Origin of the sequence: Ralstonia sp. OTU4908 (assembly GCF_038440115.1) — a bacterium.
In the GTDB taxonomy this organism is placed as follows: Bacteria; Pseudomonadota; Gammaproteobacteria; order Burkholderiales; family Burkholderiaceae; genus Ralstonia; species Ralstonia pickettii.
On record NZ_JASATD010000022.1, the window covers coordinates 1 to 56071 of the forward strand.

Below are 56071 nucleotides of genomic sequence, written 5' to 3' on the forward strand. Positions count from 1 at the left end.
ACCGGACCACGCGCCGCATCGGCCTGACACCCGCCGGCGAGGCCACGCTCGCACGCTGCCGCCAGATGCTGGAAATCGCTTCACAGATGGCCGTGGCAGATGGCCCCGAAGCCGATACGCCGCGCGGGCTCCTGCGCATTGCCTGCGCGCAGTCCCTGGCGCAGCAGACGTTGAGCGCGGCGGTGACGGCCTACCTGCGGCGCTATCCGCAAACGGCGGTCGATCTGGTGGTCGACAACCGCACCATCAACCTCGTGGAGGAGCGCATCGACCTGGCCGTGCGCATCACCAACGATCTGGACCCGAACCTGATTGCGCGGCCGCTGGGCATGTGCGAATCCGTCGTGGTGGCGGCGCCGTCTTACCTGGCCGCGCACGGTACGCCGCGCCGCGTACAAGACCTGGCCGTTCACAACTGCCTGACGTATTCGTACTTCGGCAAAAGCCTGTGGAAGTTCACCGAGGCGAAGACGGGCGCGCCATCGGACGTGCCGGTGGGCGGCAATCTCAGTGCGAATGAATCGATGGTGTTGCTGGCAGCGGCGCGAGAGGGCGCGGGGATTGCGTTGCAGCCGGTGTTTGCTGCCGCGCCGCTGATCGCCAGCGGGCAACTCGTGCGTTTGTTGCCGGACCACGTGCCGCAGGCGCTGGGCATTCACGGCGTGTACAGCTCGCGCAGGCAGATGCCGGCGGCGCTGCGGGCGATGCTGGATTTTCTGGTGGACTGGTTCAGGGCGCAGCCGAACGTCACGTGATCCCGGCAGACTTCCTTCGCATGGCCAACAGGCCCAACGCCAGCAAGCAGAACACCGCCCCCGCGTGGAATGTCGCGGCTGCGCCCAGCCTGTCCCACAACAAGCCCGCCAGAACGCTCGCAGCCAACATCGCCAGCCCGCTCACCAGGTTGAACATGCCGTAAGCGGTACCGCGCAAGTCGGCCGGTGCGGTGTCGGCGACCATGGTTGCCAGCAAGCCCTGCGTGATGCCCATGTGCACGCCCCACAGCGCCACGCCTGCGATGACCACGCTCCAGTGAGCGGACAGGCCGAGCACCACATCGGCGGCAACCAGCACCACCAGCCCAAGCGCGAGCAGCTTCGTGTGGCTCATGCGGTCAGAGAGCTTGCCGAACGGATACGCCGCCAGCGCATAGACGATGTTCATCGCCACCATGACCAGCGGCACCAGCGCCACCGGAATGCCGCCTTGCTGTGCCCGCAGCACCAGGAACGCTTCGGAGAACCGCGCGAGCGTGAAGACCGCGCCGATCATCACCACCCACCAGTACGCGCGGGGCAGCCGCTGGAGGTTGTCCCGGCGGAGCGGGTTGGTGCGGCGGGCACCGTTGTGGGTTTCGGGCTCCCGCAGGCCGAACATCAGCAGCGCAACAGAGAGCAGCCCCGGCACGACGGCCACCCAGAACACGGCGCGAAAATCATCCGCCCACAGCAGCATCAGGCCGACCGCCAGCAGGGGCCCCAGAAACGCACCCACGGTGTCGAGCGACTGCCGCAGCCCGAAGGCCGCGCCGCGCAACGCAGACGGGGCAATGTCGGCGACCAGCGCATCACGCGGCGCCCCGCGGATGCCCTTGCCGACGCGGTCGAGCAGGCGCGCTGTCAGCACAATGCCGGCCGTGGGCGCAATGGCGAACAACGGTTTGGACAGCGCGCCCAGCGCATAGCCGAACACCGCCAGGCCCTTGCGCTTGCCAAGGTAGTCGCTCAGCGTGCCGGAGAAGATCTTGACGATGAGTGCGGTCGATTCGCCCAGGCCCTCGATCACCCCGACCGACAGGGCGCTTGCGCCCAACGCCGACACCATGAACAGCGGCAGCAGGCTGTGGATCATCTCGGAAGCGATGTCCATCAGCAGGCTGACGCAACCGAGCACCCAGATGCCGGCGGGCATCTGGCGCAGGCCGCCGGGCGGCTGGGTGTCGGTTGGAGGGGATGCCAAGATTGGCTGCGATCGCCCGGCGGCAAGCCTCAGGCGAACGGTGCAAAGAGGCCGTTGAGCTTGGCTCCACTGGCGGCATCGCGCGCAAAGTTGAACGTCCCCGCGGTGCGCAGTTCTTCCGCCGCCCGCATGAATGCACCCATGGCTACGCGTGCCAGCGTCGCGCCTACGCTGATGCGCTTGACGCCCAATTCGGTCAACTCGGCCACGCTCAAGTTGCCGTCGGCAAAACCCATCAGCACGTTGAGCGGGCGGTCGATCTCGCGCAGCACGGTGGCGATCTCGTCGCGTGTTTTCAGGCCGGGGGCGTACAGCACGTCGGCGCCGGCGTCCTGGAAGGCCTGCAGGCGGCGGATCGTGTCGGCCAGGTCGTTGCGACCGTGCAGGTGGTTTTCGGCGCGCGCGGTGAGCGTGAACGGAAACGGCAACGCGCGCGCAGCCTCCACCGCAGCGCGTACGCGGTCGACCGAAGCCTCCAGCGAGTAGATGGGCGCATCTGCGCGACCCGTCGCGTCCTCAATCGAGCCGCCGACGATGCCGGTGGCGCCTGCCAGGCGGATCGTCTCGGCCACCGTTTCCGGCCCATCGCCAAAGCCGTTTTCCAGGTCGGCAGCCATGGGCACATCCGTGGCGGCCGCCAAGTCAGCCACATGCGCGAGGATGGTGTCGCGGCCGACGCCATAGTCAGGCAGCCCGCGCGAGAACGCGAAGCCGGCGCTGGTGCTGGTCAATGCTTCGAAGCCGAGTGATGCCAATAGCCGAGCCGATCCCGGGTCCCACGGGTTGGGGATCACGAAGGTGCCGCTGCGTTCGTGCAGTACGCGGAAGGCACGAGCTTTTTCGATCTGGGTCGGCATGGGTTATCCGCTGTGATATGAGCCAGGATTGGACTGCAATGCTACGGCGCAGGCGAGCGCATCGTCCAGGCGGTCGTTGCCCCAGAACATCGCGTCGCCGACAAAGAACGTGGGAGCGCCAAAGATGCCACGAATCTGCGCGGCGTGCGTTTGCTCGCGCAGGCCTAGCCTGCTTGCGTCGGACTGTGCCTGAGCGAGGATGGCGTCGACCGGCAAGCCGAGCGCCGTCAGTTCTTCTGCCACGGCGTCAGGCGTGTGGATGTCGCGGTCCTGCGCGAAATTGCGCAGCATGATCCGCTGACAGAAGGCACCGACCCACGGCGTGTCTGCGCCGAGGAGCGCAACGCGCAGCGGCAACACGGAGGCGCGCGGAAACGTGCTCGGCTGCGTCCACGGCAAACCGTGCTTGGTGCATTCGTGCGCCATGTCTTGCCAGACGTAGTGCCCTTTGGCCCGTTGCAGCACAAACGGCGAACTGGCCCAGCCGAGCGACTGGAAGATCGGCCCGAGCAGGAACGGCTTCCACACCACGCGCACACCGTGTTGCACCGCGGCGGCCTCGATGCGCATCACACTCAGGTAGCTGTAATTGCTCGCGAAGTCGAACCAGAACTCGACGGTGGGCGCGGGGACGAGCGCTTCCCAGGTGGCGTTGTAAGCGGCGGGCTGGGGTGCGGTCTGCGGTCGGGCGAGGGTGTCCATGCGGCCTCCAACGGGGTGTCGTTGGCGGCATTACACGTGGACTGCCCGGTGGGCTCAAACGCCTTTCATGCAAGTTCGGATGCACCGGACGCATGCGTAGCCTGCGTTGCGGCTTCCGAACAGATCCAGGCAGCCACATCGCGCACGTCGCGGCGCGGGTTCGGCTCGGATTGGATCAACCAGTACGCATGCGTCTTGCGCACGCCGGGGGCGATGGTCGGTACGGTGACCAGGCGGCCGTCGGCCAGCAGCGGCGCGATCAACTCCAGACGGCCCAGCGCGATGCCCTGGCCGGCCACCGCTGCATGGATGATCTGGTCGTGTTGGTTGAAGCGCAGCACGGTGCGCGGCTTGGCGTGGCTCCAGCCGGCGGCGGCCAGCCAATCAGTCCATTGGAGCCAGGGGCGGCGCAGGTCGCGGTCGTCAAAGTCGAGCAGCGTCAGGCCTGCGAGCGCCTCGGCGGAATCCAGCGAGCGCAGCCCGAGCGACGGATGCGCAACCGGCGCCACGGTTTCCCCAAACAGCCGGATCGCGCCGGGTGGCGCATCGCCGGGTGGGCAATACCGGATGGCAAGCTCAATCCCTTCGTTCTTCAGGTCGACGAGGCGGTTGTTGGTCGCCACGCGCACGTCGATGTCGGGGTACTGCAGCTGGAAGCGCGCCAGGCGCGGCAGCAGCCACAGGCCGGTGACGCCGATGCTGGCCGTGATCGTGACTGGCCGGCGTTCGGCCGCCACGCGAATGGCGCCGATGGCGTCCTGCAACTGCTGCACGGCGCTGTCGGCGCTGCGGAACAGGCGTTCGCCCTCGGGCGTGAACGCAATCGAGCGGTGCCCGCGCACCAGCAGTTTCACGCCCAGCGCCTCTTCGAGTGCCGACACTTGGCGGCTTACGGCGGACTGCGTCAGACACAGGTCATCTGCCGCGAGGGTGATGCTCATGCGCCGGCCTACCGCCACGAAGCCGCGCAACAAGTCCAGGGAGGCCAATCGAACCAGGGGAGTCGACATGCGTTTTCCTCATGCAAGGCGTTCTCAAAGATCAATTGAGAAGCTGGATAGGGCGAAGTTTAATAAGCCATCGGACGACATTCCAGCCCAATGCATGTTCCACACGCTTGCGGAGCCGGAATGTCAGCCACATCGGAGAAAAACGCTCATGGCATCGAAATCTCTCACGCAATCGCCGTGGTTGCCGGTCCTGGCTGGCGGCGCGGTGATCGGCTTGGCGTTGGGCATCCGCCACGTGCAAGGCCTCTTCCTCGTGCCCGTCACGATGGGTCACGGCTGGACGCGCGAAACCTTTGGCCTGGCGATCGCGTTGCAAAACCTCATCTGGGGCGCGGCACAGCCATTCGCGGGCATGCTGGCCGATCGTTACGGCGCGGCCAAGGTGGTCGTTGCCGGCATCGTGGTCTATGCGCTTGGGCTGATGCTGATGGCACATGCAGGCTCGCCCCTGGGCTTTACGCTCTCGGCTGGCGGGCTGATCGGGCTCGGGCTGTCAGGCACGTCGTTCGGCGTGGTGTATGGCGCGATCAGCCGATTGACGCCGCCCGAGCGGCGCAGCTGGGCGCTGGGCGTAGCGGGCGCGGTGGGCGGTGTCGGCCAGTTCGTGATGGTGCCGACGGCGCAGGGCTTGCTGAGTACGGTCGGCTGGGTGACGGCGCTGGTGATCATGGCGGGGTTCATGGCGATCTTCTTGCCGCTGGCCGCGCCGTTACGCGAGAGAACATCGGCTGCCGCCGCGCAGCAGGCGCAGCAAAGCATGGGTTCGGCCATCCGCGAGGCCTTTGCCCACCGGGGTTTCTGGCTGCTGAATCTCGGGTTCCTGACGTGCGGATTCCAGCTCGCCTTCATCGGTGCGCACATGCCGGCGTATCTGCTCGACAAGGGGCTCACCGGCCGCCACGGCATGGTGGCGCTGGCGCTCATTGCCGCCGCCAACATCGTCGGCACGTATTACTGCGGCGCGCTGGGCGGGCTGTTCCGGCGCAAGTATCTGCTCTCGTTGCTGTACCTGATTCGCACGGCGGCGATTGCGCTATTCATCCTGCTCCCGCTGTCGCCCGCAACGCTGTATGCGTTTGCCATCGTGATGGGCCTGCTGTGGCTGGGGACGGTGCCGCTGACGAACGGGCTGCTGTCGCAGGTGTTTGGGGTGCGCTACATCGGCACGCTGTTCGGCTTCGTATTTCTTGGTCACCAGATCGGCGCGTTCCTGGGCGTGTGGCTGGGCGGCGTGGTGTACGACCACCTGCATTCCTACGACGCGATCTGGTTTGGCGCCATGGCGCTCGGTGTGGTGGCCGCGCTGCTGCACTGGCCGATCGACGATCGCCAACTCTTGCGCATGCCGGTGGCGCAACCAGCGTGAACGCACAGCTCAAACCATGGACGGCATGGGCGCTGGCGGTAGCTGGCGCCGCTCTGGTCTTCGCAGCGTGGCTGACGCCGGAGGGCGCGTTTTCCTTTGTGACGCTGGCGTCCTTCTGCGGATAGGGCGACGCGTGAGCCCGATTTGTGAAACAATATCGGGTTAATCACTAGTGGGCACTGGTACGGTTTGCGCGGGAAATACGTCGCTTCTGCGTCGTTCTCCTGTGAATGCCACCGTTCAGACATGACTTACGCCGTCAAGGAAATTTTCTACACGCTGCAAGGCGAGGGTGCCAACACCGGCCGCGCAGCCGTCTTCTGCCGCTTTGCCGGCTGCAATCTCTGGAGTGGGCGCGAAGCCGATCGCGCCACCGCCGTCTGCCAGTTCTGTGACACCGACTTCGTCGGCACGGACGGCACGCAAGGCGGCAAATACACCACCGCCGACGCACTCGCCGACACCGTTGCCGCCGAATGGCCGGCCAGCGCCACGGGCGGCAAGCCGCTCGTCATCTGCACCGGCGGCGAGCCGCTGCTTCAGCTCGACAAGCCCCTGATCGACGCGCTGCACGCACGCGGTTTCGAAATCGCCATCGAGACCAACGGCACCATCACCGTGCCGGAAGGTATCGACTGGGTGTGCGTGAGCCCCAAGATGGGCTCCGAACTCGTCGTCACACGCGGCGACGAGCTGAAGGTGGTGATTCCGCAAGACGGACAGGACCTCGACGCATACGAACGGCTCGATTTCCAGCATTTCTTCCTGCAGGCCATGGACGGCCCGCTTGCCCGGCAGAATACGGCGGCAGCCGTCGAGCTGTGCCAGCGCCGGCCGCGCTGGCGCCTGTCGCTGCAAACCCATAAGATGCTGGGCATCCGCTAGGGCGGGCCGCAGCACTTTGTCCCCGGTTTTCTGCCGGTTCCAGCCGTTTCGCGGCGCCCGCTGCCGCCACCTTGCTCCATGACCAAGACCGTTTCCATCACGCGCCGGCTCGAATTCGACGCCGGCCACCGCATCCCGGGCCATGCCGGCCAGTGCCGCAACCTGCACGGGCATCGCTATCAGCTCGAACTCACGCTCACCGGCAAAGTGCTGCACAACGACAAGGCTGCCGACGACGGCATGATCCTCGACTTTGGCGACGTCAAGCAGCTCGCCAACAAGCATCTTGTCGACCTTTGGGACCACGCGTTCCTCGTCTATCGCGGCGATACCAAGCTGGTTGAATTCCTGAACGACATGGAAGGCGGTCACAAGACCGTTGTGCTCAACGACGTGCCCACTGTCGAGAACCTCGCGCAGGTCGCGTTCGACATTCTCGAGCCAGTGTTTCGCAACACCTTTGGGCACCATCTGCGCCTGTCCAAGCTCGTGCTGTACGAAACCCCGAATTGCTGGGCCGACGTGAAGCTCGCGCGCCCGCACGAACAGGATTGATGCGACAGCGCCGGATCGCATGACCACACCGCACGTCCTCGTCCCGCCTGCCGACATGTCCGCCCATGAGCGCGACGGCTACTGGATGCAGCAGGCGCTCGTACAGGCCAAGTTCGCGTGGGGGCAGGGCGAAGTGCCGGTGGGTGCCGTGGTCGTGCGCGGCAACGAAATCGTCGGGGTGGGCTACAACGCGCCGATCGGCACGCATGACCCATCTGCGCATGCCGAGATGCGCGCCCTGCGCCAGGCCGCCGAGAAGCTCGGCAACTACCGCCTGCCCGACTGTGAAGTCTTCGTGACCCTGGAGCCGTGCGTGATGTGCGCCGGCGCCATGCTGCATGCCCGCGTGGCGCGTGTCGTCTACGGCGCGCCCGATCCCAAGACGGGCGCCGCGGGCAGTATCCTCGACCTGTTTGCCGAGACGCGGCTGAACCACCAGACCGCCATCACCGGCAGCGTGCTCGCGCAGGAGTGCGGCGACATGCTGCGCGCCTTCTTCGCCGAGCGCCGCGCAACCCAGAAGGCCGCACGCCTGGCCGCCACTGAATCCGACGAATCCGCCACATGACCACTGTCCGCCTGATTGCGCCTTCCGGTTATCCGAACGATGCGGCCATCGCCGAGCGCGGCGTGGCGGCACTGGAAGCGCAGGGCTGCACGGTCGTCAACCGCGAGTGCCTGAGCCGGCAGCATCAGCGTTTTGCCGGCGGTGAACTTGCGCGGCTGGCAGACCTGAACCAGATCGGCACGGGCGGTGGCCAGGAAATCGCCATGGCCATTCGTGGGGGGTATGGCCTGACACGCTTGCTGGACCATATCGACTTCATCGACATCGGCCGCCGCGCGCAGGCGACCGACGCCATCATCGTCGGTCACAGCGATTTCACCGTGTTTTCGCTGGCGTACCTGGCGGCCACCGGCGGCGTGACGTTTGCCGGCCCGCATGTGTGTTCGGACTTCGGGCTGGATACGGTCGACCCGTTCATGGTCGAGCACTTCTGGGGCATCTTGCGAAACCCGACCTATGCGTTGCGCGTGGATGGTCCGCAACCGCCTGGCTGCGCACGGCCGGGCCGCTACGCCGGCACGCTATGGGGCGGCAACCTGGCCATGCTGTGCAGCCTGATCGGCACGCCGTATCTGCCGGATATCCGCGACGGCATCCTGTTTGTTGAGGACATCAACGAGCATCCGTACCGCGTTGAACGCATGCTGCTGCAATTGCAGCAGGCTGGCGTGCTCGATGCGCAGCAGGCGCTGTTGTTTGGCGATTTCTCCGGATATCGCACCACGCCGTACGACGCGGGCTATGGTTTCGACGCCATGCGCGACTACCTTGCCGAACACCTGTCGATTCCGATCGTCACGGGCTTGCCCTTCGGCCATTGCCCAACCAAGGCGACACTGCCGATTGGGGCGCAGGCCGAGCTGGATGTTGACGCCGCGGGCTTTACGCTGCACTTGTCGGGGTATCCGACACTGAAGGCATAAGCCACTGGCCATCCGGGTCACGTCCGGGTGGTAAAATCTCGGGTTCTCCAAATGGCGACCGGCCAAGTGCTTGCCGCGCCAGATCACCGCTTTCCAAATCAAGGTTTCCACGTGCTTTCCACCGCCAACATCACCATGCAGTTCGGGCCCAAGCCCTTGTTCGAGAACATCTCGGTCAAGTTTGGCGAGGGCAATCGCTATGGCCTGATCGGCGCCAATGGCTGCGGCAAGTCGACCTTCATGAAAATCCTGGGCGGCGATCTGGAGCCGAGCTCGGGCAACGTGATGCTGGAACCGGGCGTGCGCCTGGGCAAGCTGCGTCAGGACCAGTTCGCCTACGAAGACATGCGCGTGCTGGACGTGGTGATGATGGGCCACACCGAAATGTGGGCTGCCGCGCAAGAGCGCGATGCCATCTACGCGAACCCGGAAGCGACCGACGACGACTACATGAAGGCCGCCGACCTGGAGGCCAAGTACGCCGAATACGACGGCTACACGGCGGAAGCGCGCGCGGGTGAACTGCTGATGGGCGTGGGCATTCCGACCGACCAGCACAACGGCACGATGAGCAATGTCGCCCCCGGCTGGAAGCTGCGTGTGCTGCTGGCGCAGGCGCTGTTCTCGAACCCGGACGTGCTGCTGCTGGACGAGCCGACCAACAACCTCGACATCAACACGATCCGCTGGCTGGAATCGGTGCTCAATGAGCGCAATTCCACCATGATCATCATCTCCCACGATCGCCACTTCCTGAACTCGGTCTGCACGCACATGGCCGACATGGACTACGGCACGCTCAAGGTCTACCCGGGCAACTACGACGACTACATGCAAGCCTCCCTGCAGGCGCGCGAACGCCTGCAGGCCGCCAACGCCCGGGCCAAGGAGCGCATCTCCGACCTGCAGGACTTCGTGCGTCGCTTCTCGGCCAACAAGTCCAAGGCGCGCCAGGCTACGTCGCGCCTGAAGATGATCGACAAGATCAAGGTGGAAGACATCAAGCCGTCGTCGCGCCAGAACCCGTTTGTCCGCTTCGAGATGGAGAAGAAGCTGCACAACCTGGCAGTGGAAACCGAGAACGCGCGCAAGACGTACGATCGCAAGATTTTCGATGGCCTGACGATGGCAGTGCGGGCGGGCGAGCGCATCGCCATCATCGGCGAGAACGGCGCCGGCAAGACCACGCTGCTGCGTTGCCTGCTGAACGGCGCCGTGAAGACCGGCGTGCAGCGCGGCATCGAGATCGACGGTGGCACCGTCAAGTGGGCCGAGAACGCCAATGTCGGCTACATGCCCCAGGACACCTACGAAGAATTCCCCGAAGACCGCGACCTGATGGACTGGATGAGCCAGTGGACGCAGCCCGGCGATGACGACCAATCGCTGCGCGGCACCATGGGCCGCCTGCTGTTCTCGGCCGACGACATCAAGAAGAGTGTGAAGGTGCTCTCGGGTGGCGAGAAGGGCCGCATGATCTGGGGCAAGCTCATGCTCGGCCGCCACAACGTGCTGGCGCTGGACGAGCCGACCAACCACATGGACATGGAGTCCATCGAGTCGCTGCAGATTGCGCTCGACAAGTTCGAAGGCACGCTGATCTTCGTGTCGCATGATCGCGAGTTGATCAGCGCCCTGGCCACGCGTGTGATCGAAGTGCGCCCGGACGGCACCCTGACCGACTACCTGGGTACTTACGACGAATACCTGCAGAGCCAGGGCGTCGAAGTCTGAACGTGGTGTGTCCTCGACGAGGGCACAGCAAAAAAGGCGGCCAACTGTGCCGCCTTTTTTGCTGCCCGACCGTGCGGGCTTAGCCTGTTGCCTCGTCGATCAGCAGATCGAGCTGGGCGATCACGTTGCTGGTCTCGGGCTCGCCGCGTGTTTTGCTGAGCGCGGCCTTGAGCGTGTCGCGCAGGGCGACGAGTTCCGCCACATTGCCGGCTTTCTCCACCTTCATCTCCAGCAGATAGCCGCGCAGGCCGAGATACCGGCTGATGGTTTCGGTATAGAACCGATAGAGGCGTTGATAGCCCTCGGCTGCGGGCCCTTTTGACGTGGTTGCCTGTGCGGGAGCCGCCTCCGTCGTGGTGGTCGCAGATGCGGGCTCAGCCTTCGCCGTAGTCACCCCGGCCGCGTGCGGGCGGATATAGCCGCCTCCCTCCAGCTCGTCGAACACCGCTTGCGTCATACCGAGCGGCTGAAGCTGCACGAGGATGTCGTCGCAGGTTTTCTCGCCATTCACCATCAGGAGCACCGCGCGGTGACGCTGGTCGAGGTGGTTCGCGCGCGTTCGGATCTCGTCCTGACCTTTTTCGGTCTTCTGATAGATGCGGGTGGTCATGGTCGTCTCCCTCGGCCGGCGCGTCTGCAGTGTGCGCTCTGGTGGCTCTACAATAGACCGATCATAACCGCCCGGGGGCGACGTGGGCCTCAGTCGCAACCCGGATAGCACAACGCGCACATCGCGCATCCACCAGAGCGAGACGACCGACGATGCAGCAACGCGACAAGCTTTTCATCAATGGCAAGTGGGTGGCGCCGCAGGGCAAGGGCGTCATTGAAGTGATCCATTCGGCCACGGAAGCCGTGATGGGGACCATCCCCGAAGGCAGCGCGGCAGACGCCGAAGCCGCCGTGGCCGCGGCGCGCGCCGCATTTGATGACTGGGCTGCCACGCCCGTGGCCAAGCGCGCCGAGTACATCCAGAAGATTGCCGACGGCCTGCATGCCCGCAGCGAAGAACTGGCGCAGCTGATTGCCGGTGAAGTCGGCATGCCGATCAAGTTGGCGCGTGCCATCCAGGTGGGCGGCCCCGTCTACAACTGGAGCAATTTCGCCAAGCTGCTCAGCACGTTTGAATTTGAAGAGCACGTTGGCAACTCGCTGGTGGTGCGCGAGCCCGTGGGTGTGGTGGGCGCCATCACGCCGTGGAACTACCCGCTCAACCAGATCACGCTGAAGGTTGCGCCCGCGCTGGCGGCCGGCTGCACGGTGGTGCTCAAGCCGTCGGAAGTGGCACCGCTCAACGCGTTTGTGTTGGCGGAAGTCATTGAAGAAGCCGGCCTGCCGCCGGGCGTGTTCAACCTGGTCACCGGCTATGGCCCGGTGGTGGGCGAGGTGCTGGCCGGCGACCCGGAGGTCGACATGGTGTCGTTCACGGGCTCCACGCGTGCGGGCAAGCGCGTGGCTGAACTCGCATCGCAGTCGGTCAAGCGGGTGGCGCTGGAGTTGGGCGGCAAGTCGGCCTCGGTGATCCTGGATGACGCGGACCTGCCATCAGCGGTCAAGGGCACGCTGTCGGCGTGTTTCCTGAACTCGGGGCAGACGTGCTCGGCGCACACGCGCATGCTGGTGCCGCGCGCCAAGTATGAAGAGGTGAAGGCGCTGGCCGCACAGTTTGCCGCTGCGTACGTGCCGGGCGATCCGGCGCAGGAAAGCACGCGCCTGGGGCCGCTCATCTCTGCCGTGCAGCGCGACCGCGTGCTGGGCTACATCCGCAAGGGGCTGGAGGAGGGCGCAGAACTCATTACCGGCGGCGCCGACACGCCCGAAGGCCTGACCACCGGTTACTTCGTCAAGCCGACGGTGCTGGGCAACGTCAAGACCACCGACACCGTCGCGCGCGAAGAAATCTTCGGCCCTGTGCTGACCGTCATCTGCTACGACGACGAGGAAGAGGCCGTCCGGATTGCCAACGACAGCATCTACGGCCTGGGCGGCGGTGTGTGGTCGGGCGACGAGGCCCGGGCGATTCGGGTGGCGCGGCGCATCCGCACGGGCCAGGTCAATATCAACGGCGGGCCGTTCAACATGCAGGCACCGTTTGGCGGCTACAAGCAATCCGGCAACGGGCGGGAAAACGGCAAGTACGGCCTGGAGGAGTTCCTGGAGTACAAGGCGCTGCAACTCAATCCCGCCAAGACGGCCTGATCTGCCCCACTTGCAGCACCAATGAAAAACCCGGCCTCGGCCGGGTTTTTTGCGTTTGACGCCCTCCGCCTACTTGCGGCTGCCGTCAGCGTTGTAGCCCTGGGCGGTGCCTTCGGCCAGGATGCGCGTCCAGACCGCGTTGCGCTCTTCGTCGGTCATGAAGACCCAGTTGCTGACCTCCAGCTGCGTGCGCCCGCAGCCCTGGCAAACCTCGTCGAAGAGGGTCGAGCAGATGCCGATGCAGGGGCTGTCTGGGCGGCCCAACAGAGTGCTGTCGGAAGCACTGGTTGCGTCGTCTGGCATAGGGCTGAAAGCGGTCGATTCGGTCATGGCCAGTATTTTACCGGCTTCGGCCCGACGTCAGCTGCACGGCGGTTCCCCCGTGCGCTGGCTGACATGATCGGCCGCCTTGGATAGCGCCAGCGCGGAATTGACCAGCGCGATATGCGAAAACGCTTGCGGGAAGTTGCCAACGAGCCGACGCAGGCGTGGGTCGTATTCTTCAGCCAGCAGGCCCACGTCATTGCGCAGCGCCAGCAGCTTGGTAAAGAGCGCGCGCGCTTCGTCATGGCGGCCCTGCATGACGAGGTTGTCGACGTACCAGAAGCTGCAGGCAAGGAACACGCCTTCGCCCTCGGGCAGGCCGTCGGTCGCCGCTTCGGTGCGGTAGCGGCGCACGAGGCCATCGACGAGCAGGTCTTCTTCGATGGCCTTGACCGTGCCTTGGATGCGCGGGTCGGATGCCGGCAGAAAACCCACCAGCGGCAGCATGAGAAGCGCGGCATCCAGTTCGTCGCTGCCGTAGCTCTGCACGAAGCAGCCACGCGCGGCGTTGTAGCCGTGGGCGCAGACCTCTGCGTGGATGCGGTCGCGCACGACGCGCCAGCGCTCTACCGGGCCATCAACGTTGAATTGCTCGATGGTTTTGACGGCGCGGTCGAACGCCACCCACGCCATGACCTTGGAGTGCGTGAAATGGCGCGAGGGGCCGCGGACTTCCCAGATGCCCTGGTCCGGCGTTTGCCAGATGCTTTCCAGATGCGTCATCAGCGCGACCTGCAGGCGCCACGAGGCATCGTCGCCGTCGAGGCCACCTTTGCGAGCGATGAAGAGGGCGTCCATCAGCTCGCCATACACATCGAGCTGCAGTTGTTGCGCGGCCGCATTGCCCACGCGCACGGGCTGAGCGCCCTCGTAGCCGGGCAGCCAGGGGACAGTCCATTCGCCCAGGCGGCGCTCCCCGGCAATGCCGTACATGATCTGCACCTGCGCCGGGCTGCCGGCTATCGCGCGTTCGAGCCATTGGCGCCAGCTGCGCGCCTCATCGTAGAAGCCGGCGTTCATCAGCGCGAGCAGCGTGAGGGTGGCGTCGCGCAGCCAGCAGTAGCGGTAATCCCAGTTACGCACGCCTCCAAGCTGTTCCGGCAACGACGTTGTGGGCGCGGCCACGACACCGCCGGTGCGGTGGTACGTGAGCGCCTTGAGCGTGATCAGGGAGCGCTCTACGGCTTCGGTCCATTCGCCTGCGCCGTGGCAGCGGCCTCCCCATGCGCGCCAGCGCGCCTCGATGTCTACCTGGGCTTCCAGCGCGTCGATCGATGCCGGTAACGGCAGGTGCGACGGCGAATGTGTGAGTACAAACGGGACCGCTTCGCCTTCGCTTACCGTGAAATCGGCCACGGTGGAAAGGTTTTCGCCCCGGATCGGGGCGGCGGTGCGCAGTGTCGTCATGTTGGGCCCGGCCACGGCGCGCAGCACGCAATCGGGCATGTCGCAGGGGCCGTCAGCCGGGGCGCCCGTGACTTCGGACACGCGGCTGACCCACGGTACAGACGCGCCGTAATCGAACCGCAGGGTCAGGTCCATGCGCATATCGACGGTGCCGGAGAGCCCGCGCACGATGCGGATGAGGTCGGAGGTGTCGTCCCGTGCGTCGGCGGTGCCGGGCAGACGGGCCGTCATCAGGTCGGTCACGCTGGCGGAACCGGTGTCGGTTTCGAAGACGGTCTCCAGCACGAGCGTGCCAGGCAGGTAGCGTCGGCGCGTGGCGCGGACTTCGCCTTGCGGCGCGATGCGCCACCGGCCGTGGTCTGGCGTGCCGAGCAGGGCGGCAAAACAGGCGCCTGAATCGAACCGAGGCCAACACAGCCAATCGATGGAGCCGTCGCGCGAAACCAGTGCCGCGGTTTCACAATCGCCAATCAACGCGTAATCTTCAATTCTTGAGGGCATTGCACTCCACTCCACGTACTTCAACGAGGCCGAGACCATGCATGAAACCACCCGTATCCTTCTTGAATACAACGCTGGGCGTGATCCGGAAAGGCTCACCCGAAAGCTGGATGCCATTGCCGCCGACCCGTTTTCATTCTTTCGCGGCACCAACAACCTGTATGCGGCCTCGCTGGCCGATGCTGCCTTGCTGCACGACGCACCCCGCACGCTGGTCTGCGGCGACCTCCACCTTGAAAACTTCGGCAGCTTCAAGGGCGACAACGGCCTGGTCTACTTCGACATGAACGACTTTGACGAAGCCCTCGCCGCGCCGTTTACGGTCGACCTGGTGCGCGTGCTGTCGAGCCTGCAGGTTGCCGCCTATGGCTGGAAACTGGCCGACGAAGATGCCAACAACCTGTGCCGCCGCTTTCTGGACACGTACGCCGCGGCGCTGGTCGATGGCAAGCCGCGCTGGGTGGAGCGCGCCACCGCCACCGGTATCGTGCGCGACCTGCTGCGCGGCCTGCGCAAGCGCAATCGCGCCGCCTATCTCGCGCAACGCACCGAGCGCGATGGCAACCAAATCCACCTGCGCATCGACGGCCGCCACACCTTGCGGGCTAGCAAGGATGAGGCCCGCCGCGCACGCCGCATCCTGCAGGCCTATGGCGAGCAGGGCAATGGCACCAGCAGGGGTAGCCACAACCAGCGCTTTATCGCCATCGATGTGGCGCGGCGCATTGCCGGCACCGGCAGTCTGGGGCTGGAGCGCTATTCCGTGCTTGCGCGCCCGGAGAACGACCCCGCCACGCTGCGGCTGATCGACATCAAGCTTTCCATTCCGAGCGTCTGGGCCGATACGCTCGGCAACGCGTGCAGCGTGGCGCCGTGGCACAGCGAAGCCGGCCGCGTGGTGGACATTCAGCGCCTGTCGCAGGCCATCTCGCCGGCGCTGCTGCGTGGCGTCGTTTACGGGGCCAAGGGCGAGAAGCCCAAGTCGTACGTTGTCAAAAGCCTGCAGCCGACCGCGGACCGTGTGGCGCTTGGCTCCGGCAAGAACGTGGTCGCCAATCTGGACGATGCGCTGCAGACCATGGCGCACGTGGCGGCCTGGTGCCATCTGCGCGGCTGTGGCCGCCACGGGACGGATCTCGTGGAAAAGGTGCAGGACTACGCGGCCGGCACGGCGTGGCGCAAATCGGCGCTCAAGCTGGCGGCGCATGGCCGCAAGGTGTCGTTGAAGCAATGGGCCGAGTTTGCTGAGGACTACCGCGAGGCGCGTGGTGACAAGGCCGCTTAAGTGCGTGGCGTAAGTGCGGGATAGCGCGCCATTGACGGCAGGTGCGTGAGTCCCATTTGAAACCCCTGTGAGATCGCAATGAAGAACCTCGACAACCCATCGCATGATCGCGAGGTGGGCGTTGCCGACGGCACGCAAGACACGACGCGTATCGACGACACCCGCATCGGTGCGGTGCGTCCGCTGATTTCCCCGGCGCTGCTGCTGGACGAGCTGCCCGTGCCTGCCGATACGCAGACGCTCGTTGAAGACACCCGCCGTGCCATCAGCAACATCCTGCACGGCCGTGACGATCGGCTGCTGCTGATCGTCGGCCCGTGCTCGATCCACGATCACGATCAGGCGCTCGATTACGCGCGCCGCCTCAAGGCTGCGGCCGATGCACTGAAGGACGACCTGCTGATCGTGATGCGCGTCTACTTTGAGAAGCCGCGCACGACGGTCGGTTGGAAGGGTTACATCAACGACCCGCGCCTGGACGGCAGCTTCCGCATCAATGAAGGGCTACGCGCTGCGCGGCAACTGCTGCTCGACGTCAACGCGCTCGGGCTGCCCGCCGCGACCGAATTTCTCGACCTGCTGAGCCCACAATACATTGCCGACCTCATCGCATGGGGCGCGATCGGCGCGCGCACGACAGAAAGCCAGAGCCATCGGCAGCTCGCCTCAGGCTTGAGCTGCCCCATCGGTTTCAAGAACGGCACGGACGGCGGCGTGCAGGTTGCCTCGGACGCGATCATCGCGGCGCGCGCCAGCCATGCGTTCATGGGGATGACGAAGATGGGCATGGCCGCGATCTTCGAGACACGCGGCAACGACGACGCGCACGTGATCCTGCGCGGCGGCAAGGGCGGGCCGAACTACGGCAGCGAGCACATCGAGGCGGCCTGCGCGGCGCTGCGCGCGGCAAAGTTGCGCGAACAGGTCATGGTGGACTGCTCGCACGCGAACTCAAACAAGTCGCATGAACGTCAGATCGACGTTGCGCAAGATCTGGCGCGGCAACTCTCGCAGGGCGAGCGCCGGATCGTCGGCGTGATGGTCGAAAGCAATCTCGAGGCGGGCCGCCAAGACCTGAAACCGGGTGTGCCGCTCAAGTACGGCGTGTCAATCACCGATGCGTGCCTGAGCTGGACCCAGACGGCGCCCGTACTCGACATACTCGCCGAGGCGGTGCGGCATCGGCGGGCGTATTCGTACGACGGGTAACGTGACGGCGGCAGGTTCGGGCTTGTCGCATTGTCCTAATCCTTGATGTAGCTCGGCGTCTCACTGTCATTTCACTGATGGCCAGCCGCTGCATATGCGCATGCGGCTCGGTCAGGCATTGTGTTTTGGCCCCAAGCCGGGTGATCTGCACATCTTCCAACGGGCATTCGACAATCAACCCGCCCTAGATGAAGCAGGCCGCAGCAGTGTATTCGCCTCTTCGCCCTTAAGTTGATCGACTCCGCAGCCGATAGTGCCCAGGTAGCCGGCCGCCTGGCGCGATGGTCGCGCCGCGTGAAGAGCCGTGCACGCCACTCTCGCCGCGCCCATGTCCGCTCGCCTGACCATCCGCACCCGCCTGGTGCTTTCGGTTTCCATACTGTTCCTGCTCGCCTTGCTGATTGGCGTGGCCGGCTTGCTGGGGCTGCGCGATGCCAACCGCGCGCATGAGCAGACCTTTACCAACCAGTTTCCGTCCGCACTCGCGCTGGGCGAATCCGATCTGAGCCTGACGCGTGCCCGCACCGCGCTCGACAAGGCGATGCTGTATCCGGAAGACAAGGGTGCGATGCAGTTGCTGGATCGTACGGAAGAACTCATCGTCCGCTCCGATGAAGCGTGGAAGAAATACCTGTCGCTGCCGCGCGACGACGAAGAGGAACGCCTGGCCAAGGACGTCGCCACCAAGCGCGATGCGGCTTCCGCCAGCCTGCGCGACATCATCAAGGCGCTTCGTGCTGGGGATCGCGCAACGGCGGACAAGATCATGGAAAAGGGCGTGTCCAAGGCCTTCCGTGATGCCAATGATTCGAGCCTGGCCCTGAGCAAGAAGCAACTCGCATTCTCCAAGGCCAACTACGACGCATCGCGCGATGCTTATGCGCGCTTCCGGCTGATCGTGGCGGCCGCCATCGTCATCGCGCTGGGGGCGGCGCTGTGGTGCGCGTGGTCGCTGCTGCGCGCGATCGTGGGGCCGCTGAATGCCGCGCTGGCGCAGTTCGACCGCATTGCCGCGGGTGACCTGACCGAGCGTGTGCGCATCGATCGTCAGGACGAAATGGGCCGCCTGCTCGAAGGCCTGGCCCGCATGCAGACCGCACTGACCGATACCGTGCGCCGGGTGCGCACGGGCTCGGAGTCGATCGGAGCCGCCACCAAGCAGATTGCCGCCGGCAATGCAGACTTGTCGCAACGCACGGAAGAGCAGGCCAGCTCGCTGGAAGAAACCGCTTCCAGCATGGAAGAGATGACCTCCATCGTGCGCCAGAACGCCGACAACGCGCGCCAGGCCAGCCAGTTGGCCGACAGCGCATCGGAAGTCGCCAGCCAGGGCGGCGCCGTGGTGACCGATGTGGTGGCGACCATGCGCGAGATCAGCGCGTCGTCGCGCACAGTGTCGGAAATCATTGGCGTGATTGACGGCATTGCGTTCCAGACCAACATCCTGGCGCTCAACGCCGCCGTGGAAGCCGCCCGTGCCGGCGAGCAAGGTCGCGGCTTTGCCGTGGTGGCCGGCGAGGTGCGCAACCTTGCGCAGCGTAGCGCCGCAGCCGCGAAGGAAATCAAGGAAATGATCGAGGCGTCGCTCTCCAAGGTGGAGACCGGCAGCGCGCTGGCCGAACGCGCGGGCAGCACGATGGAAGACATCGTGTCGTCCATTCGCCGCGTGACCGACATCATGGGTGAAATCGCTGCAGCCTCGAACGAGCAAAGCTCGGGCATCGAGCAGGTCAACAAGGCCGTCACGCTCATGGACGAAGCCACGCAGCAAAACGCGGCGCTGGTGGAGCAGGCCGCAGCCGCGGCTGAATCGCTGGAAGAACAGGCCCAGGCCCTGAACGCCGCCATCGCAGCATTCCGCCTCGCCTGAGTTTGATTTCACCGCCGTTGTCGTACGGGCATGGCAATGGCTTGCCTTGGACGCCCTTTCGGTTGATATAACCGACGGGTCCATTCAAGGAGTCGCCTCATGCCGTTCATCATTGCCGCGCTCGCGTTGGTTGGTCTGCTGATCTACGGCGCGCTCCGGCTGTATGCGGGCGTTGCCGCGGCATACGGCGCGGTGGCGGGCGGCGCGGCGGTGCTGCTGGCTGTGGCGCTGCTGGCCGGCGCAGTCGTTACTTTCATCCGGCGTTATCGCGCCGTTCATGGCGTGAACGTGAAAGGCCAGCGAATTGTGTCGCTCAGTGCAAGCTGGGGGCAGGTCGCGGTCGATGCCGAACAAAAGCGCGGGACGCTGCAGTTGCACGGGCAGGGCGCCCGTTTTCTCTTTGCCGATATTGTCGGCGCCGACGCGGTCGAGCGCGAGGGCGCCTGGACGCTGGTGCTGCGCCTGAAGCATCAAACGCAGGCCGATTGGCTGATCCCGATGCGCAACCGCCGGGAAGCGCACCGCTGGGCGAAGATCTTCGCGCTGGCGGCGAGCCAGGAGCTTTGACCGGCGCGTTGGGTTGACCGCTTATTCGGTCGTACTCGGATTCCAGAACGCCTGCGCCACGTGCGGCTGCGATTGCAGCGACGCCACGATGCGGTCCAGCTCGGATGCGTTCACGGCGGTCGACATCAGCATGGCTTCAATTTCCACGTGGTCGTCGCCAAAGGGTTCGACCGACAGATCGCTGATCGGGTAGCTCGCTTCTTCGAGCAGGCGTTCCAGATCGGCAAGTGCCTCCTTCTGGCGTTCGCTGGTCGAGATGACGCACATGGTGTACGTGACTTCGCTCGCCTGGTTGTCCAGCGGCGTGCGGTTGATGCGATCCACCACCGGCCGCAGCAGGATGTTCGAGGCCAGCACGAACAGCGTAATGAGAATGGCCTGCCCAATGAGATCGGAGCCGGTCGCCGCACCCACAGCGGCGGAGCCCCAGAGCGTGGCGGCGGTGTTCAGCCCGCGCACGTTCAGCCCTTCCTTCATGATGGTGCCGGCCCCCAGAAAGCCGACGCCCGACACCACATAGGCGATCACGCGGGTGGTGTCCGATGCGGTGCCGATCTGCGCCGCCATGTCGACAAACGCCGATGCGGCCACGGCCACCAGCGCATTGGTGCGCAGCCCCGCAGTCCGCTGTCTCACCTGCCGTTCAAAGCCGATGAGTGAGCCCAGCGCAAAGGCCGAGGCAAGGCTGATGAACGAATCCACCAGCGTGGCGATATTGAGATGGGCGAGGGCTTGCAGCGTCATCGGCGGCTCCTTGTTGTGGTGACCGGAGTCTTGGTGAAGGGCGCCGATGGTTATAGCACGGCGCCATGACACGCCGTGCGGGCCGTGGAGGCCGGACGGCTACTTATAGTCCCACCGCATCTGCTCGGGGATCGGCACGGCGTCCGACGTCTCGAGGCAGCGGTCGAGATAAGCGAGCAGGGAGCGCGGCTGGAAGCCGGTCTCCTGCACCAGCCGCGTGTTGTCGAACACGTAGCTCATGCTGGCGAACTTGGCATACAGGTGGATGCAGCGCGCGACCAGTCGCACGTTGCCATCGCCCGTCAAGCTCAGGAATTTACGCGCCAATGCTTTCTCGGCGATTTTTTCCTGGTACACGTAGCCGGCCAGCGCCTGGGCGTCTTCTTCCGGCGTCTTGCAACGCTTGAAGCGCGGGTACAGCGTTTCGATGCGCTCGGAGTTCGCGTCGCCGGCACTGACGTGATACAGGTCGTGCGCCAGCCTGGGCTTGGTCGACAACTGCACGATGGCCTCGGCGCAATCGTCCACGGGCAGGATGTCGACGCGGTCGGACAGCCGGCAACTGAACGTTTCGAGCATCGCCACCATGCGCAGCATCCAGAAAATGCTGCCTGACGGCTCGCACCCCAGCGTGCTGTGCCCCACCACGATGGACGGCCGCACCACCACCAACGGCAACTCGGGCACCGCTGCGCGCAGCTTCAGTTCGGCCATGCCCTTGGAATACGTGTACGGCACCGCGTGCTGTTGCAGCGCGGGCACATTCCAGCTTTCGCTGACATGGCGATTGGCGAGTTGGCCGCACGACATGGCCGTGCCGATCTGCATGAACCGCTTCAGGCGTTTGCCTTGCGCCGCCAGCCGGCCCAGCGCCAGCACGCCCTCAACGTTGGTTTCCCACAGCGACGGATGGTTCGAGAACGTTGCCAGCGCCGCGCAGTTGATGATGACTTCCGGATCGCCCAGCTCGGCCGCTCCGGCCTCGCGCAGGTCGAATGGCACGATTTGCGATTCGGTAATGGCGTTCAGCGTGCCGGGTGCGAATTCGAAACGCCGCAGGTTGCTGCGCAGCCGCGCTAACCCGTCTGCGGGCGTGTCGCCGCGCACGGCAAAGCGCGTGTCAGCCAGCAAACCTTTGGCTGCCAGATTGGCGGCAATGGCACCGCCCACGAAACCGGTGGCACCGGTCAGCAAAATACTCATGCGAGAAAACTAGATTTTCTTGGGGGGCAAAACGGGGGACCGTCCCGTTTGCAAACAACACGGCTGCTGCCGCACCGGTACGGGGCAAGGGGCAGGTAAGTCGTGCCAAATGATGCCGCGAACACGAAACGAAGTTCGTGGCCCGCTGGGTTCGCACAATGCGATGCGGCAAACTTACGCCCAATCGGCGATATATAAGAATGTAACCTTTCAGGCGCCTTTCGGCATCCCATTCGATCAGAGGGTTGACTCAGCTTTGCGGCACAGCGCAGCTTGACGCGGCGTTGGCGGCAATCTCGCGCGCCGCCTTGGCGCCTTCGACCTGCAGGATGGTCGGCAGCGACACGCCGTTCTTGGCAGCCGTGACTTCGGCCAGGATCGAGATGGCGATTTCCGGCGGCGTGCGGCTGCCGATGTAGATGCCGACCGGCCCATGCAGGCGCGCCAGCTCGGCATCGCTCAGGTCGAATTCCTTGAGGCGCTCGCGGCGGTTGGCGTTGTTGCGGCGGCTGCCGAGCGCGCCGACGTAGAACGCGGGCGTCTTGAGCGCTTCCATGAGTGCGAGGTCGTCGAGCTTGGGGTCGTGGGTGAGCGCGATGACGGCGCAGCGCTCGTCGAGCTTCATGGCCATCACCGTGTCGTCGGGCATGGTGCGGACCATGGCCACGCCGGGAATCGACCACTCCTCGCTGTATTCCTCGCGCGGGTCGCAGACGGTGATCTGGTAATCCAGGCCCACGGCGATCTGGCACAGGTAGCGCGAAAGCTGTCCCGCGCCAATGACGAGCATCCGGTAGCGCGGCCCGTGAATCGTCACGAGGCGCGCTTCGTCGAACTGAAGGCCGTCGGTGACGGTGGCGTGCTGCAGCGTTGCGGCGCCGGTCGCCATGTCAAGCGTGCGGGCGACGAGCTGACCGGCTTCCACGGCGCGCAGCAGGGCGTCGATTCCGCTGGAAGCGTTCAGCGGCTCCAGCACGAGTTGCAGCGTGCCACCGCAAGGCAGCCCAAAGCGATGCGCTTCTTCAGCGCTGATGCCGTATTTGACGGCTTCGGGCTTGGTGTAATGCAGGCCTTCGCGGCGCACGCGGTCGATGAGGTCGTCTTCAATGCAGCCGCCCGAGACCGAGCCGATGACGACGCCGTCATCGCGCAGCGCAAGCATCGCACCCTCGGGCCGCGGCGACGAACCCCACGTTTTGACTACCGTGACGAGCAGCACGCGCCGCCCTTGTTCTAGCCAGCGAACGCTGGTTTTCAAGACTTCAAGATCGACGCTGTCCATGATGCGTTGGCTGCGCTTTCGCGCGCTTGAGTGATGTGTTGCGGGGGAATGGACCGATTATGCCCCGTGGTGCAAAAACAGGTAGGCGGCCACCACGGCCACCACCGCCACGATGATCCACGGCCATGGATTGCGCGGTTGCAGCGCGGGGCTGACGTCGGGTGCGTGGCCGGGCGGTGCGCCGTGGGCCTGCAACTGGCCAGCGGCCAAGTCCGGAATTGCCTGTGTGGCCGGCATGCCGTCGACCGGAGTGGCATGTCCGTCGACGCCAGCCGAATCTGTGGGGCCGAATTCTGCCGCGAAACGCTGGAAGAACTCGTCCGCCAGTTTGCGAGCGGCGCCGTCGACAAGCCGCGAGCCGATCTGCGCAAGCTTGCCGCCCACCTGCGCCGTTGCGGTGTAAGAGAGCCGCGTGACCGTGGGGCCTTCTGGCGTGAGCTGCACCTGGGCGCTGCCCTTGCCGAAGCCGGCCGCGCCGCCCTGGCCGTCGAAATGCAGCGTGTAGCTGAGCGGCGGCGCCACGTCGGCCAGTTCCATGCGCCCCTTGAAACGCGCCTTGACGGGCCCGACGGCGGCGGTCATCGCAATGTCGTAGGCGGGGTTGGCGCCTGCCTCGGCAGCGGTGATGCTCTCGCAGCCGGGAATGCAGCGTTGCAGCACGGCCGGGTCGTTCAGCGCATCCCAGGCGGTCTGCAGGGGCACGGGCAGGAGATGGGTCTGGGTCAGTTCCATGGGGCGGTCGGTGGGGCAGGGGTGGGCGGGCGCGGGGGACGCGTGCGGCGAGCATGCGCCAGTTCGTGCTCCAGCGCAGCGAGGCTGTCGAAATGGTGCGCCGGCACCATCACGTCGACATGCGGCAGGATGGCCCGCACGCCACGTGCCCGCGGCTCAAAACCGGCAAAACGCAGCAGCGGGTTGAGCCAGACGATGCGATGGGCGAAGCGTGCCAGGCGTGCCATCTCGGCGTCGAGCAGGTCGATGTGCTCGTGGTCGAGCCCGTCTGTCACGAGTAGGACGGTGGCACGGCCGGACAGCGTGCGGCGCGCCCATTGGCGGTTGAACTCCGCCAGCGCTGCACCGATGCGCGTGCCGCCCGACCAATCCGGAACAAGCTGGGCGATGGCCTGCACGGCGACATCCGGATCACGCTCGCGCAACTGCCAGGAGACATTCGTCAGCCGCGTGCCAAACAGGAAAGCCTGGATGCGCTCCCGCGACTGCACCAGCGCATGGCAGTAGTACAGCACGGCGCGTGAATAGCGACTCATCGAGCCGGAGATGTCGAGCAGCAGCACCAACGGCGGTGTGCGGTCGACGGGCTGGCGGTATTTCCAGCCGGTCCACTCGCCGCCGGCGCGCACAGCCTGGCGGGCGGTGGCGCGCAGGTCGGGATGGCGTCCGCGCGAGGCGGCTTTCAGCCGGCGTGTCCGTTCCTGCGCCAGATGCACGCGCCGGCGGCGGATCATGTGTTGCAGCGTGCGCCATTCCGCCGCATTGAGCGTGTCGAAGTCACGCGTGCGCAAGGCCTCGTTGGCGGAAAAGGCGAGCGGCGCCACGATGTCATGGCGTTCGCCATCGGGCGTGGGGCCCGGGGGCAGATGTGTCGAAGGCTGCGCGCGCAAGGCATCGGCCAGGCGGTTGCTGCGTGCCGCCGGAATGCCGCCACGCACCTTGGGCAGCAGCAGGGCGCGCAGCTTGCCCTCCCAATCCGGATCCCGCCAGAACACGTTGAAGGCCGCGTCGAACAGCGGGCGCTCGTCGGGGTGCGAGACGAGCAGGGCGGACAGCGCGGCTTTTACCTCGTCGCGGCGGCCGATGTCGATATGGCTCAGGGCTTCGATGGCGTCCACCGCGCGGGAGGGCGCCAGCGGCATGCCTGCGTTGCGCAGCAGCCGCACGAAATGCGTCACGTTGCGCGCCAGCATCGGACACTGTGTCTGCAGGTTCGCTTGCATGCCTTACTCCGGCAGCGCGGGGGCCGCCAGCAGTTGCTCGATGGTCGGCATGTCGACGCGGGCCAGGTCGTCCTGGTACTTGAGCAGTACGCCCAGCGTGTCTTGCACGGACTGGGGATCCAGCTCCGTCACGTTCAGCGCCGCCAATGCGCGGCACCAGTCGATGGCTTCGGCAATGCCCGGGGCCTTGAACAGGTCGATACCGCGCAGACGGTGCACAAAATCGACCGCGCGCTGTTGCAGGCGGGCAGCCGTCTCGGGCGCGCGCTGCGCCACGATCTGCAGCTCCCGTGCCTTGTCGGGGTAGCCAATCCATTGATACAGGCAGCGCCGCTTGAGCGCGTCGTGCACCTCGCGCGTGCGGTTGGACGTCATGATGACGAGCGGAATCACCTGCGCGCGCACCGTGCCGAATTCGGGAATCGACACCTGGAAGTCCGACAGCAGCTCCAGCAAAAACGCCTCGAACGGTTCGTCGGCGCGGTCGATCTCGTCGATCAGCAGCACGCGTGGTGTCTCGGGATGGAGCGGGTCGGGCAGCAGCGCCTGCAGCAGCGGGCGCTTGAGGAGGAATTCGTCGCGGTAGAGGGTGTCGGCGCGGGGCTTCTCACCAGCGGCCTCTGCCAGGCGCAGCGCCATGATCTGGCGCGGGTAGTCCCATTCATAGAGCGCGCTGGCGGTATCGAGCCCCTCGTAACATTGCAGCCGCAGCAGCGACGTGCCGAGCAGGCCAGCCGCCGCCTTCGCCAGCTCGGTCTTGCCCACGCCGGGCTCGCCTTCGAGAAACAGCGGCCGCTGCATGCGCAACGCGAGGAACAGGGCCGTGGCCAGCTCGCGGCTGGCGAAATAGCCCTGGCCTTGCAGTTGCGCGATGCAGTCGTCGATGGAATCGACCGGCATGCCGTTCCTTGGGCGTGCGCTCAATGGTGGTGCGCCAATGCCTGTTCGACCGCGCGCGCCGTCAATACCGGAATGAGGTGCGCCCGGTATTCCGGCGAGGCATGCAGATCGCCCACCAGATCGTCGGCGGGCACCACCACCTTGCGCGCGGCTTCCGATGTAAAGCTGGCTGCCAGCGCCTGCTCCAGGGGTGTGCAACGGAACACGGACGGGGCCGCGCCCGTCACCGCCACACGCACGTTGTTGCCCTTGCGGCTGATGAACACGCCCACCAGCGCGAAACGCGACGCGGGGTTGCGGAATTTCACGTAGGCCGCCTGGTCCGGCACGGGAAACTGCACCTCGGTGATGAGTTCATCCGCAGCCAGCGCGGTCTCATACATGCCGAGGAAGAAATCGTCCGCCGCGATGTTGCGCCGTTCGGTGACGACGGTGGCGTTCAGCCCGAGCACGGCGGCCGGATAGCACGCCGCCGGGTCGTTGTTGGCAAGCGACCCGCCGAGCGTGCCCATGGCGCGCACCTGCCTGTCACCGATGCCGCCGGCCAGTTCGCCCAGCGCGGGCAGCATGCGGGCGATCTCCGCGCTGTCTGCCACATCGGCATGGCGTGTGGCCGCGCCCACCGTAATCACGCCGGGCTGTGTGCGAATGCCCGACATGCCCGGAATGCGCGTGACATCCACCAGCGTTGAGGGCTGTGCCAACCGCAGTTTCATCGCTGCCAGCAGGCTCTGGCCGCCGCCGAGGTATTTGGCATCGGTGTGCGTCTTCAGCGCGGTCACGGCGGTCTGGGCGTCGGTGGCTTTCTGGTACTCGAAGTCGTACATGGTTCGCTCCTTGCCTAGGCCTTGGCCGCTTGAATGGTCTGCCAGACGCGATGGGGCGTCGCCGGCATCTGGATGTCCTTCACGCCCAGCGGCGCAAGCGCGTCGACGATGGCGTTGATCAGTGCCGGCGGGGAGCCGATCGCGCCGGCCTCACCGCAGCCTTTGACGCCCAGCGGGTTGTGCGTGCACGGCGTGCCCTTGGCGGTTTCCACCGTAAAGCTGGGAAGATCGTTCGCGCGCGGCATGGCGTAGTCCATGTACGAGCCGGTCAGCAGCTGGCCGTTTTCGTCGTACACGCACGCTTCGAGCAGCGCCTGGCCGATGCCTTGACCAAGCCCGCCGTGGACCTGGCCCTCGACGATCATCGGATTGATGATGTTGCCGAAGTCATCCACGGCGACAAAACGGTCGATGTGCACCTCGCCGGTGTCGGGGTCGACCTCCACCTCGCAGATGTACGCGCCGGCCGGGTAGGTGAAGTTGGTCGGATCGTAGAAGGCGTTTTCGTCCAGCCCAGGTTCGAGCTTGTCGAGCGGATAGTTGTGCGGCACGTACGCCGTCAGCGCGACTTCGCCGAACGTCTTGGTGCGATCCGTGCCGGCCACGCGGAAGACGCCATCCTTGAACTCGATGTCCTCCGCCGACGCCTCCAGCAAATGCGCGGCGATCTTCTTGGCCTTGGCCTCGATCTTGTCGAGCGCCTTCATGATGGCCGAGCCGCCCACGGCAATCGAGCGCGAGCCGTATGTGCCCATGCCGAACGGGATGCGCCCGGTGTCGCCGTGCACGATCTCGATGTTGTCGATGGGCACGCCCAGACGATCGGCCAGCACTTGCGCGAACGTCGTCTCATGGCCCTGGCCGTGGCTGTGCGAGCCGGTGAAGACCGTGACGGAGCCTGTCGGATGGACGCGAATTTCGCCGGCCTCAAACAGGCCAGCCCGCGCGCCCAGTGCCCCAGCGATGTTCGACGGTGCCAGCCCGCACGCCTCGATGTAGCAGGAATAGCCCAAGCCGCGCAGCCGGCCCTTGGCGCGCGAAGCGTCGCGTCGGGCGGCAAAACCCTTCACGTCGGCCAGCTCGATGGCGCGGTCCAGGCAGGGTTCATAGTCGCCTGTGTCGTACGTCAGCCCCACCGGCGTGGCATACGGGAACGTGCGGATGAAGTTGCGGCGGCGCAGCTCAGCCGGGTCGATCTGCAGCTCGCGCGCGGCGGTTTCAACGAGGCGCTCGACCACATACGTCGCCTCGGGCCGGCCGGCACCGCGATACGCATCGACGGGCGCGGTGTTCGTGAACACCGCTTTCACTTCGGCATAGATGGCCGGCGTCTTGTACTGGCCGGCAAGCAACGTCGCATACAGGATGGTCGGCACGCTGCTGGCAAACGTCGACAGATACGCGCCCATGTTGGCCGTCGTATGCACGCGCATGGCGAGGAAATTGCCCTGCGCATCGAGCGCCAGTTCGGCATGCGTGACGTGGTCGCGGCCATGCGCGTCGGTCAGGAAGGATTCGGAGCGCTCCGCCGTCCACTTGATCGGCCGGCCAACTTTTTTCGATGCCCATGTGAGCGCCACGTCTTCCGGGTACAGGAAGATCTTCGAGCCGAACCCGCCGCCCACATCCGGTGCAATCACGCGCACCTTGGCTTCCGTCAGGCCCAGCACGAACGCCGACATCAACAGGCGCTCAACGTGCGGATTCTGGTTGGCGACGTAGAGCGTGTAGCTGTCGTCCTGGCGCGAATAGCTGGCGTTGACGGCACGCGGCTCAATCGCATTCGGGATCAGCCGGTTGTTTACGATATCGAGGTGCGTCACGTGCGCGGCCTTGGCAAACGCCGCGTCAGTGGCGGCCTTGTCGCCGTGGCCCCAGGTGTAGCAGGTGTTGTTCGGCACGTCGTCGTGGACGGCGGTGCCTGCGGTATCTGCGGTGGCAGTGTCGACCACGGCGGCCAGTTCGTCGTACTCGACGTCGATCATCTCGACCGCATCTTTGGCGATCTTCACCGATTCAGCCACCACCAGCGCGACCTGATCACCCACATGGCGCACCTTGCCTTGCGCGAGCACGGGGTGGGGCGGCTCCTTCATCGGCGTGCCGTCAATGCTGTGGATGAGCCAGCCGCACGGCAGGCCGTTCACCTTGTCGGCTGCCAGGTCGTCGCCCGTCAGCACGGCCAGCACGCCCGGATGGTTGCGTGCGGCATCCGTGTTGATGTGTTTGATGCGGGCATGCGCATACGGCGAGCGCAAGAACACTGCGTAGGACTGGTGCGCCTGGACAACGTCGTCCGTGTATTGCCCGGCGCCCGTCAGGAAGCGGAAGTCTTCCTTGCGTTTGACGGACGCGCCGATCAGGTGGTTGTTGGGTTCTGCGGGAGCGTTCATGGTGGTCTCCTCGCTGGGGTCAGGCTGCGTGAGCCCGTGCCGCGGCCAGGCTTTGCAGCGAGGCATCGTCGCCTTCGGCTGCGGCCATGGCTTCGGCACCGTGCATCACAGCACGCACGATGTTGTGATAACCCGTGCAGCGGCAAAGATTGCCGTCGAGCTGCTCGCGCACCGTGTGTTCATCTGGATGCGGGTGCTGCGCAACCAGTGCCGTCGCCGCCATCACCATGCCGGGCGTGCAGAAGCCGCATTGCAGGCCGTGGCATTGACGAAAGGCTTCCTGCATCGGGTGCAGTGCACCATCTTTCGACAGGCCTTCAATGGTTGTCACCTCGGCGCCGTCAGCCTGTACGGCCAGGATGTTGCAGGACTTCACCGCGCGCCCGTTCATATGCACCGTGCACGCACCGCATTGGGCGGTATCGCAGCCGACGTGCGTGCCGGTCAGGCGCAGGTGCTCGCGCAACAGTTGAACTAGCAGGGTATGGGGTTCGACACTGACGGTGACAGGCGCACCGTTGACCGACAGCTTGAGGCTGATCGCCATGGGAGTCTCCTTGGGGGATGGGCGCCGGGTGCCACGCTGTGCGTCTTCCTGGCTGCGAAGATGCACGCGTGGTCTCGATATGGGTGGTCGCGGCTCTACTCAGTAAAGCACAGGCGAACGAGAAGACAACTGCGGCGCGGTGAGCCGGTCGGGGGAGACAGGGCGATGCTGCGGCATGAAACAACCCAGACAAATGCCGCAGACATGACAAAGGGCCGGAATCCGGCCCTCGATTGGCACCAGGCGGTCATGACCTGGCGGGTGTGGCGGCGGGTGTGATGACACACGGCCGGCGCACGGTGCTACTGAGACTTCGGGTACTGCATACAGCTAACTCGGGCACACGCCCATCAACAATAGCGCGGCGGGTTAGGCCTTGGCAGTGCGGTGCGTGCCGAACAGGTTCGCGATTGCCGAGAAGAACTGGGCGAACGAGAACGATTGGCCGCTCGGACGGCGATAGTAGTAGATACCTTCGGACATTTCGCGCTCGATCAGTTCGCGTTCGAGTTGATCGGTCAGCTTCAGGTCGTTCGTGTTTTGCATGATTGGCCTCTTAGGGAAATCCCGGTTAGGGAATACCCTGACTATACACCAGATGATGCAATGCACCATACGTAGGCTTACCTATGCACCCTTTCTGAGCGGCTGACCGTTGCTCAGCCACCACGCTCGTGTTGCACTGCACCAACGTGGTGCGGTCATCGCTTTAGCGGCCAGATTTGCGCGTCACTTCACGGGAATCGGCTGGCTGGCCGGGATCGGCACGGCCGTCACGCTGTTCTTCGGGCTCCCCGATATGACCTTGTCCGAATACGTCAGATAGACCAGCACATTGCGTTTGCGGTCCACCGTGCGCACCACGTGCAGCGTCTTGAAAACGAGCGACAGGCGCTGCGTGAACATGTCGTCCTGCTGCGGCAGCGGCTTGACGAAGCTGATCTGGCCGACCTGCCGGCAGGCCACGGCGGCTTCGCTCACGTCTTCGGCCACCCCCAGCGAGCCCTTGATGCCGCCCGTGCGCGCCCGCGAGACATAGCAGGTCACGCCTTGCACGAGCGGGTCATCAAAGGCTTCGATGACGATCTTGTCGGAGCCCGTAATACGGAAATTGGTGCTGACGCTGCCGATGTCCTCGGCACGGGAGCATCCAACGGTGCTCAGAGCGAGCGCGGCAATCAAGAGGGGGAGTTTGGTGAACGGGCGCATGGCTTTGCGTAGATAAAAAGAGGGTTTGTCAGTCAGAGCAGCGATTCGGGCGGCCAGGATGCCGCGGCCTCGTCTACGAACGTGGGCCGCATGTCGGTGTGTTGGCGGGAATGCTCTATACGGCGGTGAAGGGCGTCCATGAAGACCTTGACCTTGGCGGGCATCAGGCGGCGGCCCGGGAAGACGGCGTACACGCGCATCGGCGGAGATTGGAATCCCGTCAGCACCTCCTGCAGCGCGCCCGAAGCGATCAGGTCGGTGGCAAACACGGAGGTGATGCGGGCGACACCCAGGCCAGCGATGGCCGCCTGCATCCGCAATTCGCTGTTGGAGGTGCGCATGCGGAAGTCGAGCGGCAGGTTGATTGTCTCGCCGCCGGGCGTGCGGAACTGCCATTCAGCTTCATTCGAAGTGCCGAGACAAGGCCAATCGGTGAGTTGGTCCGGGTGCGTTAGCGGCCCAAGGCGCTCCAGCAGTTGCGGAGCGACGACCACCGCGCGGCGCAGATCGAAGACGCGCTGGGCCACAAGGCCGGAATCGGGCAATGGGCCGCGCGGCACGGTCAACATGATGTCGTAGCCCTGTGCAAGCGGATCGATCTGACGTGGCGCGACATCCACTTCGATACGCAAGCCGGTGTGTTCGCGCATGACTTCCAGCACCACCTCGGCGAGCTGCTTGGCGGCAAATTCGTACGGCATGGCAATGCGCAATGTGCCGGCGGGCGATTGGAACGTTGCTGCGGCGTCTTCCGAGACTTCGCGCAGCCGCTGGAACAATGGGCCGGCATCGCGCAGCAGGGCTTCACCGGCATCGGTCAGCCGCAGGCGGCGCGTGCTGCGCTCGAACAGGCGTACGCCCATCTTCCCCTCCAGCCGCGACACCGCTGTGCTGACCGAAGACTTGGGCAACCCCAGCCGATCGGCCGCGCGCGTGAAGCTGCCCAGCGTGGCCACGGTGCAGAAAGTGTCCCAGTCGTTCCAGTCCGTCGTTCGCATAGTTGAACAATGAATTTGTCGGCAGGCGATTTCCGCCGGTTTCGAGGCAAATTACCATCCCTGCATGAACACGCCAAGCACAGACCACACGGTTTCCCCGCCGCCCCCACCGCGCAACCCGGCCGCCGAATCGACCGTCGGCAGCCGGATGGAACTGCGCATGGTCGGGATGGTGATTGGCTTGGCGACGGGCGTGGACTACATGTCCAACCTGATGTTCTCAATTGCCGGACCGCATATCGAAGGCGGGGTGCTGGCGTCACAGGATGTCTATCTCTGGGCCGTGACGGCGTATGCAGCAGCGGCAAGTCTGTCGATTCTGGTGATGGGCCGGCTGGCCGACCACATGACCTACCGCAGGCACACGCTACTGTCGCTGCTGGTGTTTATTGTCGGCACGCTGATGTGCGCGGCGGCCGAGGGCGGCACGATGCTGATCGTCGGGCGGGCGGTGCAGGGGTTTGGCGGCGGCCCGATGCTGTCGACTTCGCGCATCTTCGTGCAGCACAGCCCCGCGCACGAACGCCGCACGATGATGAAGGGCATGATCTACGGCATCTTCGGGCTGAGCTGCGTGTCGCCGATGCTGTCGGCGGCGCTGACGGAGCAATTCGGCTGGCGCGCCATCTTCGTCGCGCAGCTGCTGGTGGCCGTGGTGGTATGCGGGCTGGTGGCGGCGTTTTATCCGCATCCGAAGATGCACGAGCGCCAGGGCGATTTCGCCTCGCTCGATTGGCCCTCAGCCATCGCATTTGGGCTGGCGGCGCTGATTGCGCTGCACGGCTTTCAGCAGGCCCGCTTCATTCATCCCGATGGTTCGCCTGCCCAGGTGGTGCCGATCATTGCGGTGGTGGCACTCATCATCTGGGTCGGCATTCGCCAGACGGCCCACCCATTGCCGTGGGTGGACTTGCGGGCCACGCTGCAGCGGCGCTTCATGATGGGCATGGTGTTCTACGCCATCTATTACATGTTTGCGAGCGCCTGGGGCTTTCTTTCGTCGAGCCTGCTGCAGAACGGTCTGGGCTTTCGCTACGAGACCACCGCGCAGTTGATGAGCCTGGGCGGGCTGGTGACGGTGGTGCTCGGCATCCTGAACTTTCAATTGACGAACGTGTTGCCGACCAAGCGCGTGCTGATCTCCATCGGCTTTGTGCTGATGGCGACAGCTCTGCTGTGGATGTCGCATGTGGCCATGCCAGGCGCCTCGGTGGCGGCGGTGATGCCGGGCTTCATGATCGAAGGCATGGTGGGGGTGTTTGTGGTGATCCAGGTGGCGGGACTGACCTACGTGGATTTGCCGGCCAAGGATTTCGGCCATGCCTACCAGTTCAAGGGAATCATGCGGGCTTGGGCGCAGGCCTTTGGGACGATGGGGGCAACATTGTTGCTGCAGCGCGGACAGGCGCAGCATCGCACCGATCTGGTGGGGCACGTCAGCGCGCTGACGCCGGCCTGGCAGTGGCCGCATCCGTTGCAGGGGTCGGAGTTGATGCGGATCTCGTTGGAGATTGATCGGCAGGCGACGTTGCTGGCGGTGGGGGATTTGTTCGCCTGGGGCGCGGTGGTGGCGTTGGTTTGCGCGGGGGCGATCTGGTTGCAGCGGTCGTTGCGGTGAGGGTCAATCCAGCTTCTGTTCCGGCGCCGTGGCCTGGGGCATCTTGCAGTTGAAGGCTGGCGCCTCGTCTTGCAGGTCCAGGTGATTCATCAACGTGGGGGCCAAGACCTTGAGCACTTGCACGGTCAGTGCGCTGGTGAATTTGTACTTGGCCGCGTCTGCGCCGGCTACGTAGGCGACGACGGTGCCGAAGTAGCGGTCTCCCAGATAGAAGACGAACGCGCCGGAGCGGCTGACGACCCGCTCGGAGATAAGGCCGCCGCCGCGGCTGAAGGTTTTGAAGCGGTTGTCGCCGGTACCGGTCTTGCCGCCGATGGCGATGGGTTTGCCGTTCTTGTCGATGAACGTGCCGGAGATACGCTTGGCGGTGCCGCCTTCGACGACGCCGGCCAGCGCGGATTTGACCAAGGGTGGAATCTCGGGCGGCAGCACGCGTTCTCCGGCGTTGGGGTCGCGGCAGAGCATGACTTCGTAAGGCGTGTCGGCGGCGAAGCGCAGGCGGTCGATGCGTACGCTGGGCAGGCGGATGCCGTCGTTTTCGATGATGCCCATCAACTCCGCCAGCGATGCCGGCCGGTCTGCCGATGCGCCGATGGCCGTGCCGTATGAGGGCACCAACGATTCGAACGGATACCCCAGCCGCTTCCACATCGCGTGAATCTGCTGGAACGCCTCGATCTCCAGCATCTGCTTGATGCGCTTGTCTTGCGCGGCCTTGCGGTGCGATTGCAGCAGCCATTTGTAGACGGACAAGCGCTCATCGGCGCTGGCCTCGTTCACCTGCGCGAGCGTGGCTTGCGGATGGGTGCGCAGATACGCCACCAGCCACAGCTCCAGCGGATGCAGCCGGGCAATGTAGCCGCGGTCGGCCAGGTCGAAGCGTTGGACGGAATACTTCTCATACAGGTTGGTGAGTTCGGCCTCATCGAGCTTCGCGCCTGGCAGGTAGCTGCGGATGAATGCAGCGAGTTTTCCTGGTCCGGCCTCCGGGTCGATGCTGCGGTAGATGGTAGCCAGCCGCACCGGCGTGGCGCGCGTGCTTTGCACCAGGATGGCTTCACGCTCCCGGTCGGTCTTGCCTTTGTACTTGGTATAGAAGCGGCCCATGAAGAGCTTGCCTTCGCGGTCGGCAAAGCGTTGCAGGTAGACCTGTCGCTGTGGGGAATCGGGGTTGGTCAACGCCTCGGCGCCCGCATTGGGCAACTGGTGCTGAAAGTAGCGCGAGATGTCGCGCATGATCCGGACGAAGACGAGGTTGACGGAGTGCTTGAGCCCCTCGCGCACCGTGAAGTTCTGGGTGCCCTCCCATTTCTCGAAGTTTTCGAAACTCTGCATGCCGCCGCCGGTGGCAAACCACTCGCCGGCGTTACCGGAGTATTTGCGCTCCATCGATGCATCGAGCATCGCCGTGAGCGACCGGTCTTGCGTGTGGGCGAGGTAGTCGACAGCCCAGCGCTCGATCGGGTTCTGCACGGGAATATTGACCTTGCGCAGCGCCGCCACAGGTTGATCGGCGTAGCGCTTGTGCAACTCGGCCACGATCTGAAGGTACGTCACCAGCGTGCGCAGCTTGGCCGTTGAGCCCAGATCAAGCTTGACGCCCTCGTTGATGTCGAACGGCTTGTCGAACGTATCGGCTTGCACCAGCACGCGGTTGCCGCCCGGCGCGCGTTCGTAGAGCGTGAAGCTGTAGGTCACGCCGCCCGGGTCGCCGCGCTCCAGCATCTTGTCGCCGACGAGGCCGGCGGCCTTGGCGCGGGCCGGGTCGCGCAGCTTGCGCAGCTCAGATGAGACATCGCGCTGCAACGGCGCGTCCAGCGTGCTGCTTGCGGTCAGGTCGAGCCGGTCGAGCGCATACATGCGCGAGATCCCAAGCATGCCCGCCAGGTTCACGCGTACGGCATTCGTGCCTTTGTGCTCCATGGGGGGCGGCGGCACGCGCGTGTTCAGCGCCTGCTGCTTGAGCGACTGCGCAATCGCCGCATCGCGCAGCGCGGGCGGAATCACGCCGGACGCGGCCAGCACGCGCAGGTAAGCGTTGGTCAACGTCTCCAGCTCATCCAGGTTCTCAAGGTAATACGACGGCCGCCGCTGCGAGACCAGCAGGCTCAACGCTTCCTTGTAGGCCAACGCACGGTCTGCGAGCGGCGCGGCCGACTGGGCCGCGAGCAATGCATTTACCTGGGCGAAGTCGCGTCCGTACCAGACCCACAGCGCATCGCCAATCCCCTGAATCTCGCCAAAGCCGGCGCGTGCGCCCAGTGGCACGGTGTTCAGGTAATCGACCGCGAGTTGGTGGCGCGCGGCAGTGGTGTCTTCGCCGTTCAGGTAAGCACGGGCGGATGCGGAGAACATTTGCCGCAGCTTTTCGCTGGGCGATTCGGTGCGGCCTTCGGGCGAGTGGCGGTACTTCTCGATTTGCGTGGCCAGCGTGCTGCCGCCAGGCGATTCATGCGCCGGGTCGACCGCGTGCAGGGCACGGTCCCAGACGGCGCGCGCGAGACGCGACCACTCCACGGCCGGGTTGCGCTTGGGGTATTCGGTCTGCAGCAGCGTGCGGTTTTCAATCGCCAGCAGCGAGTTGACGAGCAGCGGCGGCACCGACGCGAAACTGTCATACACGCGTTCGGGGTGCCGCACGCGGTAGATCGGGCGGCCATCGTCATCGAGTAATTCCAGGCCAGCCTGGTCCTTCTCGCGATAGGGCGGATTCATGCCGCTGTCCATGCGCGCGACCATCTCCTTGGATGGCACGGCCTGCTGGGCAACGACGTAGCCGCGCGAGCGCAGGCGGTCCAGAAAGGTGGGGAGATCGTGATAGCCGAGCCGCAGGTCGTAGGGGCCGGAGTTTGGATAGCGGGCCGAATCGTTCGGCCCGGGCTTGACGGGAAAGGTTTGCGACTTCGCCAGTTGCGCGAAGTAGCGGGCTTGCCAGGCGGAGGTGCGGAATTCGTGCGCGACAAGCAAGGCGGCCATCGCAAGCACCAGCGCCACGACGACGGCCAATTTGATGATGATGGGGCGGCGTATTCTTTTCACTCGCTTGCGCTCCAATCGCAGGCGAACGGGCGCCTTGCTTCAATCTAGCCCATGCGGCCGTCGTGTCCAGCGGCTTGTAACTTTGGAGCCGCCATTGCAAGCCTTACGAGGGCGCGTAATACGGGATGTTCTGCTCGTCGTACAACCGGTACGTCAGCGCCAGCATGGCCTGAATGTCTTCAGACTCGTCGAGCAGCCGCGTGCTGAAGATAATGGGCGAGACCAATTGCGGATCGTCGAGTTCCATGTAGCAGACATCTTCGCGCCGCAGGCCCGCCACACTGCGCGGCACCACTGACACGCCTTCGCCCGCGGCAACCAACCCCAGGGCAATTTGCAATTCCCGTGCCTCATAGATCTTGCTGGGTTCCAGCGCGCGATCGTGGAAGAGGGCGAGCACCTGATCGGCATAGCTCGGACGCGGTGTGCGCGGATAGATGATGAGCGTGTCGCCGACAAGGTCGCGCAGGGATACCGTTGGCTTGGCGCCCAGCAGCGCATGGCCCGAAGGCAAGGCGACGATCAACCGTTCGTCGCGCAGCAGGATACGTCGCACGTTTGGGTCTTCATAGCGGATGCGCCCGAACCCGACATCGATGCGGCCGTCCTTGAGCGCCTGGATCTGGTCCATGGTCGTCATCTCGTGCATGGTCAGATCGACCATCGGGTACTCCGCGCGAAAGCGCCGGATGACCTTCGGCAGCATCCCATACAGCGTTGATGCCACGAAGCCGATAGACAGGCGCCGCTCGATCTGGCCGACGCGCTGTGTCATCGAGGCGAGTTCGGCCGTTTGCGCGAGCAGTTGCCGCGCGTGCGCGTGAAAGAAGCGGCCGGCTTCGGTCAGCTTGAGTGGGCGGCTGCCGCGCTCGAACAACCGCACGCCGACTTCCTCTTCCAACTGCTGAATCTGCCGCGAGAGTGGCGGCTGCGCGATGTGCAGCCGTTCAGCGGCACGGGTGAAGTTCAGCTCTTCAGCGACGGCAACGAAGTAGCGAAGGTGGCGCAGCTCCATTCTTATACCTCTGGAGTATGAAACTGATACTAAATCAGTGTTGGACGTGACAATTCGCGCTGCGTAATCTGGTTCCCACGTTGATAGCAGTTCTTCTGATACCTGGAAAACATGATTCGCTCGATCGAGGCAATTCTAGTGGATGTGCCCACCATCCGTCCGCACAAACTGTCCGTCGCCACCATGCACACGCAGACGCTCGTCCTCGTGCGTGTGTGCTGCGAAGACGGCATCGAAGGCTGGGGCGAGGCCACCACCATTGGCGGCCTCAACTACGGCGAAGAGAGCCCCGAGAGCATCAAGGTCAACATCGACACGCACATCGCGCCGCTGCTGATCGGCATGGAGGCGCGCAATGTGGCGGCAGCCATGGCTCGCGTGCGCAAGACCATCCAGGGCAACCGCTTTGCCAAGTGCGCGCTGGAAACAGCGCTGCTGGACGCGCAGGCCCGCCGGCTTGGTGTGCCGCTGTCAGAACTGCTGGGCGGCCGGCTACGCGATGCGCTGCCGGTGGCCTGGACGCTCGCCAGTGGCGACACGAAGAAGGACATTGCCGAGGCAGAAGCGATGCTGGCTGAGCGCCGCCACCGCATCTTCAAGCTGAAGATCGGCTTGCGCCCGGTAGCAGACGATGTGGCCCATGTACTGGCCATCAAACGGGCGCTGGGCGATGCCGTGAGCGTGCGCGTGGACGTCAATCAGGCCTGGAGCGAGCTCGACGCCGCCAATGGCATCGCCGCGTTGCAGACCGGCGGCATCGACCTGATCGAGCAACCGGTGCGCGCAGAAAACCGCGCCGCGCTGGAGCGCCTCGCCCGCCAGTTCGCCGTGCCGATGATGGCCGATGAGGCACTGCACGGTCCGCTGGATGCCTTCGAACTGGCGTGCAGCGCGAGCGCCGACGTCTTTGCCGTGAAGATCGCGCAGTCCGGCGGGTTGGTTCCGGCCATGCAGGTCGCCGCCATCGCGCAGCTTGCGGGCATCAGCCTCTACGGCGGAACTATGCTGGAAGGGGCAGTCGGCACAGCAGCGTCGGCCCACGTGTTTTCCACCTTTGGCGAGCTGCAGTTCGGCACCGAGCTGTTCGGCCCCTTGTTGCTCACGCAAGAACTGCTGACCGAGCCGCTGCAATACCGCGACTTCATGTTGCAGGTGCCGACCGGCCCCGGCCTGGGCATCGAGATCGATCGCGACAAGCTGGCGCGCCTGCGCCGCCAATAACAACCGCCTTACCAAGACACCGCCAAGGAGACCACGATGCTGTTCCACGTCCGCATGGATGTCCGCCTGCCGGCCGACATGCCCGCCGATGTCGCCAACGAGATCAAGGCGCGCGAAAAGGCCTACTCGCAAGATCTGCAGCGCAGCGGCAAGTGGCGCCACATCTGGCGCTTGGTTGGCGAGTACGCGAACTACAGCGTCTTCGACGTGCAGAGCAATGCTGAACTGCACGACATCCTGACGGCGCTGCCGCTGTTTCCGTACATGGAGATTTCCGTGACACCGCTGTGCCGTCATCCGTCGTCAGTTCACAGCGACGACGCTTGAGACATTCCCTAGAAAACCACGTGGAGACACCCATCATGAACGTGCGCGTATTCCAAACGAAAGAAGTGCAGGACCTGCTGAAGGCCGCTACCAACCTGGATGGCAACGAAGGTAACGCCCGCCTGAAGCAGATCACCCACCGCTTGCTGGCGGACCTGTTCAAGGCCATCGACGATCTCGACATCACGCCGGATGAAGTCTGGGCCGGCATCAATTACCTGAACAAGCTTGGCCAGGACGGAGAGGCTGCATTGCTGGCTGCCGGCGTGGGCCTGGAGAAGTATCTCGACATCCGCATGGACGCCGCCGACGAGGCGCTTGGTCTCAATGGCGGGACGCCTCGCACGATCGAAGGCCCGCTGTACGTGGCGGGCGCAACGGTGCGCGATGGCGTGTCCCGCATCGACGTTGATCCGGACCCCGCCGCAGGCCCGTTGATCATTCACGGCACGGTAACCGGCCAGGACGGCAAGCCGGTCGCCGGCGCCTTGGTCGAGTGCTGGCATGCGAATTCGAACGGCTTCTACTCGCACTTTGACCCGACCGGCGAGCAGAGCCCGTTCAACCTGCGCGGCGCGGTCCGGACCGGTGCCGACGGCAAATACGAATTCCGCACGCTCATGCCCGTGGGCTACGGCTGCCCGCCAGAGGGTGCGACCCAGCAACTGCTGAACGGACTGGCCCGCCATGGCAACCGGCCGGCGCACGTGCACTTCTTCGTCACGAGCGATGGCCACCGCAAGCTGACGACGCAATTCAACATCGAAGGCGACCCGCTGATCTGGGACGACTTCGCCTACGCCACCCGTGAAGAACTGATTCCGCAAGTGGTTGAGAAAACCGGCGGCGCCGCATTCGACCTGAAGACCGATGCGTACAAGGACATCGAATTCAACGTCGTGCTCACGCCGCTGGTTCAGGGCAAGGACAACCAGCGCGTGAATCGCCTGCGTGCTTCGGCCGAGGCCTGAGACCCAAGACCTCACGTGGAGACAACCATGTCCGCCTTGATCGACAAAGCCAACGAACTGGATCACCTGCTCTCAACCGCGGTGGTGGATGACGAAGAGGCGGGCATATTCCGCTGCCGCCGAGACATCTTCACCCACCCCGATCTGTTCGAGTTGGAGATGAAGCACATCTTCGAGAACAACTGGGTGTATCTCGCGCACGAAAGCCAGATTCCGAACAACAACGATTACTACACCACGTGGATCGGTCGCCAGCCGATCGTCATCACCCGCGACAAGACGGGTGAGCTGAACGCGGTCATCAACGCCTGCGCACACAAGGGCGCGATGCTCTGCCGTCGGAAGCACGGCAACAAGGGCAGCTTCACGTGCCCGTTCCATGGCTGGACGTTCTCCAACACCGGCAAGCTGCTCAAGGTGAAGGACGAGAAGACCACCGAGTATCCGGTGCAGTTCAACACGCACGGGTCGCACGATCTGAAAAAGGTCGCGCGGTTCGAGAGCTATCGCGGCTTCCTGTTCGGCAGCCTCAACGCCGATGTGCAGCCGCTTGAGGCGTACCTGGGCGAAGCGCGCGTGATCATCGACCAGATCGTCGACCAGGCGCCCGATGGCCTGGAAGTGCTGCGCGGCAACTCCACGTACGTCTATGACGGCAACTGGAAGATGCAGATGGAGAACGGCTGCGACGGCTACCACGTCAGCACCGTGCACTGGAACTACGCCGCAACGATGGGCCGGCGCAAGGAAGGCGGCACCCAGGCCGTGGATGCGAACAGCTGGAGCAAGTCGGTGGCGGGCGTCTACGGGTTCCAGCATGGCCACATCCTGCTGTGGACGCAGACGATGAACCCGGAAGTGCGGCCCGTCTATGCGCACCGCGAGGAAATCAAGGCGCGCGTGGGTGAAACCCAGACCGATTTCATCGTCAACCAGACGCGCAACCTGTGCCTGTATCCGAACGTGTTCCTGATGGATCAGTTCAGCACGCAGATTCGCGTGGTGCGCCCGATCAGTGTCGACAAGACCGAGGTCTCGATCTTCTGTTTCGCGCCGAAGGGCGAAAGCGCAACGGACCGCGCAACGCGTATCCGCCAGTACGAGGATTTCTTCAACGTCACCGGCATGGGCACCGCCGACGACCTCGAAGAGTTCCGCGCCTGCCAGAACGGCTATGCCGGCACCACTGCACTGTGGAACGACCTGTCGCGCGGCGCACCGCTGTGGGTGCACGGCCCCGACGAGAACGCCACCAAGATGGGCCTGAAGCCGCTTATCTCGGGTGAACGCAGTGAAGACGAGGGGCTGTTCGTCTGCCAGCACGAATATTGGGTACAAGTCATGCGCGACGCTCTGAAGAAAGAAAGCGAAGGAGTGGCGGCATGAGCTCCAATTACCACAACGTCTGCGCGGCTCTGTACCGTGAAGCGCGGCTGCTCGACGACCGTCAGTGGGACGCGTGGCTCGAGTGCTACGCGGAAGACGTCACCTACTGGATGCCGGCATGGGATGACGATGACCAGCTGACCGACGACCCGCAAAGCCAGATCTCGCTGATGTACTACGCCAATCGCTGCGGGCTGGAGGATCGCGTCTTCCGTATCAAGACCGAGCGCAGCGGCGCGTCCACGCCGGAACCGCGAACCAGCCACACCGTCACCAACGTGGAAGTCCTGGCCGAACGCGGCGATGAAGTCGACGTGCGCTACAACTTTCACACGCTCAGCCACCGATACAAAACCACCGATCACTTCTTCGGCACGATGTTCGTCACCCTGCGCCGCGCGGGCGACGGCTTCCTGATCGCATCCAAGAAGATCGTCCTGAAGAACGACTACATCCGGCAGGTGCTCGACGTCTATCACGTCTGACGAGCACACCCGTATAGGACACGCAAAAGAGGCAGTGAGGTATTCCATGTCCAGTTTCACAGTCGCATTGAACTTCGAAGACGGCGTGACCCGCTTCATCGATTGCAAAGCGGGGGAGAAGGTGCTCGATGCCGCCTTCCGCGCCAAGATCAACCTGCCCATGGATTGCTCCGATGGCGTCTGCGGGACCTGCAAGTGCCGCGCCGAGAGCGGAACCTACGACCTTGGCGACGATTACATTGAAGACGCCCTGACCGAAGACGAGAAGAACACCGGCCTTGTGCTGACGTGCCAGATGGTGCCGCAAAGCGATTGCGTGATCGCGGTGCCGACCTCGTCGACCGCCTGCAAAACGGGGCAGAGCACGTTCGGCGCAACGGTGTCGAACGTCGAGTTGCACAACGATGCCGCCGTGGTGCTCGAGCTGGACGTGGATGCTACGGCGCCGGTGTTCCTGCCCGGCCAGTACGTCAACATCGGTGTGCCGGGAAGCGGCCAGCGCCGCTCGTATTCGTTCTCCTCAGCGCCCGGTGAAACGAAGATCAGCTTTCTGATCAAGAAGATTCCCGGCGGCGTGATGAGCACCTGGCTCGAAGCCGCAAAGCCGGGCGACAAGCTCGATCTGCAGGGGCCGCTGGGCAGCTTCTACCTGCGTGATGTGCAGCGGCCGCTGTTGTTCCTGGCCGGCGGCACCGGCCTTGCGCCGTTCCTGTCGATGCTCGAAGTGCTGGCGCGCAGCAACTCGCAGCAGCCCGTGCATCTGATCTACGGCGTGACCCGTGATCTCGACCTGGTACAGGTCGACGCGATCGATGCCTATGTGGCGCGGTTGCCGAACTTCAGCTACGCCACCGTCGTCGCCGACGCCGCGTCGAATCATCCGCGCAAGGGTTGGGTGACGCAGCACATTCCGGCCAACGCGCTGAACGATGGCGACGTGGATGTCTACCTGTGCGGGCCGCCGCCGATGGTAGACGCCGTGCGCAAGTACTTTGACGACCAAGGCGTGAAACCCAAGAGCTTCCACTACGAGAAGTTCACGCCCAATGCAGTACCGGAGGCGAAGGCGGCATGAGCACGCAACGATTTTCAGGCAAGGCCGTCGTGGTGACGGGCGCAGCGCAGGGCATCGGCCGTGGCGTGGCAGTGGCTGCGGCAGAAGAGGGGGCGCACGTGCTGCTGGTGGACCGCGCCGAACTCGTCCACGAAGTGCAGGCCGAGATTGCGGCAGCGGGCGGCCACGCCCACGCCACCACGGCTGATCTCGAAACCTACGCCGGTGCCCAGCATGCCGTGCAGACTGCGCTTGGCGCGTTCGGCCGCATCGACGTGCTCATCAACAACGTCGGCGGCACCATCTGGGCCAAGCCGTATCAGCACTATGAAGAGGCGCAGATCGAGGCGGAGATCCGCCGTTCACTGTTTCCGACGCTGTGGTGCTGCCGCGCGGTGCTGCCGCACATGGTCGAGCGCAAGCAGGGCGTGATCGTGAACGTGTCGTCCATCGCTACACGCGGCATCTACCGGATTCCGTACTCGGCGGCCAAGGGCGGCGTCAATGCGCTCACCGCGAGTCTGGCGTTGGAACATGCGGACGACAACATTCGCGTCAACGCCGTCGCCACGGGCGGCACGGAGGCACCGCCGCGCAAGATCCCGCGCAACGCGGCGCCCATGTCGGAGCAGGAAACCGTCTGGTACCAGGGCATCGTCGACCAGACCCTCGCCAGCAGCCTGATGCACCGCTACGGCACGATCGACGAGCAGGTGCGGGCGATCCTGTTCCTCGCGTCAGATGAGGCCTCGTACATCACCGGGACGGTACTGCCCGTCGGCGGCGGAGACCTGGGTTGAAGGTTTGAAGCGCCAACAGAGCGCGCCATCAGTCGAAGAAGCCAACCCAGCATAAGAAAGGCGCTCACGCCTTCAAAAAAAACCCCAAAGGAGACCACCCATGCGTCAGATTGACCTGCACGCAGTGGCCGACCACGCCCGGTTCGGCCGCTTCCATGCCATCACACTGTTCTGGTGCGCGCTCATCATCATCTTTGACGGCTACGACCTTGCCATCGCGGGCATTGCACTGCCGTCCATCATGAAGGACATGGGCGTCACGCCCACCAGCGCCGGCTTCATGGTCAGCGCGGCACTGTTCGGCATGATGTTCGGCGCGATCTTTCTGGGCACGATTGCGGATCGTATCGGCCGCCGCTGGGCGATTGCCGTGTGCATCGTGCTGTTCAGCGTCTTTACGGCGGCAGCGGGTTTCTCCACGGACCCGGTCACCTTCAGCGTGACGCGTTTCCTGGCGGGCCTCGGTATCGGCGGTGTGATGCCGAACGTCGTGGCGCAGATGACGGAGTACTCGCCGCGCCGGGCGCGCAGCACCCTCGTCACGCTCATGTTCAGCGGCTATTCGGTGGGCGGCATGCTGGCGGCGCTGCTGGGCAAGGGTCTGCTGGAACACTACGGCTGGCAATCGGTGTTCATCGCGGCTGTGTTGCCCGTGCTGCTGGTGCCGGCGATCCTGCGCTGGATGCCGGAATCGATGCCGTTCCTGCTGCGCACCGGCAAGCTCGATGCGGTGCGTGACATCGTGCGCCGGCTCAACCCAAACGATGCGCCTCAGCCAGGCGACACCTTCATCCTGCCTGAAGCCGATCGCGGCAACGAAGCGCCGCTGGGCAGGCTGTTCCAGGACGGACGCGGCTTCAGCACGGCGATGTTCTGGATTGCCTTCTTCATGTGCCTGTTCATGGTTTACGCGCTCAGCTCGTGGCTGACCAAGCTGATGGCGTCGGCGGGCTACAGCCTGGGTTCGGCGCTCACCTTTGTGCTGGTGCTGAACTTCGGGGCCATGCTCGGCGCCATCGGCGGCGGCTGGCTGATCGCTTCAACATCAAATACGTGCTGATGGCCATGTATGCGCTGGCGGCGGTGTCGATCGCATTGCTCGGCATTAAGACTTCAACCGAGGCGCTGTACGTGCTGGTGGCCGTGGCCGGCGGCTGCACCATCGGCACGCAGATCGTGACGTACGCCTATGCCGGGCAGTTCTATCCGATGAGCATCCGCTCCACGGGCATCGGCTGGGCATCGGGCGTCGGGCGCAGCGGGGCCATCCTCGCTCCCATCGTCATCGGCATGCTGGTGGGGATGGCGCTACCGCTGCACCACAACTTCTTCGCCATGGCTGTGCCGGCGGTGATTGCGACGATTGCCGTGGCGTTCATCAACCACCAGCGGTCGGCCTCGGTCATCGCGCGCTGATCTGCCACCAGCGATGCATCCATCGAGCACGCAAACGGCCTCGCGCGGGGCGCTGTCCGATTGGTCCCTCTCGGCCGTCGCGGCGGGGTTCCTGGCCGTGCTGATTTCGTATGCGGGGCCGCTGGTCATCTTCTTCCAGGCGGCGCAGGCCGCGCATGTGCCGGATGCGATGGTGGCGTCGTGGGTCTGGGCGATCTCCATTGGCGCGGCGGTGTCCGGCATCTACGCGAGCTGGCGGTGGAAAGCCCCGGTGGTAACGGCGTGGTCGGCGCCGGGGACGGCGTTGCTGGTATCGCTGTTCCCGGGGCTGTCGCTCAATGAAGCGGTGGGGGCGTACATCACGGCGGCCGTCGTCATTCTGTTGATCGGCGTGTCGGGCACGTTCGACCGGCTCATGCGGCTGATTCCCAAGGGCATCGCCGCGGGCATGATGGCGGGCATCCTGTTCCAGTTCGGTACCCACGCGTTTGCCGCGGCTTCTGCCATGCCGGTGCTGGCGTTTTCCATGATCGCCATCTACGTGGTGGGCCGGCGCTGGTGGCCGCGCTACTGCATCGTCGTGGTATTGCTGGCCGGGATTGCGCTGGCAATGCCCCTGGGGCTGACGCATTTTGACGGTGTCACGCTGGAATTCACCCATCCGGTCTTCATCGCCCCACACTGGGCCCTGAGTTCGACGCTGAGCCTGGCCATCCCGCTCGTCGTCGTCAGCCTCACGGGGCAGTTTTTGCCCGGCATGGCGGTGCTGCGCGGCTCCGGGTACGACATCCCGGCCAAGCCGATCATGACGGCCACCAGCGTGGCATCGATCAGCGTGGCGTTTTTCGGCGGCATCACCATCGTGATCGCCGCGATCACTGCCGCGTTGTGCACTGGCAAGGATGCACATGACGACCCGTCCAGGCGCTACGTGGCCGGTATCGCCAACGGAGTGTTCTACCTGATTGGCGGCACGTTTGCGGGTGCCATCGTGATGCTGTTTGCGGCGCTGCCCAAGCCGTTCGTGGCCATCCTGGCCGGGCTGGCGCTGATTGGCGCTATCGCCTCGAACGTGATGGGGGCGATCGAAGATGGCGAGCACCGGGAGGCGTCGATCATCACCTTCCTGGCGACGGCGTCCGGGTTGACGCTGTTCGGGTTGGGCTCGGCATTCTGGGGAATTGTGATCGGCTCGGCGGCGGCGCTTGTCTTGAGGCCGGCGCAGCGATAGCGCGCTCCAAAACAAAAACGGCGCCAATGCGCCGTTTTGTCATGTGTGCCGTGATGGCGTACCTGTCTTAGCCCAGGTACGAGCCCGACTTGCCAACCACTTCAGCGTACACCAGGTTGTTATCCCAACCTTTGCGGAAATAGTTGAACACTGCGCGCAGCAGCGACGGGCGACGAGTGGCTTGGGCTTGGCCGGCGAACTTGGGGGTGTAATAGGTTTGCTGGATCATGATGTTTTCTCTCAGTGCGTTATCTAGGGTTTTCCCGAGTATAGGGTTATCCCTAGGACGGAGCAATGAAGCAAGCCGTACTTTCAGTACATTCTGAATATCACACGCGGCTGATATGGCGCCACGGTAAGGCCGGGCGGGAAAAGGCGCCTCATAAGCCATAAAAATCGCGCCTCGCAAAAATTTTTTCCCTGCGAGATCGAAGCAGGACACGGCACATCTGCGGATAAAGCGCTCATCATCGTGCATTGGCAATGATTTCGCCGACAAAAAGCGTCGATCTGTCCGCTTGTCGTTTGATCCGCAAGGCACCTACCATACGCCGCCATGTGCCGGTTCCGCTTTGCAGCATGATGCGGGCCGGTGTTGTTGACTGGAGGTTCGTATGGCGTATCCCCCCATTCCTGTGCCGGCTGCCGGCGCGCAAGGTGCCTGCTCGGCCAACACGGCGTGGCAGGCGCGCAGCCGCGCGGCCGTCTGGCATCCGTGCACGCAGAACGCACGGCTCGATGCCATGCCGCCGCTGCCGATCGCGCGCGGCCAGGGCCCGTGGCTGATCGACTTTGACGGCAAGCGCTACCTGGACGGCACCAGCTCGTGGTGGGTCAACCTGTTCGGCCACGCCAATCCGCATATCAACGCTGCGCTCAAGACGCAGCTCGATTCGCTGGAGCACGTCATGCTGGCGGGCGCCACACATCGCCCGGCTGTGGAGTTGGCCGAGCGCCTGATCGATCTGACGGGCGGCGTGCTGGGCCACAGCTTCTTCGGCTCAGACGGCGCCTCTGCCGTGGAAATTGCGCTCAAGATGAGCTTCCACGCGCATCGGAATGCAGGGCGGGGCGCCCGCAATCGCTTTATCTGCCTGGAACACGGCTACCACGGTGAAACGCTCGGCGCGCTGGGCGTGACCGATGTTGCGGTCTTCCGCGATGCGTATGACCCGCTCATCCTGCAGTCGCACCGCGTGCCATCGCCCGACGCACGTCTGGTCGGCCCCGGCGAAACCGCCGCTGATGTGGCCGACCGCGCCTTGGCCGCACTGCGCGATTGCCTCGTCGCCAACGCGGGCACCATCGCCGCCGTCATCATCGAGCCGCTGGTGCAGTGCGCGGCCGGCATGGCCATGCACGACGTGAGCTATCTGCGCGGCGTGCGTGCGCTGTGCGACGAGTTTGGCGTGCATTGGATTGCAGACGAAATTGCCGTTGGCTGCGGCCGCACCGGTACATTCTTCGCATGCGAGCAGGCTGGCGTGTGGCCGGACCTGCTTTGCCTGTCCAAGGGCATCAGCGGGGGGTATCTGCCGCTGTCGATCGTGCTCTCGCGCGATGTCATCTACAACGCGTTCAACGACGATGCGCCGGTACGCAGCTTCCTGCATTCGCATTCGTATACCGGCAACCCGCTGGCGTGCCGCGCGGCACTGGCCACGCTCGATCTGTTTGCTGAAGAAGACGTCTTTGCGCGCAATCGCGTAACCGCGGCACGCATCGCTCAGGGCCTGGCGCCACTGTCGCACGATGCGCGTTTTGCCCATCTGCGCCAGACCGGGATGATCACCGCGTTCGACGTGCACCCGGACGTGGCCGGTGCACGCTTTGCCGAGCGCTTTGCGCTCACGGCGCGCACGCACGGGCTGCTGCTGCGCCCGATCGGCAACACCGTCTATCTGCTGCCGCCATATGTGCTGAGCGATGAAGAGACCGACACGCTGGTCGAACGCACGCTGCAGACGCTTGAAGACACGCTGGCCCAAGCGACCGGCGAAACAGAAGGACACACCTATGCGATTGCTTGACGACCTGCAGGCGGGCCTGGACGCCATCGACGCCGCGCACCTGCGCCGTGTGCGCCGCACCGCGTACAGCCCGACCGACCGCAGCCAGCGCATCAGCGTGCCCGGTGAAGCGCCGCGCGACATTCTCGGCTTTTGCGGCAACGATTATCTCGGCCTGGCAGCCCATCCCGCCTTGGCCGAGGCGATGACGCGCGGCACACAGCAATATGGCTTCGGCAGCGGTGCGTCGCATCTGGTCAGCGGCCATTCGATCGCGCACGCGCGGCTGGAAGCACGGATGGCTGCAGTGCAAGCCGAACACATTCCCGAGGCAGATGCGCTGTTCTTCTGCACCGGCTACATGGCCAATCTGGCTGTGGTGAGCGCCATGGCGCAGGCGGGCGGCATCCGCCCGGCCGACGAATGCACGATCTTTTCCGATGCGCTGAACCACGCTTCGCTCATCGACGGTGCGCGGTTGTCGCGGGCGCCGATCAAGGTCTATCCACACGTCGACCTCGCTGCGCTGGAAGCGCTTCTGGCCGCGAGCACCAGTCGCAACAAGCTGATCGTCACGGATGGCGTGTTCAGCATGGATGGCGACATCGCACCGCTGCCCGAACTGCTTGCGCTGGCCGAACGCTACGACGCCTGGCTGATCGTGGACGACGCCCATGGCCTGGGCGTGCTGGGCGAGAACGGTGCGGGTGTGCTGTCTCATTTCGGGCTGCACTCACAGCGCATCATCTATGTCGGCACGTTCGGCAAGGCTGCCGGCGGCTCGGGCGCGGCCATCGTCGGACATCGGCTGGTGATTGACTGGCTGGTGCAGCGCGCACGCACGTACATCTTCACAACGGCCACGCCGCCGGGCATTGCGTCTGCCGTGGAAGCAGCGCTGGACCTGATTGCAGGCGAAGAGGGCGCTGAACGCCGCGCCCGCCTCGACCGCCACATCGCCGTGTGGACTTCGCACGCGCAGCGATTGGCTGCACGTTTCGGCTGGCAGTGGATGCCATCGCCAACGGCCATCCAGCCGATCGTGATCGGCGAGAACGCACCCGCTTTGGCGCTGGCCGCCGCACTCGAACGCGAAGGCATCCGCATCGCCGCGATTCGTCCACCGACGGTGCCGGCAGGAACGGCCCGCTTGCGCATCACGCTGTCAGCGGCACATACCGATGCCGACATCGAGCGCCTGGCGCAGGCGCTGGAAGCGGCTGGCCAATCCCTGCAGCCAGCCAAGGCAGCCTGACATGTCCGCACGTTTCGATTGCTTTGTCACCGGCACGGATACGGAAATCGGCAAGACGCTCGTCAGCGCGGCATTGCTGACCCGGCTCGCCGACGCCGGCTACCGTGCCGCGGGCCTCAAGCCGATTGCGGCAGGCACGCTGGCGGGCGCGCCCACGCGCACCAACGAAGACGTCGAGCAACTGCGCGCCGCCGCGTCAGTCAATCTGCCGCTCGACACCGTTTGCCCATGGTTGCTCGACGCGCCGATGTCTCCGCATCTGGCTGCGGCGCGCGAAGGCGTGACGATCACGCTGCCACCGATTCTCGATGCGTTCGCACACGCTAGATCGTTGGCGGATGCCGTTGTGGTGGAGGGCGTTGGAGGTTTCCGCGTGCCGCTGTCGGAGGACTTTGATACGGCTGAGATGGCCGTGGCGTTGGGCTTGCCGGTGGTGCTGGTTGTCGGGTTGCGCCTAGGCTGCCTGAATCACGCCGCCCTTACTGTCGAGGCGATTGCCGCGCGCGGGCTGCATCTGGCCGGCTGGGTCGGCAACGTGGTCGACCCGTCCATGGCGGGGCTTGACGACAATGTCGCCACGCTGCGCCGCTGGATCAACGCACCGCATCTGGGCACGATTCCGCGATTGCCGCACGCCGATGCGCGGCTGGCCGCGGCCCACGTCGACATCGCGCCGCTACTCGCGCGCACTGCTGAAACGCAGCGGTAAACTACGCGCTTCAATCAGTGCAACAGGGACCATTGTGATGCGGGCGATGCGTTGGCTGGCGGTAGCGATTGTCGTGGCGGCGACGGCAGGATGTGCAGCATTGGAGTCCCCCGTCACCAAGGGGCAGCGGCTGGTGGGTGCGGACGAGCCCGCCGTGCAGGCGCAATTCGGACCGCCGCGCGAAACCTATCCGCTCGATGGAGGCACTCGCTGGCTCTATCCGACCAAACCGTACGGGCAGTTCACCTACGCGGCCGACTTTGATGCCGGCGGCAAGCTCGTCGCCTTCAAGCAAGTCCTGAGCAGCCTCGAGTTTGCCCAGGCCAAGATCGGCGTCTGGACCCGCGATGACGTGCTGCGACATTTCGGCCAGCCGGTCGAAACCGCGTATTTCCCACGCATGGACCGGCTGGTCTGGTCGTACCGCTTCAAGGCAGACGACGTCTGGCCGTCGCTGATGCATTTCTACTTCGACCCCGCCGGCGTCCTGCAACTGACGCAGATTACGCCCGACCCGCTTTACGATCCGGACCGCCCCCGGCTGTTCCGCCGATAGTGGGCCGACAGTTGAGGCAGCGCAATCCGATTGTGCGCTCAGGGTTCCTCCTGCATTGCGTGCCTTGGACGGCGACCTAAGCTAGAGAGCAGGGGAGGCAGACGCCGCCGGCGCTTGCCGAAAGCAACCGTCATCAGAACGGACGCGCACTGTTGGGGGTGCATCATGCTGACGCATCGCTGGGTCGACATCGACCCGATCGCAGCGGGCCAACATCCGCTGTACGGCATTGCCGGATGGCTGCCGTGGGTGCTGGCCATTGCCATCGCGGGGCCAACGTGGGTGTTCTGGCAGGGGCTGTCGATGGATGCGCTGCAACTGGCCGGCGCCGATCTATTTAATGCCAACGCGCCTGGCAGCGGGGCGATCAACCTGACTACGCTGCTTTATCTGATTTCCTGCGTGACGGTCCTGGTGCTCGCTACCACGCACGACAGCGCATTCCGCCCGGCCATGCTTGTGCACATGGCGCTGCTGCCGCCGCTGATCGGACTGATGCTCATGGCCGGCGGCGTTCCAGGGGCGCGTTCAACTCTCATCGACGGCGTTGCCGTTGCGGTGGCACTGACGCTGACGTGCGGCGTCTACCTGCAGGCCTCGCGCCGCGTGCACATCACCTTCGAACTCCGCGACCGGGCGCCTGGCGAGCATGCCTGGTTCAAGCGTCAGAAACGGGCTGCGGCGGGTTGACGAGCGTGACCATCACGTAGCTCACGCCAATACGTCAAACGGGCCCGCAGGCCCGCTCACAAAGAGATAGTTTCCGCCGACATTCAGTCGATCAGCGCAAAGCGCGGCACTTGCCGGCCGTCGACCTCGACCATCTCATGGAACATCGTCGATGGCCGTGTCCAGATCGTGCCGTTGGCGGCGCGATAGACCGTCATTTTGATGGTGGGATCGGGTTCGTACGTGGCCTCGCACAGCCATTCGTATTCGCCGCCCTTGTAGTGACGGTAGCGGCGCGTTGGCGTGTTCTGCATGGCGGCTTCAGTGTTGGGTGGGCTTGTCTTCTTCGTCGACGTAGGGCAGGTGCTTGCCCTCTTGCGTCTGCGCGCCGAGCTTGGCGTCTTCCATGGCGTCCTTGTACGCCAGCATGGCGGCGGCCACGGCTTCGGGCTCGCCGTTGAACGAGATCACGCTCTCGCCGCAGTTCGGACATTCGCCGCCGAAGATGGCGTGGATGCCGGGCATGTCGCGCGGCTCCATCCCCTCGAATTCGGTAAAGGCGGTCTGGCAGGCGCCGCAGACCAGCTTTTCAGGACGCAGCGCGTCCAGCCGGGCGTGCGCCTGAGAAATGCGGTCGGCCTGAGAGCCGCGTCGTTTGGCTTCGCCCATGGTGTCCTCCTGTATTCAAATGATCACAGGCGGGATCATACCGAACGGCACGGAACCCATGACGACCGGCCCGTCAAGAAACTCAAGCCGGTGCTTTCGACAGGGCGTGCTGCCGGGCCGTCTCAACATAGTCGGGCGTGGGGTGCAGATCGTGGGTGCGTCCGGCCTTGGCGACCTGACCGTTGGTGTCATGACCGATGAGGCCCGGCAACAGTCGCGAAGCGTCCAGCAGGGCGCCAAGGTCGGTGCCAGTATCGTAGTTCAGGAGTTCAAGCATGTGCACCATGTCCTCGGTGCAGACGTTGCCCGAGGCACCGGGCGCGTAGGGGCAGCCTCCCAGGCCGCCGAGCGCGCCATCGAAGCGATCGACTCCCGCCTGCAGCGCGGCCAGCACGTTGGCAAGTGCCATGCCGCGCGTGTTGTGCAAGTGCACGGTCAGCGTGGTCTGGGGGAACGCCAGCCGGAATGCACTGCACAGCGCGAACACCTGGCTGGGCCAGGCCATGCCGGTGGTGTCGCACAGCGTGATGCCGCCGATGTCCGCTTCGACGGCCCGTGCCGCCCAGGTCAGCACGGTGTCAGTGGGGATCTGGCCTTCCATCGGACAGCCGAACGCGCATGAAAGCGAAAGGTTGAGCGACGTGCGGCTCGAACGGAATGCCGCCGCGACCTGCGCAGCCTGCTGGAACGACTGCCCCGGCGTCATGCGCAGGTTGGCGAGGTTGTGCGTTTCGCTTACCGACATCACGAGGTTCAACTCGTCGACATCGCAGTCCACCGCACGTTCGGCGCCTCGCATATTCGGCACGAGCGCGGCGTAAGTGACGCCGGGCACGCGCGCGATACCGCGCATCACGTCTTCCGCGTCGGCCAGCGTCGGGATGGCCTTGGGCGAGGTGAACGAGGTGACTTCGATCTTGCTCAGCCCGCATTGGCTCAGCCGGTCGACAAGCGCGATCTTGTCTTGGGTCGGAACCATGCGCGGTTCAATCTGAAAGCCGTCGCGCGTGGCGACTTCCTGGATGAACACCCTTTTCCCTTGACCGTTGAGTACCACTGCGTTCCCCGTGCTGGACATGTTGGAACTGCAGTGTGTTGCGCAGGCAGCCAGCGCGCAATTGAAGAATCAGGACGTGAGCCTTCTCCGAACCAGATGGCTCGCGCTAGTTTTCTGCGCTGGCCTGGGATACCAGATGGTCGATCAGCAGCCGGGCCGGCACCGGCAGCGCCGCGTAGCCCCGCGTGATGACGGACAGCGGGCGCTGTGCCCACGTCTCATCCAGCTCGACCATGCGCAGCGTGCTGTTGCGCAGATAGGGCTTGACACTGGCCTTGGGCAGCAGGCCGATGCCAAGGCCCGCCGCCACCATGTTGCGCAGCCCCTCGAAGCTGGTCACCTGGATGCGGATCTTGTGCTGCTTGCCGGCCTGCTCGGCGCTCTGCGCGCAGAGCGTGGAGATTGACGCGCCCAGCGGCATGCTCACGTAGTCATAGTCCAGGGTATCGGCAAAGCGCAGGTGGCGCGCCGCGCCGATCGGGTGGTCGTGCGGCACGATCAGCACGAGCCTATCAACGTGATACGGCCGTACTTCCAGCCCCGGTGCAGCTTCCGGCTGGCTGCAGATGCCGATGTCAGCGGTGCCCGCTTCGACCGAGCGCAGGACCTGGCTGCTGCTTTTCTCCATCAGGTCGATCTTCACGTCGGGGTTGATCGACAGGAACGAGGACAGGTCGCCCGGCAGGTACTGGACCATGGTCGAAAAGTTGACGTGCATGCGCACGTGCCCCCGCACGCCCTGGGCGTACTCGCTCATTTCCGACGAGATTTCCTGCATCTGATCGATCAGGCGCTTGGCCCGGTAGTACAACGCCGAGCCCGCCGGAGTGGGCTCCACGCCACGGCTGTGCCGATAGAGCAGGGCGGTGCCGGCGTCGCTTTCCAGCTCCGCAATGCGTCGGCTGATGGCCGAAGGCACGATGTGCTGCCGCTCGGAAGCCGCCGCCAGGCTGCCTTCCTCGATTACCGAGACCAATACCTGCAGCGATTCCAGGTCGAAACGCATGGTCGTCCATTCCCCCTTCGTGTTGAAGCCTTCTCCTTTGGAGATGGCTCGCTTGATTATTTAGCGTTTTTTGGTCTGGCGAGAAGTGTCCATGATGCATTCATCGAGCGCGGCAATGTTGTGCGCTGCACGATATGGAGTTAAGAGGAGACAACATGGCACAGCCAGATCAACCCTTGCCGCTGCAAGGCATCAAGGTGATCGAGTTGGGGTCGCTGATCGCCGGCCCTTATGCCGGCACGCTGCTGGCCCAGTTCGGCGCCGAGGTCATCAAGATCGAGACCCCGGTCAACGGCGACCCGCTGCGCAAATGGCGCAAGCTGCACGATGGCACATCCCTGTGGTGGTATTCGCAGAGCCGGAACAAGAAATCGGTCACGCTCAACCTCAAGTCGGAACGCGCGCAGCAGATCGTCCGCGATCTGGTGAAAGATGCCGACGTCGTGATCGAGAACTTCCGCCCGGGTCTGATGGAAAGCTGGGGACTGGGCTGGGAGCAACTCTCGGCCATCAACCCGAAGCTGGTGATGGTGCGCATTTCGGGTTACGGGCAAAGCGGCCCGTACCGCGAGCGGCCCGGATTTGCCGCGATTGCCGAGTCGATGGGTGGCCTGCGCTACCTGTCTGGCTACGCCGATCGGCCTCCGGTACGCGTGGGCGTGAGCCTGGGCGATTCGCTGGCGTCCCTCTACGGCGTGATTGGCGCGCTGCTGGCCATGCATCACGTCAAGGCCAATCGCGGCACCGGGCAGTTCATCGACGTGGCGCTGTACGAAGCGGTGTTCGGGATCATGGAAAGCCTGATCCCCGAGTATGCGATGTTCGAGCACGTGCGTGAGCGCACCGGTTCAAGCCTGCCGGGCATTTCGCCCTCCAACACCTACCTGTGTGCCGACGGCAACTACGTGATCATCGCGGGCAACGGCGACGGCATCTTCAAGCGCCTGATGCAGGCCATCGGCCTGCCGGAGTTTGCGGAGGACGCGCGCTTTGCCGACAACGCCAAGCGCGTCCAGCACAACGATCTGCTCGACGGGGTGATCGGCGAATGGACCGCGCGTCATCCGATCGACGCTGTGCTGCAGGTGCTGGAGCAAGCCGATGTGCCGAGCGGGCGCATCTATACCGCCGCCGACATCGCACGCGATCCGCAATATGCGGCGCGTGGCATGATCGAGCGCCACACCTTGCCCGATGGCCAGCCTATCGACTTGCCGGGCATCGTGCCCAAGCTGTCCGCCACGCCGGGCAGCACGCGCTGGGTCGGCCCCGAACTGGGTGAGCACACCGACGAGGTGCTGCACGCGCTCGGACTCGATGCTGCCGCGCTCGACAGCCTGCGCGCCGAAGGCATCATCTGACAGCGGGATCGCACATGACACCTCAGACCTTGTTCGCAAAGCTGTGGCAACGCCACGCCGTGCGTGATACCGACGATGGCCACACGCTGCTTTACATCGACCTGCATCTGGTCAATGAAGTGACCAGCCCGCAGGCGTTCGAAGGACTGCGCATCAGCCGGTTGCACCCGTGGCGGCCCGCCTCGGTGCTGGCCACCGAAGACCATAACGTGCCGACCGCCAACCGCGCCGCCGGCATTACCGATGACATCGCGCGGCG

General features: G+C 64.8%; 54 protein-coding genes and 1 pseudogene (1 of these 55 cut by a window edge). 29 read left to right on the forward strand and 26 right to left on the reverse strand.

Annotation, left to right across the window (positions count from 1 at the left end):
* Positions 1 to 755: substrate binding domain-containing protein (locus AAHM38_RS17540; RefSeq protein WP_342234309.1), on the forward strand; the 755-nt coding region annotated here is incomplete at its 5' end.
* Here AAHM38_RS17540 and AAHM38_RS17545 read toward each other — a convergent pair.
* From AAHM38_RS17545 to AAHM38_RS17560, 4 genes are all read right to left on the reverse strand, one after another.
* The gene (locus tag AAHM38_RS17545; protein WP_049779089.1) at positions 748 to 1911 is read right to left on the reverse strand and encodes an MFS transporter; all 1164 of its coding nucleotides are present in this window, start codon (positions 1909 to 1911) and stop codon (positions 748 to 750) included. The two genes, AAHM38_RS17540 and AAHM38_RS17545, sit on opposite strands and share 8 nt — an antisense overlap.
* Positions 1912 to 1988: 77 nt before the next feature.
* Positions 1989 to 2816, reverse strand: a complete 828-nt coding sequence (locus AAHM38_RS17550) for an isocitrate lyase/PEP mutase family protein (protein WP_116575736.1) — start codon at positions 2814 to 2816, stop codon at positions 1989 to 1991.
* A 3-nt stretch (positions 2817 to 2819) separates the two neighbouring features.
* Complete coding sequence (locus AAHM38_RS17555) at positions 2820 to 3518, reverse strand: 2-hydroxychromene-2-carboxylate isomerase (protein WP_116575735.1); 699 nt, start codon at positions 3516 to 3518, stop codon at positions 2820 to 2822.
* Positions 3519 to 3583: 65 nt separating this feature from the next.
* Positions 3584 to 4528 (reverse strand): LysR substrate-binding domain-containing protein, encoded by a 945-nt coding sequence (locus AAHM38_RS17560; RefSeq protein WP_116575734.1) that lies wholly within the window; start codon positions 4526 to 4528, stop codon positions 3584 to 3586.
* 148 nt (positions 4529 to 4676) lie between these two features.
* On the opposite strand from AAHM38_RS17560, the gene AAHM38_RS17565 reads away from it, so the two are divergent.
* From AAHM38_RS17565 to AAHM38_RS17590, 6 genes are all read left to right on the forward strand, one after another.
* Complete coding sequence (locus AAHM38_RS17565) at positions 4677 to 5894, forward strand: MFS transporter (protein ID WP_116575733.1); 1218 nt, start codon at positions 4677 to 4679, stop codon at positions 5892 to 5894.
* Positions 5895 to 6140: 246 nt separating this feature from the next.
* On the forward strand, positions 6141 to 6779 hold the full coding sequence (gene queE / locus AAHM38_RS17570; RefSeq protein WP_009238194.1) for a 7-carboxy-7-deazaguanine synthase: 639 nt from the start codon (positions 6141 to 6143) through the stop codon (positions 6777 to 6779).
* A 78-nt stretch (positions 6780 to 6857) separates the two neighbouring features.
* A complete protein-coding gene (gene queD, locus AAHM38_RS17575; RefSeq protein ID WP_116575732.1) occupies positions 6858 to 7334 on the forward strand; it encodes a 6-carboxytetrahydropterin synthase QueD in 477 nt (158 codons plus the stop codon).
* Between the two features lie 19 nt (positions 7335 to 7353).
* Positions 7354 to 7902, forward strand: a complete 549-nt coding sequence (gene tadA, locus AAHM38_RS17580) for a tRNA adenosine(34) deaminase TadA (RefSeq protein WP_012761938.1) — start codon at positions 7354 to 7356, stop codon at positions 7900 to 7902.
* On the forward strand, positions 7899 to 8825 hold the full coding sequence (gene ldcA, locus AAHM38_RS17585; RefSeq protein ID WP_116575731.1) for a muramoyltetrapeptide carboxypeptidase: 927 nt from the start codon (positions 7899 to 7901) through the stop codon (positions 8823 to 8825). The genes tadA and ldcA overlap by 4 nt, the downstream gene beginning before the upstream one ends.
* 111 nt (positions 8826 to 8936) lie before the next feature.
* Positions 8937 to 10559, forward strand: coding sequence for an ABC-F family ATPase (locus tag AAHM38_RS17590; protein ID WP_116575833.1), 1623 nt, complete (start codon positions 8937 to 8939; stop codon positions 10557 to 10559).
* Between the two features lie 79 nt (positions 10560 to 10638).
* Here AAHM38_RS17590 and AAHM38_RS17595 read toward each other — a convergent pair whose 3' ends face one another.
* Complete coding sequence (locus AAHM38_RS17595) at positions 10639 to 11169, reverse strand: hypothetical protein (RefSeq protein ID WP_116575730.1); 531 nt, start codon at positions 11167 to 11169, stop codon at positions 10639 to 10641.
* Between the two features lie 152 nt (positions 11170 to 11321).
* On the opposite strand from AAHM38_RS17595, the gene AAHM38_RS17600 reads away from it, so the two are divergent.
* On the forward strand, positions 11322 to 12758 hold the full coding sequence (locus AAHM38_RS17600) for an aldehyde dehydrogenase family protein (protein ID WP_116575729.1): 1437 nt from the start codon (positions 11322 to 11324) through the stop codon (positions 12756 to 12758).
* Positions 12759 to 12827: 69 nt separating this feature from the next.
* Here the strand turns inward: AAHM38_RS17600 and AAHM38_RS17605 are convergent, their stop codons facing one another.
* Complete coding sequence (locus AAHM38_RS17605) at positions 12828 to 13088, reverse strand: DUF1289 domain-containing protein (protein WP_004626784.1); 261 nt, start codon at positions 13086 to 13088, stop codon at positions 12828 to 12830.
* A gap of 30 nt (positions 13089 to 13118) precedes the next feature.
* On the reverse strand, positions 13119 to 14990 hold the full coding sequence (locus tag AAHM38_RS17610) for a glycoside hydrolase family 15 protein (protein WP_116575728.1): 1872 nt from the start codon (positions 14988 to 14990) through the stop codon (positions 13119 to 13121).
* A gap of 37 nt (positions 14991 to 15027) precedes the next feature.
* Between AAHM38_RS17610 and AAHM38_RS17615 the strand changes: the two genes are divergently transcribed.
* The 4 genes from AAHM38_RS17615 (at position 15028) to AAHM38_RS17630 (ending at position 19921) form a co-directional block, all read left to right on the forward strand.
* Positions 15028 to 16275, forward strand: a complete 1248-nt coding sequence (locus tag AAHM38_RS17615) for a DUF2252 family protein (RefSeq protein WP_012435494.1) — start codon at positions 15028 to 15030, stop codon at positions 16273 to 16275.
* A 78-nt stretch (positions 16276 to 16353) separates the two neighbouring features.
* Entirely contained in the window at positions 16354 to 17484 is a 1131-nt protein-coding gene (locus tag AAHM38_RS17620) for a 3-deoxy-7-phosphoheptulonate synthase (RefSeq protein WP_116575727.1), read from the forward strand.
* A 328-nt stretch (positions 17485 to 17812) separates the two neighbouring features.
* Positions 17813 to 19354 (forward strand): methyl-accepting chemotaxis protein, encoded by a 1542-nt coding sequence (locus AAHM38_RS17625; RefSeq protein ID WP_116575726.1) that lies wholly within the window; start codon positions 17813 to 17815, stop codon positions 19352 to 19354.
* 99 nt (positions 19355 to 19453) lie between these two features.
* Positions 19454 to 19921, forward strand: coding sequence for a hypothetical protein (locus AAHM38_RS17630; RefSeq protein WP_012761949.1), 468 nt, complete (start codon positions 19454 to 19456; stop codon positions 19919 to 19921).
* A 21-nt stretch (positions 19922 to 19942) separates the two neighbouring features.
* Here AAHM38_RS17630 and AAHM38_RS17635 read toward each other — a convergent pair whose 3' ends face one another.
* The 12 genes from AAHM38_RS17635 to AAHM38_RS17690 form a co-directional block, all read right to left on the reverse strand.
* Positions 19943 to 20665, reverse strand: a complete 723-nt coding sequence (locus AAHM38_RS17635; protein WP_009238179.1) for an MgtC/SapB family protein — start codon at positions 20663 to 20665, stop codon at positions 19943 to 19945.
* A gap of 99 nt (positions 20666 to 20764) precedes the next feature.
* Positions 20765 to 21868, reverse strand: a complete 1104-nt coding sequence (locus AAHM38_RS17640; RefSeq protein WP_116575725.1) for an SDR family oxidoreductase — start codon at positions 21866 to 21868, stop codon at positions 20765 to 20767.
* Positions 21869 to 22118: 250 nt separating this feature from the next.
* A complete protein-coding gene (locus tag AAHM38_RS17645) occupies positions 22119 to 23150 on the reverse strand; it encodes an XdhC family protein (RefSeq protein WP_004626801.1) in 1032 nt (343 codons plus the stop codon).
* Positions 23151 to 23207: 57 nt separating this feature from the next.
* Entirely contained in the window at positions 23208 to 23882 is a 675-nt protein-coding gene (locus AAHM38_RS17650; RefSeq protein WP_116575724.1) for an SRPBCC family protein, read from the reverse strand.
* Positions 23873 to 25105, reverse strand: coding sequence for a vWA domain-containing protein (locus AAHM38_RS17655; protein ID WP_116575723.1), 1233 nt, complete (start codon positions 25103 to 25105; stop codon positions 23873 to 23875). Before AAHM38_RS17655 ends, AAHM38_RS17650 begins: the two co-directional genes overlap by 10 nt.
* A 3-nt stretch (positions 25106 to 25108) precedes the next feature.
* Positions 25109 to 26005: an AAA family ATPase gene (locus tag AAHM38_RS17660; protein ID WP_116575722.1), complete on the reverse strand. Its 897-nt coding sequence runs from the start codon at positions 26003 to 26005 to the stop codon at positions 25109 to 25111.
* A 20-nt stretch (positions 26006 to 26025) separates the two neighbouring features.
* Positions 26026 to 26832 (reverse strand): FAD binding domain-containing protein, encoded by an 807-nt coding sequence (locus AAHM38_RS17665; RefSeq protein WP_012435502.1) that lies wholly within the window; start codon positions 26830 to 26832, stop codon positions 26026 to 26028.
* 14 nt (positions 26833 to 26846) lie between these two features.
* Positions 26847 to 29225, reverse strand: a complete 2379-nt coding sequence (locus AAHM38_RS17670; RefSeq protein WP_116575721.1) for a xanthine dehydrogenase family protein molybdopterin-binding subunit — start codon at positions 29223 to 29225, stop codon at positions 26847 to 26849.
* Positions 29226 to 29244: 19 nt separating this feature from the next.
* A complete protein-coding gene (locus AAHM38_RS17675; RefSeq protein WP_012761956.1) occupies positions 29245 to 29772 on the reverse strand; it encodes a (2Fe-2S)-binding protein in 528 nt (175 codons plus the stop codon).
* A gap of 369 nt (positions 29773 to 30141) precedes the next feature.
* A complete protein-coding gene (locus AAHM38_RS17680) occupies positions 30142 to 30318 on the reverse strand; it encodes a hypothetical protein (RefSeq protein WP_009238172.1) in 177 nt (58 codons plus the stop codon).
* A gap of 183 nt (positions 30319 to 30501) precedes the next feature.
* On the reverse strand, positions 30502 to 30981 hold the full coding sequence (locus AAHM38_RS17685) for a CreA family protein (protein WP_009238171.1): 480 nt from the start codon (positions 30979 to 30981) through the stop codon (positions 30502 to 30504).
* A 32-nt stretch (positions 30982 to 31013) separates the two neighbouring features.
* The gene (locus tag AAHM38_RS17690; RefSeq protein ID WP_009238170.1) at positions 31014 to 31979 is read right to left on the reverse strand and encodes a LysR family transcriptional regulator; all 966 of its coding nucleotides are present in this window, start codon (positions 31977 to 31979) and stop codon (positions 31014 to 31016) included.
* Positions 31980 to 32043: 64 nt separating this feature from the next.
* Between AAHM38_RS17690 and AAHM38_RS17695 the strand changes: the two genes are divergently transcribed.
* Positions 32044 to 33597 carry an MFS transporter gene (locus tag AAHM38_RS17695; protein WP_116575720.1) on the forward strand — a complete coding sequence of 518 codons (1554 nt, stop codon included), beginning with the start codon at positions 32044 to 32046 and terminating at the stop codon, positions 33595 to 33597.
* Between the two features lie 3 nt (positions 33598 to 33600).
* Here the strand turns inward: AAHM38_RS17695 and AAHM38_RS17700 are convergent, their stop codons facing one another.
* Together AAHM38_RS17700 and AAHM38_RS17705 are read right to left on the reverse strand one after the other, a co-directional pair.
* The gene (locus AAHM38_RS17700) at positions 33601 to 36636 is read right to left on the reverse strand and encodes a transglycosylase domain-containing protein (RefSeq protein WP_116575832.1); all 3036 of its coding nucleotides are present in this window, start codon (positions 36634 to 36636) and stop codon (positions 33601 to 33603) included.
* Between the two features lie 103 nt (positions 36637 to 36739).
* Complete coding sequence (locus AAHM38_RS17705) at positions 36740 to 37651, reverse strand: LysR family transcriptional regulator (RefSeq protein WP_009238167.1); 912 nt, start codon at positions 37649 to 37651, stop codon at positions 36740 to 36742.
* Positions 37652 to 37762: 111 nt separating this feature from the next.
* Here AAHM38_RS17705 and AAHM38_RS17710 point away from each other — a divergent pair, with 111 nt between their 5' ends.
* The 9 genes and pseudogenes from AAHM38_RS17710 (at position 37763) to AAHM38_RS17750 (ending at position 46521) form a co-directional block, all read left to right on the forward strand.
* Positions 37763 to 38872, forward strand: coding sequence for a muconate/chloromuconate family cycloisomerase (locus AAHM38_RS17710; protein WP_116575719.1), 1110 nt, complete (start codon positions 37763 to 37765; stop codon positions 38870 to 38872).
* 36 nt (positions 38873 to 38908) lie between these two features.
* Entirely contained in the window at positions 38909 to 39199 is a 291-nt protein-coding gene (gene catC / locus AAHM38_RS17715; RefSeq protein ID WP_004626833.1) for a muconolactone Delta-isomerase, read from the forward strand.
* 35 nt (positions 39200 to 39234) lie between these two features.
* Entirely contained in the window at positions 39235 to 40170 is a 936-nt protein-coding gene (catA, locus tag AAHM38_RS17720) for a catechol 1,2-dioxygenase (protein WP_116575718.1), read from the forward strand.
* A 27-nt stretch (positions 40171 to 40197) separates the two neighbouring features.
* Complete coding sequence (locus AAHM38_RS17725) at positions 40198 to 41556, forward strand: Rieske 2Fe-2S domain-containing protein (RefSeq protein WP_116575717.1); 1359 nt, start codon at positions 40198 to 40200, stop codon at positions 41554 to 41556.
* A complete protein-coding gene (benB, locus tag AAHM38_RS17730) occupies positions 41553 to 42041 on the forward strand; it encodes a benzoate 1,2-dioxygenase small subunit (RefSeq protein ID WP_116575716.1) in 489 nt (162 codons plus the stop codon). The genes AAHM38_RS17725 and benB overlap by 4 nt, the downstream gene beginning before the upstream one ends.
* A 46-nt stretch (positions 42042 to 42087) precedes the next feature.
* Complete coding sequence (gene benC, locus AAHM38_RS17735) at positions 42088 to 43116, forward strand: benzoate 1,2-dioxygenase electron transfer component BenC (protein WP_116575715.1); 1029 nt, start codon at positions 42088 to 42090, stop codon at positions 43114 to 43116.
* Positions 43113 to 43895 carry a 1,6-dihydroxycyclohexa-2,4-diene-1-carboxylate dehydrogenase gene (locus tag AAHM38_RS17740; RefSeq protein ID WP_004626842.1) on the forward strand — a complete coding sequence of 261 codons (783 nt, stop codon included), beginning with the start codon at positions 43113 to 43115 and terminating at the stop codon, positions 43893 to 43895. Before benC ends, AAHM38_RS17740 begins: the two co-directional genes overlap by 4 nt.
* 100 nt (positions 43896 to 43995) lie before the next feature.
* Positions 43996 to 45311: pseudogene (locus AAHM38_RS17745) on the forward strand (MFS transporter).
* A 13-nt stretch (positions 45312 to 45324) separates the two neighbouring features.
* On the forward strand, positions 45325 to 46521 hold the full coding sequence (locus AAHM38_RS17750; RefSeq protein ID WP_004626846.1) for a benzoate/H(+) symporter BenE family transporter: 1197 nt from the start codon (positions 45325 to 45327) through the stop codon (positions 46519 to 46521).
* Between the two features lie 67 nt (positions 46522 to 46588).
* Here the strand turns inward: AAHM38_RS17750 and AAHM38_RS17755 are convergent, their stop codons facing one another.
* Positions 46589 to 46750 (reverse strand): hypothetical protein, encoded by a 162-nt coding sequence (locus AAHM38_RS17755; RefSeq protein ID WP_004626847.1) that lies wholly within the window; start codon positions 46748 to 46750, stop codon positions 46589 to 46591.
* Positions 46751 to 47135: 385 nt separating this feature from the next.
* Here AAHM38_RS17755 and bioA point away from each other — a divergent pair, with 385 nt between their 5' ends.
* The 5 genes from bioA to AAHM38_RS17780 all read left to right on the forward strand — a co-directional run bounded on the left by bioA (position 47136) and on the right by AAHM38_RS17780 (position 51740).
* Positions 47136 to 48551 (forward strand): adenosylmethionine--8-amino-7-oxononanoate transaminase, encoded by a 1416-nt coding sequence (gene bioA, locus AAHM38_RS17760; RefSeq protein ID WP_004626848.1) that lies wholly within the window; start codon positions 47136 to 47138, stop codon positions 48549 to 48551.
* On the forward strand, positions 48538 to 49785 hold the full coding sequence (bioF, locus tag AAHM38_RS17765; RefSeq protein ID WP_116575714.1) for an 8-amino-7-oxononanoate synthase: 1248 nt from the start codon (positions 48538 to 48540) through the stop codon (positions 49783 to 49785). The genes bioA and bioF overlap by 14 nt, the downstream gene beginning before the upstream one ends.
* 1 nt (position 49786) lies before the next feature.
* The gene (gene bioD / locus AAHM38_RS17770; protein WP_116575713.1) at positions 49787 to 50494 is read left to right on the forward strand and encodes a dethiobiotin synthase; all 708 of its coding nucleotides are present in this window, start codon (positions 49787 to 49789) and stop codon (positions 50492 to 50494) included.
* A gap of 37 nt (positions 50495 to 50531) precedes the next feature.
* Entirely contained in the window at positions 50532 to 51050 is a 519-nt protein-coding gene (locus tag AAHM38_RS17775; protein WP_116575712.1) for a hypothetical protein, read from the forward strand.
* Between the two features lie 165 nt (positions 51051 to 51215).
* Positions 51216 to 51740, forward strand: a complete 525-nt coding sequence (locus AAHM38_RS17780; RefSeq protein WP_009238154.1) for a hypothetical protein — start codon at positions 51216 to 51218, stop codon at positions 51738 to 51740.
* 83 nt (positions 51741 to 51823) lie between these two features.
* On the opposite strand, the gene AAHM38_RS17785 is transcribed toward AAHM38_RS17780, so the two are convergent.
* From AAHM38_RS17785 to AAHM38_RS17800, 4 genes are all read right to left on the reverse strand, one after another.
* Positions 51824 to 52033 (reverse strand): DUF1653 domain-containing protein, encoded by a 210-nt coding sequence (locus tag AAHM38_RS17785; RefSeq protein WP_116575711.1) that lies wholly within the window; start codon positions 52031 to 52033, stop codon positions 51824 to 51826.
* Positions 52034 to 52040: 7 nt separating this feature from the next.
* Positions 52041 to 52388, reverse strand: coding sequence for a hypothetical protein (locus tag AAHM38_RS17790; protein ID WP_009238152.1), 348 nt, complete (start codon positions 52386 to 52388; stop codon positions 52041 to 52043).
* 82 nt (positions 52389 to 52470) lie between these two features.
* Positions 52471 to 53466 carry a hydroxymethylglutaryl-CoA lyase gene (locus AAHM38_RS17795; RefSeq protein WP_116575710.1) on the reverse strand — a complete coding sequence of 332 codons (996 nt, stop codon included), beginning with the start codon at positions 53464 to 53466 and terminating at the stop codon, positions 52471 to 52473.
* An 85-nt stretch (positions 53467 to 53551) separates the two neighbouring features.
* Positions 53552 to 54451, reverse strand: a complete 900-nt coding sequence (locus AAHM38_RS17800) for a LysR family transcriptional regulator (protein WP_004626856.1) — start codon at positions 54449 to 54451, stop codon at positions 53552 to 53554.
* Between the two features lie 155 nt (positions 54452 to 54606).
* On the opposite strand from AAHM38_RS17800, the gene AAHM38_RS17805 reads away from it, so the two are divergent.
* A complete protein-coding gene (locus AAHM38_RS17805; protein ID WP_004626857.1) occupies positions 54607 to 55812 on the forward strand; it encodes a CaiB/BaiF CoA transferase family protein in 1206 nt (401 codons plus the stop codon).
* Positions 55813 to 55826: 14 nt separating this feature from the next.
* Positions 55827 to 56071: the start of a 3-isopropylmalate dehydratase large subunit gene (leuC, locus tag AAHM38_RS17810; RefSeq protein WP_009238149.1), read on the forward strand. It continues 1198 nt past the right edge of the window; 245 of the gene's 1443 nt are visible here — the first part of the coding sequence; it begins with the start codon at positions 55827 to 55829; its stop codon lies beyond the right edge, outside the window.

Coding starts and splice junctions, on each gene's coding strand:
- AAHM38_RS17545 (WP_049779089.1), bottom strand. CDS start 1,911: ATGCCCGCCGGCATCTGGGTGCTCGGTTGCGTCAGCCTGCTGATGGAC.
- AAHM38_RS17550 (WP_116575736.1), bottom strand. CDS start 2,816: ATGCCGACCCAGATCGAAAAAGCTCGTGCCTTCCGCGTACTGCACGAA.
- AAHM38_RS17555 (WP_116575735.1), bottom strand. CDS start 3,518: ATGGACACCCTCGCCCGACCGCAGACCGCACCCCAGCCCGCCGCTTAC.
- AAHM38_RS17560 (WP_116575734.1), bottom strand. CDS start 4,528: ATGTCGACTCCCCTGGTTCGATTGGCCTCCCTGGACTTGTTGCGCGGC.
- AAHM38_RS17565 (WP_116575733.1), top strand. CDS start 4,677: ATGGCATCGAAATCTCTCACGCAATCGCCGTGGTTGCCGGTCCTGGCT.
- queE (WP_009238194.1), top strand. CDS start 6,141: ATGACTTACGCCGTCAAGGAAATTTTCTACACGCTGCAAGGCGAGGGT.
- queD (WP_116575732.1), top strand. CDS start 6,858: ATGACCAAGACCGTTTCCATCACGCGCCGGCTCGAATTCGACGCCGGC.
- tadA (WP_012761938.1), top strand. CDS start 7,354: ATGACCACACCGCACGTCCTCGTCCCGCCTGCCGACATGTCCGCCCAT.
- ldcA (WP_116575731.1), top strand. CDS start 7,899: ATGACCACTGTCCGCCTGATTGCGCCTTCCGGTTATCCGAACGATGCG.
- AAHM38_RS17595 (WP_116575730.1), bottom strand. CDS start 11,169: ATGACCACCCGCATCTATCAGAAGACCGAAAAAGGTCAGGACGAGATC.
- AAHM38_RS17600 (WP_116575729.1), top strand. CDS start 11,322: ATGCAGCAACGCGACAAGCTTTTCATCAATGGCAAGTGGGTGGCGCCG.
- AAHM38_RS17605 (WP_004626784.1), bottom strand. CDS start 13,088: ATGACCGAATCGACCGCTTTCAGCCCTATGCCAGACGACGCAACCAGT.
- AAHM38_RS17610 (WP_116575728.1), bottom strand. CDS start 14,990: ATGCCCTCAAGAATTGAAGATTACGCGTTGATTGGCGATTGTGAAACC.
- AAHM38_RS17615 (WP_012435494.1), top strand. CDS start 15,028: ATGCATGAAACCACCCGTATCCTTCTTGAATACAACGCTGGGCGTGAT.
- AAHM38_RS17620 (WP_116575727.1), top strand. CDS start 16,354: ATGAAGAACCTCGACAACCCATCGCATGATCGCGAGGTGGGCGTTGCC.
- AAHM38_RS17625 (WP_116575726.1), top strand. CDS start 17,813: ATGTCCGCTCGCCTGACCATCCGCACCCGCCTGGTGCTTTCGGTTTCC.
- AAHM38_RS17630 (WP_012761949.1), top strand. CDS start 19,454: ATGCCGTTCATCATTGCCGCGCTCGCGTTGGTTGGTCTGCTGATCTAC.
- AAHM38_RS17635 (WP_009238179.1), bottom strand. CDS start 20,665: ATGACGCTGCAAGCCCTCGCCCATCTCAATATCGCCACGCTGGTGGAT.
- AAHM38_RS17640 (WP_116575725.1), bottom strand. CDS start 21,868: ATGAGTATTTTGCTGACCGGTGCCACCGGTTTCGTGGGCGGTGCCATT.
- AAHM38_RS17645 (WP_004626801.1), bottom strand. CDS start 23,150: ATGGACAGCGTCGATCTTGAAGTCTTGAAAACCAGCGTTCGCTGGCTA.
- AAHM38_RS17650 (WP_116575724.1), bottom strand. CDS start 23,882: ATGGAACTGACCCAGACCCATCTCCTGCCCGTGCCCCTGCAGACCGCC.
- AAHM38_RS17655 (WP_116575723.1), bottom strand. CDS start 25,105: ATGCAAGCGAACCTGCAGACACAGTGTCCGATGCTGGCGCGCAACGTG.
- AAHM38_RS17660 (WP_116575722.1), bottom strand. CDS start 26,005: ATGCCGGTCGATTCCATCGACGACTGCATCGCGCAACTGCAAGGCCAG.
- AAHM38_RS17665 (WP_012435502.1), bottom strand. CDS start 26,832: ATGTACGACTTCGAGTACCAGAAAGCCACCGACGCCCAGACCGCCGTG.
- AAHM38_RS17670 (WP_116575721.1), bottom strand. CDS start 29,225: ATGAACGCTCCCGCAGAACCCAACAACCACCTGATCGGCGCGTCCGTC.
- AAHM38_RS17675 (WP_012761956.1), bottom strand. CDS start 29,772: ATGGCGATCAGCCTCAAGCTGTCGGTCAACGGTGCGCCTGTCACCGTC.
- AAHM38_RS17680 (WP_009238172.1), bottom strand. CDS start 30,318: ATGCAAAACACGAACGACCTGAAGCTGACCGATCAACTCGAACGCGAA.
- AAHM38_RS17685 (WP_009238171.1), bottom strand. CDS start 30,981: ATGCGCCCGTTCACCAAACTCCCCCTCTTGATTGCCGCGCTCGCTCTG.
- AAHM38_RS17690 (WP_009238170.1), bottom strand. CDS start 31,979: ATGCGAACGACGGACTGGAACGACTGGGACACTTTCTGCACCGTGGCC.
- AAHM38_RS17695 (WP_116575720.1), top strand. CDS start 32,044: ATGAACACGCCAAGCACAGACCACACGGTTTCCCCGCCGCCCCCACCG.
- AAHM38_RS17705 (WP_009238167.1), bottom strand. CDS start 37,651: ATGGAGCTGCGCCACCTTCGCTACTTCGTTGCCGTCGCTGAAGAGCTG.
- AAHM38_RS17710 (WP_116575719.1), top strand. CDS start 37,763: ATGATTCGCTCGATCGAGGCAATTCTAGTGGATGTGCCCACCATCCGT.
- catC (WP_004626833.1), top strand. CDS start 38,909: ATGCTGTTCCACGTCCGCATGGATGTCCGCCTGCCGGCCGACATGCCC.
- catA (WP_116575718.1), top strand. CDS start 39,235: ATGAACGTGCGCGTATTCCAAACGAAAGAAGTGCAGGACCTGCTGAAG.
- AAHM38_RS17725 (WP_116575717.1), top strand. CDS start 40,198: ATGTCCGCCTTGATCGACAAAGCCAACGAACTGGATCACCTGCTCTCA.
- benB (WP_116575716.1), top strand. CDS start 41,553: ATGAGCTCCAATTACCACAACGTCTGCGCGGCTCTGTACCGTGAAGCG.
- benC (WP_116575715.1), top strand. CDS start 42,088: ATGTCCAGTTTCACAGTCGCATTGAACTTCGAAGACGGCGTGACCCGC.
- AAHM38_RS17740 (WP_004626842.1), top strand. CDS start 43,113: ATGAGCACGCAACGATTTTCAGGCAAGGCCGTCGTGGTGACGGGCGCA.
- AAHM38_RS17750 (WP_004626846.1), top strand. CDS start 45,325: ATGCATCCATCGAGCACGCAAACGGCCTCGCGCGGGGCGCTGTCCGAT.
- AAHM38_RS17755 (WP_004626847.1), bottom strand. CDS start 46,750: ATGATCCAGCAAACCTATTACACCCCCAAGTTCGCCGGCCAAGCCCAA.
- bioA (WP_004626848.1), top strand. CDS start 47,136: ATGGCGTATCCCCCCATTCCTGTGCCGGCTGCCGGCGCGCAAGGTGCC.
- bioF (WP_116575714.1), top strand. CDS start 48,538: ATGCGATTGCTTGACGACCTGCAGGCGGGCCTGGACGCCATCGACGCC.
- bioD (WP_116575713.1), top strand. CDS start 49,787: ATGTCCGCACGTTTCGATTGCTTTGTCACCGGCACGGATACGGAAATC.
- AAHM38_RS17775 (WP_116575712.1), top strand. CDS start 50,532: ATGCGGGCGATGCGTTGGCTGGCGGTAGCGATTGTCGTGGCGGCGACG.
- AAHM38_RS17780 (WP_009238154.1), top strand. CDS start 51,216: ATGCTGACGCATCGCTGGGTCGACATCGACCCGATCGCAGCGGGCCAA.
- AAHM38_RS17785 (WP_116575711.1), bottom strand. CDS start 52,033: ATGCAGAACACGCCAACGCGCCGCTACCGTCACTACAAGGGCGGCGAA.
- AAHM38_RS17790 (WP_009238152.1), bottom strand. CDS start 52,388: ATGGGCGAAGCCAAACGACGCGGCTCTCAGGCCGACCGCATTTCTCAG.
- AAHM38_RS17795 (WP_116575710.1), bottom strand. CDS start 53,466: ATGTCCAGCACGGGGAACGCAGTGGTACTCAACGGTCAAGGGAAAAGG.
- AAHM38_RS17800 (WP_004626856.1), bottom strand. CDS start 54,451: ATGCGTTTCGACCTGGAATCGCTGCAGGTATTGGTCTCGGTAATCGAG.
- AAHM38_RS17805 (WP_004626857.1), top strand. CDS start 54,607: ATGGCACAGCCAGATCAACCCTTGCCGCTGCAAGGCATCAAGGTGATC.